We start from the raw sequence: 55,364 nt of genomic DNA on the forward strand, positions 1-55,364 counted from the left end.
ATGGAGATGTCGTCGAGCGTCACGCTACAACCTTACGTCGTCGGTTTCGCCGGATCAGCGGCGGTTTCTGGAGCATCGGTGGGGGCCGGGCCGCCGTGGCGGTCGGCGAAGGACGCCACGGCGTCGTCGAGTCCGGGGTCCTCACCGCGCGCGAGGCCGGCGTACTCGAGCACGACGGCGCCGTCGGGGCGCCTCGCGGCCTTCACCCACATGCGGCGACGCGGGATGAACAGCGACACGAGCAGTCCCGCGAGGATGAGGATCGCGAAGACGAGCACCCAGCCCTGCGAGGGATCGCGGTGGATGTCGAAGCTCGCGAACCGGTCGACGCTCTGCGAGTAGTCGCCGGCCGCGGCATCCGGCTGCCCATCGGGCGTGACGTCCTCGAAGGTGACGGTGCCGAGCCCGTTCGGGAGGTCCTGCGTCTCCCCCGGCATGAGCTCGATCGAGTCGACGCCCGTCTTGCCGCCCGTGAGCTGCTCCATGGTCGACGGGTCGAGGGTGTAGACCGAGGTCGGCGTGCCGCCGTCGATGCCGAGGTCGCCCGAGTAGACGTTGAGCGTCAGCACCGGGTAGACGAGGTCGGGGTAGGTCGAGGCGTAGGCCCCCGAGTCGAGCGTGGTCTGCGTCGGGTAGAGGAAGCCGATCATGCCGAGCTGCTCGGGCATGCCGTCGGGCACCTTCACGACGCCGATCGAGGTGAGGTTCGCGTCCTGCGGGAGGAACGGGATGGCGTCGGTGAAGACGACCTCGCCCTCGGCGTCGCGCACCGTGATGGTCGGCGCGTAGCCGTTGCCGAGCAGGTAGACGTCGGTGCCGTGCACCCGCAGCGGGTGGTTGACCTTGACCTGGCCGTCGACGACCTCCTCGCCGTCGCGCCCCTTGATGTCGACCTCGGCCGTGAAGTCGACGGGCTGGCCCAGCGCCTCCTGGTTCTCGGTCTCGTAGACGGCGTCGAGGTCGGTGAGGGTGAGCTTGTAGGGGTCGAGGTTCGCGTCGTTGAAGAAGCGCCCCGGGTTGAAGGAGTCGTAGGCCGCGAGCGTGTTCACGAACGACTGACCCTCGACGACCACGCGCTGGCCGGCGAAGCCGAACCCGCCGCCGATGCCGACCGTGACGAGCACGCCGAGCAGCGCCGTGTGGAACACGAGGTTCCCGGTCTCGCGGAGGTAGCCGCGCTCGGCCGAGACCGACGGCTCGCCCCGCAGCTCGTACCGTTCGACGCGATAGCCGGCGCGCTTGAGGTCGGCCGCGGCGCGCTCGATCGCCGCATCCGCCGTCTCCCCCTCGGCGAGGGGCCGCTCGGTGTAGCCGCCGAGCCGGGCCAGGCGCACCGGCGTGCGCGGCGGACGGGCCCGCAGGGCGTCGAAGTGGTGCTTCGTGCGCGGGATGATGCAGCCGATGAGCGACACGAACAGCAGCAGGTAGACCGCCGAGAACCAGGCCGACGTGTAGACGTCGAACATCTGGAAGCCGTCGAGCACCGGGGCGAGGTCGGGATTGTCCGAGAAGTACTGCGTGACGCCGTTCGGGTCGCTCGAGCGCTGCGGCACGAGCGAGCCGGGCACGGCCGCGATCGCGAGCAGCAGCAGGAGCAGCAGCGCGGTGCGCATGCTGGTGAGCTGGCGCCACGCGAACCGGATCCAGCCGACGAACCCGAGCCTCGGCTGCGTCACGGATGCGTCGCCGGAGGGCTGGGGCGAGTCGATGTGGTCGTCGGGGCGCGAGAGCGCGCCGGGGTCAGATCGCGGGGACAAAGCCGGAGATCACCGCCTGCAGTTCGTACATCCAGATGGTCCAGAGACCCGAGAGCATGAGCAGGCCGATCGCGATGAGCAGCGACCCGCCGATGATGTTGATCGTGCGGATGTGGCGACGCACGAACGCCAGCGAGCCGGTGACCCAGCCGAAGCCGAGGGCGACGAGCAGGAACGGGATGCCGAGGCCGACGCAGTACGCGAGGCCGAGCAGCACCGACCGCCAGACCGACCCCGAATCGGCGCTGAGCGTGAGCACGACCGCGAGGGTCGGGCCGATGCACGGGGTCCAGCCGAGGCCGAAGACCACGCCGAGCAGCGGGGCGCCGGCGAGGCCCGTCGCGGGCCGCCAGGAGGGCTTGATGGTGCGCTGGAGGAACGTGAACTGGCCGATGAACACGAGGCCCATCACGATGAGCACGACCCCCAGGAACCGCGTGATCACGTCGCCGTACGCGTTGAACCAGGCGCCGGCGACGCCCGCGAGCAGGTTGAACGTGACGAACACGACCGTGAACCCGGCGATGAACAGCAGCACGCCGAGGACGAGCCGGCGCCGGTACCGGCGCTCCTCCGCGGCATCCGCCGACGCCTCGACGAAGCCGCCGATGTACCCGAGGTAGCCCGGCACGAGCGGCAGCACGCACGGCGAGAGGAACGAGACGATGCCCGCGGCGAGGGCGATGGGGATCGCGGCGAGCAACTGCCCGTTGAGGACGATCTCGCCGATGCCGCCCACGCTAGGCCTGCTCGTCGAGCACGCGGTCGACGAGCGACGACAGGATCGAGGCATCGGTGACCTGGCCGAGCACGCGTGCGGCGACCCGGCCCTCCTGGTCGAGCACGATGGTCGTCGGCACGGCGGCCGGGGGCACCGGGCCCGCGAACGCGAGCTGCGCCTCGCCGGACTCGACGTCGAGGATCGACGGATAGGTGACGCCGTAGGTCTCCTCGAAGGATGCGGCGGTGCCGGCCTGGTCGCGCACGTTCACGCCGACGAAGGCGACGTCGGCCTCGCCGTAGTCCTGGTGCACCTCCTCGAGGATGGGCGACTCGACCCGGCACGGGGCGCACCCGGCGTACCAGAAGTTCACGACCGTGACCTCGCCGAGCGTGTCGGCGGAGTCGAACGCCTCGCCCTCGACGGTCTCGCCCGAGAACGCGATCGGCTCGCCCCGGTCGGCGGCCTCGTACTCGGAGATGCTGCCGTCGCCGGCGATGTAGTTCTTGCCGCTGCCCTCGCGGAACTGGTCGGCCAGCGGGTCGCTCGTGCAGCCGGTGAGGAGCAGGGCGGATGCCGCGACCAGCGCGGCGACGGCGGCTGCGGGCGCTCGCCCGCGAGTGGTTCTGCGCATCACACGGCTCCCACGTCGGTGGCGTGCGCGGCGAGGCCGGCAGCCGGGTCACGGTAGTCGACCTCGACGAAGCGGTCGCCGCGGCGCTCGAGCGTCGTGATGCTCGAGAGACCGCACCGGCGGCGGCGCGGGTCGTGCGCGAGCGAGAGGCCCGCGAGTCGGCGGTGCACCATCCAGATCGGGAGCTGGTGACTGACGACGACCACGTCTCCGGTGTCGACGCTTCGCCAGGCGTCGCCGATCGCGTCGAGCATGCGCGCGGCGATCGAGCCGAACGGCTCGCCCCAGCTCGGCTCCCACGGGTTGATGAGGAAGCGCCAGTTGCGCGCATCGCCGAGCGCACCGCCGCGTCCGCTCATGCGCTTGCCCTCGAAGCGGTTCTCGGGCTCGATGACGCGCTCGTCGAGGAACGGCTCGAGGCCGAACGCCTCGGACACCGGCTCCGCCGACTGCTGCGTCCGCTGCAGCGGCGAAGCGACCAGCGCCGTCACCGGTCGTTCGGTCGCCACGAGCAGGTCGGCGGCGGACTGCGCCATCCGGCGGCCCAGGTCGGAGAGGCCGTAGCCCGGGAGTCGCCCGTAGAGCACGCCCTGGGGGTTGAACACCTCGCCATGGCGCACGAGGTGGATCTGCTCGGCCGGCACGGTCTCCAGTCTAAGGAGCGCGATCCTTTGAAAGCGCCGTGCGTTCGGGCGCCGGTACGGGCGCTGGGCACCGCATTGACCGGTTAGCCCATGCGGGGCATGGCCACCCCAGTAGGATTGACCCTCGTGAACGAACGCACCCTGGTCAAGAACCTCGCCGCCCTCCCCGCCGGCCCCGTCACGATCGCCGGATGGGTCGAGACCGTCCGAGACCAGAAGAAGGTGCAGTTCGTCATCCTCCGCGATGAGTCCGGCGCCGTGCAGGTCGTGAACCCCGCGACCCGCGAGCTCGACCCCGAGGGCGTCAGCGTCGGCGCCGCCGAGGCGCTTGCGACGACCGAGGCTATCTCGGCGCTGTCGCACGGCTCCTTCATCCGGGTCACCGGCGAGCTCAAGCACGACGAGCGCGTGAAGCTCGGCGGCCTCGAGGTCAAGCTCACCTCGCTCGAGGTCGTCTCCGAAGCGAACCCCGAGACCCCGATCGCGGCCGACTCCAGCCTCGACAAGCGCATGGACTGGCGCTTCCTCGACCTGCGCAACCCGAAGCAGGCCCTCATCTTCCGCATCCAGACGACCTTCCTGCACGCGCTGCGCGGCGTCTGGGTCGAGAAGGGCCTCATCGAGATCCAGACGCCCAAGCTCATGGCCTCGGCCTCCGAGTCGCGCGCCGAGCTCTTCGAGGTCGACTACTTCGAGGGCAAGGCGTACCTCGCGCAGAGCCCCCAGTTCTTCAAGCAGATGGCACAGGCCGCCGGCTTCGGCGGCATCTTCGAGGTCGGTCCCGCGTTCCGCGCCGACCCCTCGTTCACCTCGCGCCACGCGACGGAGTTCACCTCGGTCGACACCGAGATCAGCTGGATCGACTCGCACGAAGACGTCATGGCCCTGCACGAGGAGCTCATGGTCGCCGGGTTCCAGGCCGTCGTCGACGCCCACGGTGCCGCGATCGCGGAGCACTTCGGCATCGAGCTCCAGGTTCCCTCGCGCCCGTTCCCACGCATCCCGCTCGCCGAGGCCAAGCAGATCGTGGCCGACCGCGGCTACGTCGTGCCCCGCGCCGACGCCGACATGGACCCCGAGGGCGAGCGCCAGATCTCGGCGTACGTGAAGGAGGCCTTCGGCCACGACTTCGTCTTCCTGACCGACTACGCCTCGAGCATCCGGCCGTTCTACCACATGCGCCACGAGGGCGACCCGAGCCTCACGAACTCCTACGACCTCATCTACAACGGCGTCGAGATCTCCACCGGCGCGCAGCGCGAGCACCGCGTCGACGTGCTCGTCGAGCAGGCGCGCGAGAAGGGCATGGACCCCGAGGAGCTCGAGTTCTACCTCGACTTCTTCCGCTACGGCGTGCCGCCGCACGGCGGCTTCGGCATGGGCCTGGCCCGCGTGCTGATGCTCATGCTCGGCGAGTCCTCGATCCGCGAGACCACGTACCTCTTCCGCGGCCCGACGCGCCTGCTGCCCTAGCCCCGGCCATCGGAGTGCCGAATCGGCGCCCGAGTGCATGAACGGCATGGCCGATTCGGCACTCGGGCGCCGATTCGCGTCAGACGGCGGGCGCCGACTCGCGTCAGCCGGCGGGCGCGGCCGGCGGGCGCGGCGGCGGCGCCGGAGCCGCGAGCGCGGCCTCGACGGTCGTGAACGTGCGCCCCTCGGCCTTCATGCGCCGGAACACGTCGGTGCGGTCGACGACCACCTCGACGGCCGGGTCGATCCGCGCGATGCGCAGCTGCAGGCCCGATGCGGTCAGCTCGCGGCCGAGGTCCTCGAACATCTCGATGACCGTCACGGAGATGTCGTCGATGCGCGCGCCGTCGAGCACGACGATGCGCGCGCCCTCCTCGTGCGCCACGGCCTCGAGGATCGCCTGCTCGGTGGTCTGCGCGTTCGCGGTGTACAGGGGCCCGAGCAGCGTCACCAGGACGGCGTCGGACGAGGGCCGCTCGACCCGGATGCGCACCTTCGACAGTGCCATCAGCACGAGCACGAGCGTGATGACGACCCCCGCGGCGACGGCGGTGAGCAGTCCAGCGCTGAGCCCGATGAGGGCCGTGACGAGGGCGATCCAGAAGTCACGCCGCGAGATCCTCCACATCATCACGAGCGCGCGGATGTCGATGAGCCCGAAGACGGCGACGAACACCAGCGCGGCGAGCGTCGCCTGCGGGAGCAGTGAGAGCACCGGTCCGAGGAACAGGCCGACGAGCAGCGCGAGGGCGACGGTCACGAGCGTCGAGAGCTGCGAGCGCGCTCCCGCGTTCTGGTTGACGGCGCTCTGCGAGAAGCCGCCGGCGGCCGGCAGCGTCGAGAAGAACGAGCCGAGCACGTTCGCGGCCGAGGTCGCGAAGAGCTCCTGATTGCTGTCGATGGCCGGCTCGCCGGGCTTCCGGATGCCGCGCGCCACCGCCTCCGACTCGAGGAACGCCATGACGGCGATCGCCGCCGCGCCCGGAAGGAGCGCCGCGACATCCGTGAAACTCGGCAGTCCCGGAAGGGGGAAGCCCTGCGGCACCGGCGCGATGAGCTCGACGCCCGCCGGCTGCAGCACGCCGATTGCGGCCAGCGCGATGCCCGCGCCCACGACGATGAGCGGCGCCGGCACGCGCGGGAGGAACCGCTTGAACAGGAACAGGGTGGCGACGGATGCCGCGGACAGGACGACGGTGGCCGGGTTGGCGCTGCCCAGCGCGGCGAGCACGGCGTTGAAGGAGTGCACGAATCCGTGGCCGGTCGGATCGTCGGTCTCGCCGAGGAGCTTCGGCAACTGGCCGACGGCGACGGTGGCGCCGACGCCGATCTGGATGCCGACGACCGTGGGCCGGTTGATGATCTCCACGAGCGATCCGAGCCGCAGCAGGCGCGCCGCCAGGAGGATCACGCCGACGAGCAGCGTCAGGGTGATCAGGTCTCGCGGGATGTCGCTGCTCGATGCTGCGACGCCGGCCGAGACGAGGGTGGTCGCGGTCAGCGTCGCGATCGTCGACGTCGTCGACACGCTCATCGCGCGGGAACCCCCGAGCAGCGCGTAGACGAGCATCGGCACCATGCACGTGTAGAGACCGGCCTGCACGGGCAGGTTCGCGATGGTCGCGTACGCCATCGCCTGCGGAATGACGACCGCGCCCGCCGACAGTCCGGCGAGGATGTCGGCGCCGAGCCAGGCGCGACGGTATCCCCGCAGCGTCGGCAGCAGCATCCGTCGCCCGGCAACCGCCGTCTCGGGACTCACCCCGCCGCCGGATCGACGAACACGCTCGACCAGTCGTCCTTCACGCTGATGACCGTGTACCCCCGAGCCTCGGCCGCGGCGAGCGCGGTATCGGCGCCCTTGTCGTACGCGGGGTCGCCACGCCCCGAATCGTCGTCGTGGTGGACGAGCAGGGCCAGCCCGTCGCCCTTGCGGGTGAAGTCGAGCATCGGCATGTCGCCGTTCGAGTTGCCGCAGGCGATGAGCGGGCGACGACCGATGCGACTCCAGATGCGCACGGGCTTCTCGGGGCCGTCGTCGAAGAAGTCGAGGCCGGCCGTGTAGCGCACCTCGTGCGAGTCCTCGTCCCAGGCGAGCCCGAGCGCGGAGCCGACGACGTGCTCGGGCGGGATCCCGTAGTACTCCTGCGTCATGGGCCGCATGAAGTCGCGTTCGCCGCCCGAGACGATGTACACGGTGAACCCGTTGGCCTCGAGGTAGCGCAGCAGCTCGACCATGGGCTTGTAGACGGCATCCGCGTAGGGCGTGCCGAGCGTCAGGTGCTTCGCGGTCTCGTAGAACTCGCCGACGGATGCCGCGTAGTCGTCAACGCTCATGCCGGCGGTCACGCCGACGAGCGCGCCGATCAGCACCTTGAGGTCGCTGTCGTCACCCTCGTAGTGCTTGTCGATCGCGCCGCCGAGCCAGGCGAGGTCGCCGGTGACGGCCGCCTTGTAGGGCTGCCGGTCGGCGAGCGACGGATCCGCCGCCGCCTGCTTGCGCCACTGCTCGACGACGTAGGCGAGCTGCGTGGGCATGGGCTTCTCGGTCCAGAGCGTCCCGTCGTTGTCGAAGACGGCGATGCGCTCGGCCGCGGGCACCGAGCCCGGCCCCTCGCCGCTCACCCGCTCGACGAACGAGACAATGGCCGAGCGGGTGGCGGTATCCCGCCACGAGTCGAGGTCGGTCATGGGGGTCCCTCCTACTGCTTCAGCATCGCGACGGCCAGTTTGTGCTCGTCGTCGATGAGGTGCGAGTGGTCGTCGTCGCCGAGGTCGATCCGCACCCAGTCGAGCCTCCCCGTGAACTCGTTGCCGGTCGCCGCGTAGTCGGTCGACACCGGTGACGCCAGGTCGGCACCGACGTCGACGGTCTCATCGAAGCTGAACTGGTACGGGATGGTCCGCTCCACCCGACCCTCGCCGATCTTGTCGTCGCCGGCGAAGAGCGCGACGGTGCCGCCCTTCGCCACGCCGCCGCCGTCATATGCGAAGTGGACGCGCAGCTCCTGAGCGCCGACCGGCACATCGGCATCGGATCGAACGATGTCGGTGGTGATACCGAGGAGGTTGTACGCGAACGCGAGCTTTCCGTCGATGGCGTAGAACGACCAGCCGCCGTACGCGCCGCCCTGAGCCAGAATGACGCCGTCGGCGCCGGCATCCGGCACCTCGGCCTGCGCCGTGACCGTGAACGACTTGTTCTTGATGTTGATCGTCGTGTTCTCGCTCAGTCGGCGCATGCCCGGGTAGAACTTCTGCGACGTGCCGACGACGAGCTCGGGCCGCCCGGCGATCTCGGGGTTCATCCGCTCGGCCGAGCGGATGTCCATCGGGAGCACGTTGAAGCGGGCGGCCTGCACGAGGAAGAGCTGCTGCAGGTGCGCCAGCCTCTCCGGCTCCTGGGCGGCGAGGTCGTTCGACTGGGTCCAGTCCTCCTCGACGTTGTACAGCTCCCAGACGTCGTCGGCGAGCCCGTGACTGGAAGCGAGCCACGGATCCTTGTGCTTCGCCACCGCGGTCCAGCCCTTGTGGAAGATCGCGCGGTTGCCGAGCATCTCGAAGTACTGCGTCGTGTGGCGTTCGTCGGCATCGGCCTGCCCCTCGGAGAACGTGTAGTTCATCGCCGTGCCCTCGTAGGGCCGCTGGGTCACGCCGTTGACCGTCGACGGCTCGGGGATGCCCGCGGCCTCGAGCACGGTCGGCGCCACGTCGATCACATGGCTGAACTGGTTGCGGATGCCGCCCTGCTCGACGCCGCCGTTCGGCCAGCTGATGATGGTGCCGTTGCGGGTGCCGCCCCAGTGGGAGGCGACCTGCTTGGTCCACTGGTAGGGGGTGTCCATGGCGTGCGCCCAGCCCACCGCGTAGTGGTTGTACGAGTTCGGGGTTCCGATGTCGTCGATGTGATCGGCGACGTACTGCTCGGTCTCGATCTCGTTCATGTGGTTGATAGTGAAGCCCTCATTGGTCGTCCCGTGCATCGAGCCTTCGGCGGATGCGCCGTTGTCGCCGATGATGACGTAGACGAGGGTGTCGTCGAGGATGCCGAGCTCCTCGTAGGCGTCGAGCAGCTTGCCGACGTAGTGGTCGGCGTAGGCGAGGAACCCCGCGTAGACCTCCATCTGCCGGGCGAGCGCCGGCTTGATGGTGTCACTCATCTCGTCCCACGCCGGGATGCCGGGGCTGCGCTCGGTGAGCACGGCATCGGCGGGGATCACACCGAGTTCGAGTTGGCGGGCGAAAGTCTCCTTGCGCACCTCGTCCCAGCCCTGATCGAACTTGCCCACGTACTTGTCGGCCCACTCCTTCGGGACGTGGTGCGGCGCGTGCGTCGCCCCGGGGGCGAAGTAGGTGAAGAATGGCTTGTCGGGCGCGAGGGACTTCTGCTGGCGCGTCCAGTCGATGGCCTTGTCGGTCATGTCCGCCATGAAGTGGTAGCCCTGCTCGGGGGTACCCCACGGCTCGACCGGAGAGGTGTTCTCGTAGATGGCCGGATACCACTGGTTGGTCTCGCCCCCGAGGAACCCATAGAAGTACTCGAAGCCACCGCCGGGGTGCGGCCAGCGGTCGAACGGCCCGACCGCGCTCGCCTCCCACACCGGGACCTCGTGGCACTTGCCGAACTGGGCGGTGTTGTAGCCGTTGAGCTTCAGCGTCTCGGGCAGAGGTGCGCAGTTGTTCGGTCGTACCGAGCTGTAGCCAGGGGCGCTCGTCGCGATCTCGGTGATGCCGCCCATCCCGACCGTGTGGTGGTTGCGCCCGGCGAGCAGCGCAGCGCGGGTGGGTGAGCACAGGGCCGTCGTGTGGAACCTCGTGTACTTGAGACCGGCCGCCGCCACACGCTCGAAGTTCGGCGTCTCGACCGGGCCGCCGAAGGCGCTCGACGCCCCGAAGCCCGTGTCGTCGATGAGGACGACGAGCACGTTCGGCGCTCCCTCGGGCGGGAGCAGCCGCTCGATCGGCGGATAGTGAGTGTCGGGGTCGGTCGCGTCGTATGTCACGGTTCCCGTGTACGCGAGATCGGGGATCGGCAGCGCCCCACGCTGGATAGGCTTCTCAGTCTTCAGCCCGTCACCCATGGACACCAGCTCGATCTTCCCCGCGAATTCACGCACCACTGCGATTCCCCCTTCGAATCGTCGGAGGAGCACCGTGTCCCCCGGGATTCACCATAGCCAGCGGGCGGGCGCGGCGCAGGAGGCGAAGTCTGGGAGTTCCCGAGACGAGGCATCCTCGGTTCGCGCGGGCGGCGCGTCCGACACCTCGTCGCACCGACGGGGGCGCCGACCTCAGCCCTGCGCGAGCAGCGCCGTCTTCAGGCGCACGGGGTCGACGCGCCAGTACGCGTGCATCTCGCCGTCGATGAGGAGCACGGGGATCTCCTCGCCGTAGCGCTCGGCGAGTGCCTCGTCGTCGAGGATCGAGAGCTCGGCGAGCGACATCGACGGCGCGGCATCCGATGCGCTCACCTCGGCGATGACGGCCTGGACGAGGTCCCGGGCGTCGTCGCAGAGGTGGCATCCGGGCTTGCCGATGAGGGTGAGGCGGATGTCGCGGGTCATCCCTCGATCGTACGCACCGCTCCGGGGGTCGACGAAGTCCGACGGGCGTCAGCGTGGGCGCCGACCTCGTCGGCGTCGCAGCCCGGGTACAGCGAAAAGCGCCAGGCCGTGGGCCTGACGCTCTCAGCGGTGAAGCAGCGGACTACTTCTTGTTGCGACGCTGGTGGCGCGTCTTGCGAAGCAGCTTGCGGTGCTTCTTCTTCGCCATACGCTTGCGGCGCTTCTTGATGACGGAACCCATCAGAACCTCACAGAAAAGATCGAGTCGGCCGCGCGAGTCGCAGCCGGTGGCCAGAAAGCCTCGGGATAGTCTAGCCGATTCGAGACGCGTCCATGATCACGTGCATTAATGTCGAGGGATGCCCCGCGCCGAACCCGCCATCCGCACCACGTCCGAAGACGACTGGGAGCAGGTGCGGGCGCTGCGGCTCGAGATGCTGGCGGACACTCCGTTGGCCTTCGCCGAGACCCTCGAGCACGCGCAGGGCCTCGACGAATCGGTCTGGCGCGTGCGCGCCGCACGAGGCACGACGCCTCGCCAGACCTCGATCGTCGCGATCGACGGCGACCGCTGGGTCGGCCACATGGGCGGCTACATCCCGGATGCCGCGTCGGGGCCCCTGCTCGTCGGCGTCTACGTGGCGCCCTCGCACCGCGGTGACCGAGCCGGCGTCGCGCGCCGCCTGCTCGAGGCCGTCGAGGACTGGGCGCTCGGCTACGGCGACACGCTGCGGCTCGAGGTGCACGAGCGCAACCCCCGCGCCATCGCGTTCTACGAGAAGCTCGGCTTCACCCTCACCGGACGCACGCGCGAGTACGAACTGGCGCCGGGCGGCCTCGAACTCGAGATGATCAAGCCGCTTCGCTGACCCCGACCTCCGGCGCCGAGGAGCGAGCGTACCGAGACCCCGCCGACCCGTGCCGAGCTCCGGCGGTCGAGTAGCGAGCGCCAGCGAGCGTACCGAGACCCGCACCTCTCAGTCGCGACCCGAGCGCGGCTGCTTCCTGCTCAATCCATTGAGCAACTCCAGCCGTCCGCCGATCAGCGCCTCCCGCTTCGCTCGGCTCCAGTTCTGGACCTGCTTCTCGCGGGCGAAGGCCTCATCGATTCGGGCATGCTCCTCGGCGTACACCAGCTGCACCGGACGTCGCTGCCTCGTGTAGCGGGAGCCTTCACCCTGATCGTGCTCGACGAGTCGGCGTTCGAGATCGACCGTGCTGCCGACGTAGTAACTTCCGTCCGAGCACTCGAGGATGTACATATGCGGCATCCGCACATGATGCATGGTCGCGCCGAATCGACGCGGGGCGTGTCCACAGGAGTCTCCATGCGCTCGTCGCGTCGGCCGGCAGGGTCTCGATACGCTTCGCTACTCGACCACCGAAGGAGTGTCTCGATACGCTTCGCTCCTCGACCACCGAAAGGGGGTCTCGATACGCTTCGCTCCTCGGGCGCCGAAGGTGGGTCTCGATACGCTTCGCCGCTCGGGCGCCGAAGGGGGTCTCGATACGCTTCGCTCCTCGACCACGGAAGCGGGATCAGCGTCGCTTGATGGGGGCGACGACGGCGCTGACCTGGTGGGCGGTCTCGGCGAACGCCTTGCCGAGGGCGGAGGCGAAGGCGCGCTGCTCGGCCTTCAGCGATTCGGCGTCGGACGCCTCGATGCCGGCGAGGGTCGCGGCGTCGGCTGCGGCATCCGACGACATGAAGGGGATGAGCCAGTCCTCGAGGGTCTCGAGGGGGCCGCGGTCGAGACGGTAGTAGCGGTGCTGGCCCTCTTCGCGCACGCTGACCAGGCCCGCCTCGCGCAGCACCTTGAGGTGCTTGGAGACCGTCGGCTGGCTGAGGCCGAGCGCGGCCACGATCTCGGAGACGCTGATCTCGCCGTGCGATTCGGGAGACACCTGCTCGCGCTCGAGGAGGACCGCAAGGATGTCGCGTCGAGTCGCGTCTGCCACCACGTCGAAGATGTCCGCCATGGTGCAAGGGTAGTCATTCCGGCCGGGGAGTACCATGACACACGCGTTCGAACGAAGCCGGGTGAGGGGGGTCGATGCGCGCACAGCCGACCGGCCGTTCCGGTCGATTCGACCGGCGGTCATGGCTCGGACGCCTGCGCGACGCCATCGACGCGTTCGTCCGGCAGTCGCCCTCCCGATTCGCGATCGCGATCTTCGCGGGCCTGATCCTCGTCTTCACCCTGCTCTTCTCGTTGCCGATCGCCAAGGCGGGCGAGGCCTCGAGCGCCCCGCTCCACGACGCCCTGTTCACCGCGGTGTCGGTCATCTGCGTCACGGGCCTCGCGACGGTCGACATGGCCACCTACTGGTCGCCGTTCGGCAACGCGCTCGTGTTCATCGGCGTGAACATCGGCGGCATCGGCGTGCTGACGCTCGCGTCGATCCTCGGTCTCGTCATCTCGCGCCGCCTCGGCCTGCGCGCCAAGCTCATGGCGGCGAGCGACACCAATCCGTCGCGCATCCACGTCGGTCCGGTGGCGGAGCGGCAGGCGATCCGCCTCGGCGAGGTCGGCGGCCTGCTGGCCACCGTCGCGATCTCGGTCCTCGTGATCGAGGGCATCATCGCGGTCGCCATGGTCCCGAGCATGCTCGCGGCGGGATACGACGGGCTGCACTCGATCTGGTACAGCATGTACTACTCCGCGATGGCGTTCACGAACACGGGCTTCAGCCCGAATCCCGGCGGGCTGGCACCGTTCGAGCACGACTACTGGATGCTCACGATGCTCATGCTCGGCGTGTTCCTCGGCAGCCTCGGCTTCCCCGTGATCTTCGCGCTCGCGCGGGCGTGGCGGCAGCCGCGCAAGTGGAGCGTGCACGTGAAGCTCACGCTCACGACGACGACCATCCTGTTCATCGCGGGCGCGGCGATGTTCCTGCTGCTCGAACACAGCAACCCGAAGACGTACGGCCATCTCGACGCCGGCGCCACGATCTACCAGTCGTTCTTCATGTCGATGATGACGAGGTCCGGCGGCTTCTCGACCATCGACATGCACGACCTCTACGGGTCGAGTCAGCTCGTGAGCAGCATGCTCATGTTCGTCGGCGGCGGTTCGGCCTCGACCGCCGGCGGCATCAAGGTGACGACGCTGGCGGTGCTCTTCCTCGCGGCCTTCGCCGAGGCCCGCGGCGCCCCGTCGATGGAGGCGTTCGGCCGGCGCATCCCGCGCGACATGCTGCGCCTCTCGGTCAGCGTCGTGCTGTGGGGGGCGACGATCGTCGCGGTCTCCTCGATCGCGATCCTGCAGATCACGAAGGCGCCGTTCGAGAACGTGCTGTTCGACGTCATCTCGGCGTTCGCCACCTGCGGCCTGTCGACCGGACTCACCGCCGACCTGCCGCCGTCCGGCGTCTACGTGATGGCGGCCACGATGTTCATGGGCCGCGTTGGTACAGTGACACTCGCCGCGGCCCTCGCAGCGAGCCAGCGACGGCAGTTGTTCAAGCGTCCGGAAGAGAGGCCCATCGTTGGTTGATCGCATCAAGCACGACGCCCCAGTGCTCGTCATCGGCCTCGGCCGCTTCGGCGCCGCCACGGCCGGCCAGCTCGACCGGCTCGGCCGCGAGGTCCTGGCCGTCGACGAGAACGAGGGCCTCGTCCAGAAGTGGTCGGAGCGGGTCACGCACGCCGTCGTCGCCGACGCCAAGTCGATCGACGCGCTCCGCCAGATCGGCGCCCAGGACTTCTCGATCGCCGTGTGCGCGGTGGGCTCCTCGATCGAGGCATCCGTGCTCATCACCGCGAACCTCGTCGACCTGAAGATCCCGCAGATCTGGGCGAAGGCGATCTCGGCCTCGCATGGCAAGATCCTCGAGCGCATCGGCGCGAACCACGTGATCTATCCCGAGCGCGAGGCCGGCGAGCGCACGGCGCACCTCGTCTCGGGCCGCATGCTCGACTTCATCGAGTTCGACGACGACTTCGCGCTCGTGAAGATGTACCCGCCGAAGCCGATCCGCGGCAAGAACCTCACCGAGTCGGGCGTGCGGTCCAAGCACCGCGTGACCGTGGTCGGCGTCAAGAGCCCCGGCAAGCCGTTCACGTACGCGACCGAACAGACCGTCGTCTCCAACCACGACCTCATCATCGTGTCGGGCACCGAGGGCGACATCGAGAAGTTCGCCTCGCTCGAATAGGGCGGATGCCGCGGGCACGCCCGCGACGCCGAACGGCGCGAGCGCGCCGAACGACGAACAAGCGCCGAACGTCGACGCCCGTCGAGCCCCGCTCAGCCGACGAACATCGCCACGATGCCGACGACGCCCGCGACCAGGGCGAGCCCGAGGAAGACGACGCCGAGCAGGCGGAGGATCCGGCGACCGGCCGGCGGCTCGTGCAGGCGCAGGTGCTCGGGCTCCCGCTCGCGGTAGAACGCCTTCTCCTCGTCGAGGTCCTCGACGTGCTGGCGTTCCGAGGCGCTCAGGCGACGGGTGTGGAACTCGCCCTCGGCGAACCACCGCACGACGCTGCCATCGGCCTCGTCGGCGATGACCGCGTCGGTGGGCAGCCAGCGGCCGTCGGCGATGCGGATCAGCAGCACGAGGCCCAGGCTCGCGAGCCCGAGGGCGAGTCCCACCCAGCCGATGACCTCGGCGATCACGCCGATCGTGTCCCACGCATCCATGGTGAGAACGCTACCGGCGAACCGCCAGCCCGCAGTGCGTAGCCTTGCAGGGTGGACTGCGCGTACTTCGACGCCCGGCGATGCCGCTCGTGCTCGCTCATGGGCCAGCCGTACCCGGCGCAGCTCGCCGGCAAGCAGGCCCTCGCCGAGCAGCTGCTCGCGCCGTTCGGCGTCGGGACGTGGCATCCGCCCCTCGCGAGCGGCGAGCGCGACTACCGCAACAAGGCGAAGATGGTCGTCGGCGGCACCGTCTCCTCTCCCACGATCGGCATCCTCGACGCCGATGGCCACGGTGTCGACCTGCAGGCGTGCGGCATCTGCTCCCCCGGCCATCGGGCGGCGTTCGGGCCGATCGCCCGGTTCATCACCCTCGCCCGCATCGCGCCCTACGACGTGCCGAGCCGCACGGGTGAGCTGAAGCACCTCATCGTGACCGAGTCGCCCGACGGCGAGCTGATGGTGCGCTTCGTGCTGCGCTCGACGGAGCCCGTGGCCCGCATCCGCAAGCACCTGCCGGCGCTGCTCGCCGACCTGCCGAACGCCAGGGTGGTGAGCGTCAACGTCCTGCCGGAGCACAAGGCGGTGCTCGAGGGCGAGCAGGAGATCGTGCTCACCGAGCAGCAGACCCTGTCGATGCGCCTGAACGACGTGACCATGCACCTGCGGCCGCAGGGCTTCTTCCAGACGAACACGGCGATCGCCGCGGCCCTCTACGCCGAGGCGCGCGACTGGATCACCGACCTCGCGCCCGCCTCGGCCTGGGACCTCTACTCGGGCGTCGGCGGCTTCGCCCTGCACCTCGCGGGCGGCGAGACGGCCGTCACGGGCATCGAGACGAGCGTGGAGGCGGTCGCGAGCGCCGAGCTCAGCCGAACGGATGCCGCGCTGCACCGCGTGCGGTTCGCCGCGGGCGACGCGACCCGGTTCGCGCTCGACGCGCCCGCGACCGACGTGCCCGACCTCGTCGTCGTGAACCCGCCGCGCCGGGGCATCGGCGCCGAGCTCGGTGCGTGGCTCGAGGCATCCGACGTCGGTCACGTGCTCTACTCGAGTTGCAACGCGACCTCGCTCGCGAAGGACCTCGCCGCGATGCCGTCGCTGCGACCGGTTCGGGCCCGGGTCTTCGACATGTTCCCGCAGACGCCGCACTTCGAGGTCATGGTGCTGCTCGAGCGCACCGCCGCGTAAGCGCTCCGTTCGGATGGCGCCCGCGGCCCGTTAGGGAACCGTGAGGATCGGCTGGCCTGCGCGGGGGCGGGTGTTGCATCGGAATCGCAGTCGCCGACTGCCCGCCGACCGCGTCAGGTCGGCGGACCTGCGTTCCTTGGAGTCCCCGTGCTCGATCTGATCCACGTCGCCGCCGTCCTCGCGGTGTTCGTCGTCATCGGCCTCATCGCGAAGGGAGTCGAGCGGTTGGGCCCGCAGCCCCGCAGCTCGACATCTCGCGAGGCGTCGCGTGGGGAGGACCGGGCATGATCGTCTTCGACCTCATCGCCGCCGCCCTCGGCGTCGCGGCCGTCGTGTACCTCGTGTACGCGCTGATCAGGCCGGAGCGATTCTGATGGGCGCGCTGTTCGCGATCCTCCAGGCGGCCACCGTCGCCCTCGTGCTGGCCCTCGCCTACCGCCCGCTCGGCGACCTGATGGCGCGCATCTACACCTCCGACCGCGACCTCCGGGTCGAGCGGGGCCTCTACCGGCTCATCGGCGTCGCCCCTCGGGTCGAGCAGTCGTGGCAGGTGTACCTGCGCAGCGTGCTCGCCTTCTCGGTCGTCGGCGTGCTCCTCGTCTACCTGCTGCAGCGCGCGCAGGCCGTCCTGCCCTTCTCACTCGGGCTGCCCGCGGTGCCGGAGGGGCTGTCCTTCAACACCGCCGCGTCCTTCGTCACGAACACGAACTGGCAGTCGTACTCCCCCGAGCTCACCCTCGGATACACGGTGCAGTTCGCGGGGCTCGCGGTGCAGAACTTCGTGTCGGCGGCGGTGGGCATCGCCGTGGCGATCGCCCTCGTGCGCGGCTTCGCCCGCCGCGGCGAGCGCACCATCGGCAATTTCTGGGTCGATCTCATCCGGGGCTCCCTCCGCCTCCTGCTGCCCCTGGCCCTCGTGTCCGCGGTCGTGCTCCTCGCCGGCGGGGTCGTGCAGAACTTCACCGGCTTCACCGAGGTCGCCACCCTGACGGGCGGCACGCAGACCCTGCCGGGCGGACCGGTCGCGTCGCAGGAGGCCATCAAGGAACTCGGCACGAACGGCGGCGGCTTCTTCAACGTCAACTCCGCGCATCCGTTCGAGAACCCGACCGCATGGACGAACCTGTTCCAGGTGGTGCTCATGCTGCTCATCCCGTTCTCGCTCCCGCGCACGTTCGGGCGCATGGTCGGCAGCCCGAGGCAGGGGCTCGCGATCCTGGCCGCGATGGCGTCGATCTTCGTCGTCTCCCTGACCGCGCTCTCCCTCCTCGAGGCGGGAGGGGCCGGCACGGCACCGCAGCTGGCGGGCGCCGCGATGGAGGGCAAGGAGACGCGGTTCGGCATCTTCGGCAGCACGCTCTTCGCCTCGACGTCGACGCTGACCTCGACGGGCGCGGTCGATTCGATGCACGACTCGTACACCGCGCTCGGCGGCATGCTCCCGATGCTCAACATGATGCTCGGGGAGGTCGCCCCCGGCGGTGTCGGCTCCGGGCTCTACGGCATGCTCGTGCTCGCGGTCATCGCCGTGTTCATCGCCGGCCTGCTCGTGGGGCGCACGCCCGAGTACCTCGGCAAGAAGCTCGGGCCGCGCGAGATCAAGCTCGCGAGCCTGTACATCCTGGTCACGCCGACGCTCGTGCTCACCGGCACGGCCCTGAGCTTCGCGATCCCCGGCGTCCGAGAGGACGTCGAGTCGACCTCGATCTGGAATCCCGGCGTGCACGGCCTGTCCGAGGTGCTGTACGCCTTCACGTCGGCCGCGAACAACAACGGTTCCGCCTTCGCTGGGCTCACCGCGAACACCCCGTGGCTGAACACCGCCCTCGGCGTCGCGATGCTGCTCGGCCGCTTCGTGCCGATCGTGCTCGTGCTGGCCCTCGCGGGCTCCCTCGCCGCGCAGGGGAAGGTCCCCGCCACCGCGGGCACGCTCCCCACCCACCGGCCGCTGTTCGTCGGCCTCCTCGTCGGGGTCACGGTCGTCGTGACCGCGCTCACGTACTTCCCCGTGCTCACGCTCGGGCCGCTCGCCGAAGGGCTGATCTGACCATGTCCACCATCACCACCCCTCCCGTGACGGATGCCGCGGGCGCCGCGCCGCGGCATCCGGGATCCTCCGATCGCGCAGGCCGCGGCGGCGGAACGTTCGGACCCCGTCGCCTCGCCGCGGCCCTGCCCGGCGCGCTGCGCAAGCTGGACCCGCGCGTCATGTGGCACAACCCGGTCATGTTCATCGTCGAGGTCGGCGCCGCGCTCACCACGGCGATCGCGATCGCCGAGCCGTTCCTCGGCGGCCCCGGGGAGTCGGGCGGCTCGATCGTGCCGGGCGGGTTCACGTGGGCGATCGCCGTGTGGCTCTGGCTGACGGTCGTCTTCGCCAACCTCGCCGAGTCGGTCGCCGAGGGTCGCGGCAAGGCGCAGGCGGAGTCGCTGCGCGCCACGCGCTCGTCGACGACGGCCCGGGTCGTCACGTCCTACGACGAGGCGACGGATGCCGCAGCGGAACGCTCGCCGCTCCGCGAGGTCTCGTCGGGCGACCTCGCGGTCGGCGATCTCGTGGTCGTCGTCGCGGGCGAGACGATCCCGGGCGACGGCGACATCGTCTGGGGCATCGCCTCGGTCGACGAGTCGGCCATGACGGGCGAGTCCGCGCCCGTCGTGCGCGAATCGGGCGGCGACCGCTCGGCCGTGACGGGCGGCACCCGCGTGCTGTCGGACCGTATCGTCGTGCGCATCACGTCGAGGCCGGGCGAGACGTTCGTCGACCGCATGATCGCGCTCGTCGAGGGCGCGGCCAGGCAGCGGACGCCCAACGAGATCGCGCTGAACATCCTCCTCGCGAGCCTGTCCATCGTGTTCGTGATCGTCGCGCTCACCCTGAACCCGATCGCGTCGTACGCGGCCGCCCCGGCCTCGCTCGCCGTGCTCGTCGCCCTGCTCGTCTGCCTCATCCCGACGACGATCGGTGCCCTGCTCTCCGCGATCGGCATCGCCGGGATGGACCGGCTCGTGCAGCGCAACGTGCTCGCGATGTCGGGCCGCGCGGTCGAGGCGGCCGGCGATGTCACCACGCTGCTCCTCGACAAGACCGGCACGATCACGTACGGCAACCGCCGGGCGGTGGCGTTCGTACCCGTGCCCGGGGTCGACGGATCGGGCCTCGCGGCGGCGGCGATGCTCGCCTCGCTCGCCGACCCGACCCCGGAGGGCGCCTCGATCGTCGACCTGGCGAGCGCCGAGGGCGTGCACGTCGACGAGGTGCCGGCCGCCGAGGTGGTGCCGTTCGCGGCGCAGACCCGGATGTCGGGGCTCGACCTGCCCGACGGCACGAGCCTGCGCAAGGGCGCGGGCTCCGCGGTCGTCGCCTGGGTCGAGGCATCCGACCCCATCCCGGAGGGGACTCGCGAGGCGCTCGACCGCAGCGTCGACGCGATCGCGAAGGGCGGTGGGACGCCGCTCGTGGTCGCCCGGCGCTCGCCCGACGGCAGGGCCCGCGTGCTCGGCGTCGTGCACCTGAAGGACGTCGTGAAGGCGGGACTCGCCGAGCGCTTCGGCGAGTTGCGCGCGATGGGGATCCGCACGGTCATGGTCACGGGCGACAACCCCCTCACCGCGCGGGCGATCGCCGCCGAGGCCGGCGTCGACGACGTGCTGGCCGAGGCGACGCCCGAGCAGAAGCTCGCGCTCATCCGGCGCGAGCAGGAGGGCGGGAACCTCGTCGCGATGACCGGCGACGGCACGAACGACGCGCCCGCCCTGGCCCAGGCCGACGTGGGCGTCGCGATGAACACGGGCACGTCGGCGGCGAAGGAGGCCGGCAACATGGTCGACCTCGACTCCGACCCGACGAAGCTCATCGACATCGTGCGCATCGGCAAGCAGCTGCTCATCACGCGCGGTGCCCTGACGACGTTCTCCATCGCGAACGACATCGCGAAGTACTTCGCCATCATCCCGGCGATGTTCGCGGGCGTGTTCCCCGGTCTCGCGGTGCTCAACGTCATGCACCTGCACTCGGCCTCGTCGGCCGTGCTCTCGGCGATCATCTTCAACGCGATCATCATCGTCGTGCTCATCCCGCTCGCCCTGCGGGGCGTCAGGTACCGCCCGATGGGAGCGTCGCAGTTGCTCGGTCGCAACCTCCTCGTGTACGGCCTCGGCGGCGTGATCGCGCCGTTCATCGGCATCAAGCTGATCGACCTCGTCGTCAGCCTCCTCCCCGGGTTCTGAGCCGGCCCGGCCCGCTCATCGCAGACGCTCGTCACGGAAGAAGGACACCCACCATGGCCACCACACGTTCCACGGCCCGCACCCACTGGGTCGCGCTCAGGGCGATGCTCGTGCTCACCCTGCTCCTCGGCATCGGCTACACCTTCGCCGTCACCGCGATCGGACAGCTGGCACTGCCCGCCCAGGCGAACGGCTCACTCCTGCGGAGCACCGACGGCGAGGTCGTCGGGTCGCGCCTCATCGGGCAGTCCTTCACGGATGCCGCGGGCGAGCCGCTTCCCGAATGGTTCCAGTCCCGTCCCTCCGCCGCGGGCGACGGCTACGACGGCGGCGCCTCGAGCGGCAGCAACCTCGGCCCCGAGAACACCGACCTCGTCACCGCGATCGCGGAGCGCAAGGCCAGGGCGGCCGAGCTCGACGGCGTCGAGGAGGCCGACGTCCCGGCCGACGCGGTCACCGCGTCGGCGTCGGGCCTCGACCCGCACATCAGTCCGGAGTACGCCCGCCAGCAGGTCGACCGCGTCGCCGCTGCGCGCGGCCTCGACGAGGCTGAGGTCGCGGCGCTCGTGGAGTCTAGGATTCAGGCACGGGACCTCGGCTACCTGGGCGAGCCGACGGTCGACGTGCTGCAGCTGAACCTCGCCCTCGCCGAGCTGAGGGGCTGAGCATGCGACGGGGGCGACTGCGTGTTCTCCTCGGCGCCGCCCCCGGTGTGGGCAAGACCTACGCCATGCTCGAGGAGGGGCGGCGGCTCGCGGGCGACGGCCGTGACGTGGTGATCGCCTACGTCGAGACGCACGGTCGCAAGGCGACCGCGGCGATGACGCTCGGCCTCGAGCCCGTGCCGCGACGCACGTGGGAGCACCGCGGCATGCCCCTCGACGAGATGGACCTCGAGGCCGTGCTCCGGCGGGCCCCGGAGGTCGCCCTCGTCGACGAGCTCGCGCACACCAACGCGCCCGGCTCGCGGCATCCGAAGCGCTGGCAGGACGTCGAGGCACTCCTGGCCGCCGGCATCGACGTGATCTCGACCGTCAACGCCCAGCACATCGAGTCCCTCGGCGACGTGGTGCAGCGCATCACGGGGGTGCCGCAGCGCGAGACCATCCCCGACGCCGTCCTGCGCGCCGCCGACCAGATCGAGGTCGTCGACCTCGCCCCGCAGGCGCTGCGGGACCGCCTGGCGAGCGGCCTCGTCTACCCCGCCGAGCGCATCGACGCCGCCCTCTCGAACTACTTCCGCCTCGGCAACCTCACGGCCCTCCGCGAGCTCGCCCTGCTCTGGCTGGCCGACGAGGTCGACCAGGCGCTCAGGGCGTACCGCGCCGAACACGGCATCGACCGCACGTGGGAGGCGCGCGAGCGCGTGGTCGTCGCCCTCACCGGCGGCCCAGAGGGCGAGACGCTCCTGCGCCGCGGCGCGCGCATCGCCTCGAGGTCCTCGGGCGGCGAGCTCATCGCCGTGCACGTCACGAGTCCCGACGGCATGCGGACGAGGCATCCGGAGGCCCTCGACGCGCAGCGCGTGCTCGTCGAGCAGCTGGGCGGCAGCTTCCACCAGGTGGTCGGCGAGGACGTGCCCAAGGCGCTCGTCGAGTTCGCCAGGGCGTCGGATGCCACGCAGCTGGTCATCGGCGTGAGCCGCCGGTCCCGGCTGAGCGCGGCATTCTCGGCGCCGGGGATCGGCGCGACCGTGATCCGGGAGTCGGGCGACATCGACGTGCACATCGTGACGCACGCGGCGGCCGGATCGCGCTTCTCCCTGCCGAAGCCCGGCGGTTCGCTCGGGACCAGGCGGCTCATCGCGGGCACCGCGATCGCCGTCATCGTCGGGCCGTTGCTCAGCTGGCTGCTCGTCAGCGTGCACACCGAGTCCTCGATCACGAGCGACGTGCTCGCGTACCAGCTGCTCGTCATCGTCGTCGCCCTCGTGGGCGGCATCTGGCCGGCACTGTTCGCGGCCGTGCTGTCCGGGCTCACCCTGAACTTCCTCTTCGTCGCACCGGTGCACACGCTGACCATCGCCGACCCCCGCCAGTTCCTCGCGCTCGCGTTCTACGTCGCGAACGCGCTGCTCGTCAGCTACGTCGTCGACCAGGCGGCCCGCCGCACGCGGGAGGCCAGGAGGGCCGCCGCGGAGTCGCAGCTGCTGGCCGGCATGGCGGGCAGCGTGCTTCGCGGGGAGGACGCCCTGCAGGCGATGGTGACCCGTACCCGCGAGGCGTTCGGCCTGGCCGGGGTCCGCCTCGTCATCGACGGCACGACGCGCGTCGCCGACGGCGAGCCGACGGCGGACGAACGCATGACGACCCTCACCCTCGCCCAGGGCGCCGTGCTCGAGCTGCACGGGCGCGACCTCGAGGCATCCGAGCGGCGACTGCTCCAGGTCATCGCGACCCGCATCGACCAGGCCATCGAGCACGGGGCGCTCGCCTCGGCGGCCTCGGCGGCGGGTGCGCTGGCCGAGACCGACCGGGTGCGGTCGGCGCTGCTGGCCGCGGTCGGACACGACCTGCGGCGACCGCTCACGTCGGCGTCGGCCGCGGTGAGCGCGCTGCGGACCCCCGACCTCCCGTTGGAGCCCTCGGAACGCGAGGAACTGCTGACCACGGCGGCCGAGAGCCTCGACTCCCTCGCCGCGCTCGTGACCGACCTGCTCGACGTGAGCCGCGTGCAGGCCGGGGCGCTCGGCGTCTCGCTCGCGCCGACGCATCTCGCGGACGTGGTCTTCGCCGCCCTCGACGAGCTCGGACTCGGTCCGGCCGAGGTCGAGCTGGACCTCGCCGACGACCTCGAACCGGTGCTCGCCGACGGGGTGCTCCTCCAGCGCGTCGTCGTGAACCTGCTCGCGAACGCGGTCCGCCACGGTCCGGCCGGCGAGCGTGTCCGCATCGCGGCCAGCACCTTTCGGAACGAGACCGAGCTCCGCGTCGTCGACCGGGGACCCGGGGTCCCGGCCGAGCGGCGCGACGAGGTCTTCACGCCCTTCCAGCGACTCGGCGACACCGACAACGACACCGGCCTCGGCCTCGGGCTGGCCCTCACGAAGGGGTTCGTCGAGGGCATGGGCGGCAGCATCCGGCTCGATGACACCCCGGGCGGCGGCCTCACGATGGTGGTCTCCCTCCCGATCGCCGTGCCCCTCGCCCCGCCGCTCGACGCACCCCTCGCTGCTCCCCTCACCGCCGACGAGACGCCGAAGGAGACGACGTGAGGATCCTCCTCGCCGACGACGACGACCAGCTCCAGCGGGCCCTGCGCATCACGCTCGCCGCCCGCGGGTACGAGATCGTCGCGGCCCACGACGGCGCCGAGGCCATCTACCTCGCGGCGAACGCGCACCCCGACCTCATCCTGCTCGACCTCGGCATGCCGAAGGTCGACGGCCTCGACGTGATCCGGGCCGTGCGCGGCTGGTCCAGGGTGCCGATCATCGTGCTCTCCGGCCGCGCCGACTCCGCCGAGAAGGTCGACGCGCTCGACGCCGGTGCCGACGACTACGTCACGAAGCCGTTCGCGATGGACGAGCTCCTGGCCCGCATCAGGGCCAGGGCCCGCGCGGTCGCGGACGAGACGACGGAAGCCGCGACGGTGGCGATCGGCGACCTCACCGTGGATCTCGCGGCCAAGACGATCCGCGGCGGAGCCGCCGGGGCGGCCGGTGCAGGCGGGGCACGCGGAGCCGGGGCATCCGTCCGCCTCACGCCGACCGAGTGGCGCCTGCTCGAGCTGTTCCTCAAGAACCCGGGGCGGCTGCTCACGCGCCAGATGCTGCTCGGCGAGGTGTGGGGCCCGTTCCACGCGAACGACGCCGGCTACCTGCGCCTCTACGTCGCGCAGCTGAGGCGCAAGCTCGAACCCGTGCCCGCGGCGCCCCGGCACTTCATCACCGAGGCGGGCATGGGCTACCGCTTCGAGCCCTGATCCGGCGGGTGATCCGGCGCACCACCCGGCGCACGACCCGGGGCTGCCCGCCGTCCTCGCCCGTTCGGGCGGTCGCGCTCAGCGGCCGGAGGCCCGGGCGAGGCAGAACCGTCGCAGGGGTTCGGTCGTCACGAGGGTCGACAGCAGCGCGTACTCGGCGGCCGCCTCGTCGCGGCGGTCCGTGCGCCAGTCGAGGTCGGCGAGCGCGAGCCGCGCATCGAGCGCCGCGTAGGGCGCGGAACCGTCGGCGAGCGCGCGGAGTTCACGGCGGATGGCGCGGAGGGCGGCAGTGCGTTCGCCGGACTCGGGTGCGAGCAGGCTCCGATGCAACTCGGCGGCGAGCCGAGCGGCGGTGACCGACGGGGAACCCCAGACGCGCTCGAGCGCCGCGTAGAACGCGACGATCCGGTCCCAGTCGGTGGCCGCGAAGCTCGGCGCCGCGGTGTGCAGTCCCGCGATCGCGGCCTCGAGGACGAAGCGCCCGTCGCCCCGGTCGGCCGCTGCGGCGGCATCGTCGAGCCCGGCCTCGATGAGCCGGGCGTCCCAACGGCCTCGGTCGACCTGATCGAGCGGGACCGCCGCCCCGTCCGCGTCCAGTCGGCCCGGCCGGCGCGCCAGCCCGAGCCGCACGACCGCCCTGAGGCCACGCACCTCGGCGTCGTCGGGGAACTCGGCGACGAGCGCGTCGGCGATCGAGAGCGCCTGTCTTCCGAGGTCGTCCAGCGGGCTCTGCGGGTCGAGCACGTCGCGATGCGCGACGGTGAACATGCCGGCCACGCTCGCGAGCACGACGGGCAGGCGCACCCGGCGCTCGGGCGCCTCCGGCACGTGGAACCGTCCGCGCGCCTCCGCGAGCGCACGCTTCGCCCGGGTGAGACGCGCCGCGGCCGCCGACGACTGGATGCCCAGGTGCGCGGCGATGCGAGGCACGTCGAGCCCGCACACGACGCGGAGCGAGAGCACGAGTCGCGCCTGCTCCGTGAGGGCCGGGTCGCAGGTCACGAACAGCAGCGCGACCCGGTCGTCGAGGGCTTCGCCGACCGACGACCCCCCAGCGGATGCCTCGGACGCCTCGGATGCGGCATCCGGATCCGCGACGCCCTGCCGCAGGTCGCTCGCGAGGTGCTGGACGTGCCGGAGTTCGACCGCGGCTCGGCGCCGGTCGTCGATCCACGCGCGCTTGCCGACGGCCGTGCACCAGGCGGCCAGCGAGCCGAGGGGCGGTCCGTGACCGCCGGCCTGGGCGACGGCTCGCGCGATGGCCTCCGCCGCGTACTCCTGCGCGTCGTCGAGGCTGCCCGTGAAGGCAGCCAGGGCGCGCACGATCCGCGGCCAGGCCTCGACGAAGTCCTCGCCCAGGTCGGCGATCGCATCGCTCACGAGATCGGGAACACCTTGCGCCACTCGATGTGGCCGCCGGTGGGCACGAGCGCCGCGATGCGCCTGGCGAGGTCCTCGTCGTCGGTCTCGACGACGTAGTAGCCCGAGACGACCTCGCTCGTGTCGGGGTAGGGCCCGTCGGAGTAGACGGCGTCGGCTTCGGCGCGGTCACCGGCACCCGGGGTCACCCGGCCGCCGTGGCGGGCGTTCTGCAGCGCGGCGGCGCCGACGATGCGGGCGCCCAGCCGGGCCACCGCCTCCTGGAACGCCGTGTGCTCGGGGAAGTTGGCGCCCGGGTCGCCGCCGGGGACGCCTCCGCCGCCGCCGAGGTACGCGTCGGAGTCCCAGTCGGGCTCGTGGATGAGGTAGACGTACGTGTCCGTCATGGTGTCTCTCCTTGGGTCATGGCCTGCTCGGGCCGTGACGAGGTCCGTCACACCATGGTGACGAGAACACCCTCCGAAAATCGACATCCGCCCTGAAATCAGCGCGCGGCGCGCAGGCTCGCCGTGAGCCGATCGAGCTCCGCGACCCGCGAGGCGCGGTCGCGCGGCACCCCCGGCACGCCCGGACGCCGCTGCTCGGGACGCGGCCCGTCGATCGGGCGGTAGGCGACGCCCTGCCCGTCGAGCCAGGCGAGGTAGGCGGGCAGGCGCTCCTGGAACGACGCCCAGTCGAGCGGACCGCCGTTCCACGCCACCTCGGCGAACGCGCCCAGGCGCGGGAACACCGCGTAGTCGAGCCGATCGCGCGTGTCGAGGTGCTCGGTCCAGACGTTCGCCTGCACGCCGATGACCCGACCGCGCAGCTCGGGCGAGGCCGACGCGTCGAGCGGCTCGAACGACGCCGCATCCTCGAGGGACAGCACCGTGCCGACCGGGATCGGCTCGTCGGCGCCGTCCGACTGGCGGTAGTCGAAGTAGGTCCAGAGGTCGGGGCAGAGCACCACGTCGTGACCGAGCCGCGCGCCGAGCTCGGCCCCGACGGGGCCGCGCCACGAGGCCACCACGGCGTCCGCGGGCAGGGTCGGCGCCGCGGCATCCGAGCCCTCCAGCATCTCGTCCCACCCGATGACCCGGCGCCCGAGCGTCGCGAGGTGGCCCGCGACCCGGCCGAGGAACCACGCCTGGAGCTCTTCCTCCGACCCGAGGTCGCGCTCGGCCATGAGCTCCTGCGTGCGCGGGTCCGCGGCCCAGCGGTCCTTGCGCACCTCGTCGCCGCCGAAGCCGACGACGTCGGAGTCGAACACCTCGCAGAGCTCATCGAACACGGTGCACACGAATTCGACGGTGGCCTCCTCGACGTTCAGCACCTCGTCCGAGATGCCGAAGCGCGTCCACGGCTCGACGTTGCGCGCACGAACGCCCTCGACGTCGCCGACGCCGAACTCCGGGTACGCCGCGAGGATGGCACGCGCATGGCCCGGCACGTCGAGCTCGGGGACCACGCGGATGCCGCGCGCCGACGCGTACCCGACGAGCTCGCGCAGCTCGGCCTGCGAGTACGAGCCCTCGTGCGGCACGCCGTCGAGCGTGGATGTCGGACCATGCCCGAGCTGCGACTCCGATCGGCGCCCGCCGATCTCGGCGAGCCGCGGATACGCCAGCACCTCGAAGCGCCAGCCCTGGTCGTCGGCCAGGTGCAGCTGCAGCACGTTGAGGCCGTGCGCGGCGAGCAGGTCGACGAAGCGCAGCAGGTCGGGCAACGGGCGGAAGCGCCGGGCGACGTCGAGCATGACCCCGCGCCAGGCGAACCGCGGCTCGCCGTCGAGGTCGAGCGGGGCGGGCGCGACGCCGTCGCCGGGCCCGCTGCTCATGCGCCTGCCGCGAGCTCGCGGGCGCGGGCGAGCGCGGCGTCGGTCGCCTCGACGAACATCCGCTCGAGCCCCGCGCCCTCGAGCACCGCGACGGCGCGCTCGGTCGTGCCCTTGGGGCTCGTCACCCGGCGGCGCAGCTCGGTCGGGTCCACGTCGGATGCCGCGAGCAGCTCGCTCGCGCCGCGGAAGGTGCCCTGCACCATGAGCGCCGCCTGCTCGGGCGTGAAGCCCTTCGCGACCGCGGCCGCGGTGAGCTGCTCGATCAGGTAGAAGACGTACGCCGGGCCGGAGCCCGAGATCGTCGAGAGCGCGTCGATCTGCTCCTCGGGCACGACGAGCACATCGCCGACCGTCTCGAAGAGCGCGACGGCGAGCGCGAGGTCGGCCTCGCTCGACCGGGTGCCCGCCGACACGCCCGTGACCGCCCGGCCGACGAGCGCCGGCGTGTTCGGCATCGATCGGATGACGGCCACCGACGAGGGCAGCAGCGACTCGAACGTGGCGACCGTGACGCCCGCCGCGACCGAGACCACGACCGCGCCGGGCTCGAGCGCGTCGGCGATCTCGCGCAGCAGGTCGGGCACCATCGCTGGCTTCACGGCGACCACGACGACCTTCGCCCCGGCGACGGCGGTGCGGTTGGCCGCGGCATCCGTCTCGGTCGCGTAGGCGGTGACGCCGTCGAACGCAGAGAGCTGCGCCGCGTTGGCCGCCGACCGGTTCGTGGCGCGGATGCCGCCGTCGACCGTCACGCCCGGCTGGAGCAGCCCGGTGAGCACGGCTCGGGCCATCGAACCCGCCCCGAGGAAGGCGATCGCGGGCAGGGTCACGGGCTCGTCGGCGCTCATCCGTCCATCCTAGGATTGACGCCATGAGCGCATCAGGCGGCACCAAGGCCATCATCGCGGCATTCCTCGCCAACACGGGCATCGCCCTGACGAAGTTCATCGCGTGGTTCTTCTCGGGTTCCGCCTCGATGCTGGCCGAGGGCGTGCACTCCGTCGCCGACGCCGGCAACCAGCTGCTGCTCATCCTCGGCGGCCGCCAGGCGAAGAAGGCCGCCGACAAGGAGCACCCGTTCGGCTACGGCCGCGAGCGCTACGTGTACGCGTTCGTGGTCTCGATCATCCTGTTCTCCGTCGGCGGCATCTTCTCGATCTACGAGGGCGTCGAGAAGCTCACCCACCCCCACGAGCTCGAGAACGCGTGGCTTCCGCTGCTCGTGCTCGCGATCGCGATCGTGCTCGAGTCGTTCTCGCTGCGCACCGCGGTCAAGGAGTCCAACCACACCCGCGGTCGCCAGAGCTGGGTGCAGTTCGTCCGCCGCGCGAAGGCCCCCGAGCTGCCCGTCGTGCTGCTGGAAGACGTGGCGGCGCTCATCGGCCTGGTCTTCGCCTTCGTCGCGGTCGGGCTCACGGTCATCACCGGCAACCCGACCTTCGACGCGATCGGCACGCTCATGATCGGCACGCTCCTCGTGCTCGTGGCGGTCGTGCTCGGCATCGAGACGAAGTCGCTCCTCGTCGGCGAGGGCGCCAACGACGACGACGTCGCGGCCATCGAACGCGCCATCACCGACGGCCCCGAGATCGAACGCATCATCCACATGAAGACCCTGTACCTCGGGCCCGACGAACTCCTCGTGGCCGCCAAGCTCGGCTTCACCGCCGACCAGCCGCTGCTCGAGGTCGCGGCCGCCACCAACGTCATCGAGCAGCGCATCCGGGCCGCCGTCCCCTCGGCGCGCGTCATCTACATCGAGCCCGACGTCTGGGTCGACCCGAACCTCGCGGCTCCGCCCACCGACGCGATCGTCATCAAGGGCCTCGAATGACGGATGCCGCGGCGTTCCGCGTCACCACCGTGCTCGTCCTCCGGCACGACCCGGCGATCGGCCTCGGCAACCTCGGGCCGACGCTCGAGTCGCACGGCTACCAGATCGTCACCGTCGACACCCCCGTGACGGATGTCGCGGCGCTCGACCCGCTCGCGCCCGACCTGGTCGTCGTGCTCGGCGGCGAGGAGGGCGCGTACGAGACGGAGCGCTATCCGTACCTGTCCGACGAGCTCGGGCTGCTGCGAGCCCGCATCGACGCGGAGGCACCCGTCTTCGGTGTCTGCCTCGGGGCGCAGCTGCTCGCCTCCGCACTCGGTGCCGCGGTGTACCGCGGCGAGCGCAAGGAGGTCGGCTGGCTCGAGGTGACGCCGACGACGGCCGGCCGCACGTCGCCCCTGCGCCACTTCGCCGGCATCCCGACGGCGCAGTGGCACGGCGACACGTTCGACCTGCCCGACGACGTCGAACGGCTCGCCTCGAGCGAGCGGTACGCGAACCAGGCCTTCCGGCGGGGCGACTGGCTGCTCGCCGTGCAGTTCCATCCCGAGGTGACCGTCGGCATCCACGAGGGCTGGCTCGCCGCGTGGGGCGACGAGCTTCCCGAGCACGGCACGACGAGCGACCGGATGCGCGCCGACCGCGCCCGCCTCGGTGCTGCGGCCGAGTCGGCCTCCGCCCTCCTGCTCGGCGAATACCTCGACGGACTCGAGTCGGGTCGGGCCGCGGCCTAGCTAGCGGGCGACCGGGCGGTGCTCGTCGTCGCCGAAGAAGTCGAGGAGCAGCGTCGCCGCGGCATCGGCGTCGACGCCCGCGTACACCTCGACGCGGTGGTTGAGCCGGCGGTCGCGGAGCACGTCGTAGAGCGACCCCGACGCCCCCGCCTTCTCGTCCCAGGCACCGAAGACGACGGTCGGGACCCGTGCGGCGAGGATGGCCCCGGCGCACATCACGCACGGCTCGAGGGTGACGACGAGGGTGCACCCGGTCAGCCGCCACTCGCCGTGCGCGGCCGCGGCATCGCGGAGGGCGAGCACTTCGGCGTGCGCGGTGGGGTCGCCGGTGAGCTCGCGCTCGTTGTGCCGGGAGGCGATGACGCGGCCGCTCGCGTCCACGACGATCGCGCCGACCGGCACGTCGCCCGTCGTGGGCGCCAGCGCCGCCTCGGCGAGCGCGAGCCGCATGAACTCGCGGTGGAGGGCCGGGCCCGTGGCATCCATGACCGCTCCCTCCGCTCGACACGCGCGAACTAGACTCGAGCCTATGCGAGTCCACGTGGCAGACCACCCGCTCATCACCCACAAGCTGACGGTGCTCCGCGACGTCGACACCCCGTCTCCGGTGTTCCGGGCGCTGGTCGAGGAGCTCATGACGCTCCTCGCCTACGAGGGCACGCGCGGGGTCCGCGTGGAGCCGATCGACATCGTGACCCCGGTGTCCCCCACGACGGGCGTCCGCATCGCCGACCCGAAGCCGCTCATCGTGCCGATCCTGCGGGCGGGACTCGGCATGCTCGAGGGCATGGTCAAGCTCCTGCCGAGCGCCGAGGTCGGATTCCTCGGCATGGCTCGCAATGAGGAGACGCTCGAGCCGACGACCTATGCCGAGCGCCTGCCCGACGACCTCTCCGACCGGCAGTGCTTCGTGCTCGACCCGATGCTGGCCACGGGCGGCTCGCTCGCCGCGGCCATCGAGTTCCTGCTGAAGCGCGGGGCGACGGATGTCACCGCGATCTGCATCCTCGCCGCCCCCGAGGGCCTCGCCTTCGTCGAGGAGCAGCTGCACGGCCAGGACGTCACCATCGTGCTCGGAGCCCTCGACGAGCGCCTCAACGAGCAGGGCTACATCGTGCCCGGCCTGGGTGACGCGGGCGACCGCCTCTACGGCACGGTCTAGACTCCACGGCTCACCATCGCCTCGCCGAAGGATCTTCGGCGGGGCGGCCTGAATCCCGGATCCGCTCCGCAGAAGATTTTTTTCATCCGGGGCTTTTCGAGGATCCTTTCCGGGTTGAGCACCTGCTCCCCGATCCTGCCGGATGCCGCATCCGCACGTGCACCGTCTGCGCCGTCACACCGCGTCACGCCGACGTCACGGATTGACACATCCGGGCCCGTCGGATTGACTATCGCTCATGACTGACACCGCACGCTCCCTGATCGCCCCCGAGGCCCTCAGGACGACCGGCATGATGATGCCGGCACGTGCACCCATGTGTTGTCGAATGTGCCGCTGACCCGCGACCTCCCCGCCGAGTCGCCGTAGCCGGACGAATCTCAGTCCGGCCGCGACTCCCCGAACCCGTTCCCGGGTTCGTATTCGGCCTCCCGGCCTTCGCCACCCCCGCTGAGGGGTGTTCGCTGCACCGTCTTCATCGCAAGGAATCCATCATGTCGATCGCCATCGCTCCCGCCCGCACCTCCATCGCCGACCGCGCCGCCGCCCCCCGCATCACGGGAACGAGCATCCGCAGCGCGGCCCCGCTCCTCACCGCCGCCGCCCCCGTCGCGGCGCAGCCCGCCCCGGCCCTCACCGAGCGCCCCGCCGCACCCCGGGTGCGCGCCGTGCCCGACGGCACCGAGGCCCGCGGCTTCGTGCTGTACGTCGGCATCGACGAGTCGAAGGCCGACGCCGACGGCACGACCCTGCACCGCATCGTCGAGGCGCTGCGCGCACTGACCGGTGAGATCGCGCCCTCGGCGGAGACGTACGCAGCCGTCGCCCTGGCACCGGCCGGTGCCGGCGGCCGAGACGTGGACGTCGTGCGGCTCGCCCTGCAGGACCCGGCCGCGCTCGCCAAGCAGCGCGACGCCGGCGAGACCCGCAGCGACGCCGATCGCCACCCCAACGGCGTGATCATCGACATCTCGCGCAAGCGCGTGCTGCTCGACGGCGAGCCGGCCGGGCTCACGTACAAGGAGTTCGAGCTTCTCCAGTTCCTCGTGCTCCGCGAGGGCCGCACCATCGACCGCCACGAACTCATCGAGAACCTCTGGTCGGCCGAGGACGAGGTTCCGAGCGAGCGCACCATTGACGTGCACGTGCGTCGCCTGCGCTCCAAGCTCGCGCACTACCAGGACATCGTCCGCACCGTGCGGGGCATCGGCTACCGGTTCGACCGGCACGCCGACGTGTCCATCCGGCAGGCCTCCACGCCGTCGCCCGACCTCTACTGAGGCCTCGGAACAGGCTTTCCGAAAAATCACGGAACGATAACTAGCGCCCGTTACCGATCCGTTATATATTCGGTTGTGCACCGACTGTTTGCTGTGGCGGTCGGTGCGGAATGTGATTGCAGGACACTCTTGGTGCAAGGGTGAGGGTCGGTCGTCAGCCTCTACGACCGGCCCTCACCCATTTCCGGCGCCGGGTTCCCTATTCTGGGAACTGGGCCGCGATCCACGACTTCGGGGCCGTCGATGATGTCCGTCGTTGCGAAGGGATCCCCGTGACCGATCGAGCGATCGCCGTCGCCGCCTGGGAGTCGCTCTTCCGCGCGCAGGTCACCGTGATTCGCACCCTGTCGGAGAGTTTCCCGAGCGAACTCATCTCGCTGAACGAGTACGACGTGCTCTTCAACATCTCGCGTGCCCCTCGGCGGCGCCTCCGCTTGAAGGACCTCAACCGGTCGGTGCTCATCAGCCAGCCGAGCGTCAGCCGCATGCTCGACCGGCTGTCGAGCCGGGGGCTGGTCACCAAGGTCCCCGACCCGGACGACGGTCGCGGCACCATCGTCTCGATCACCGAGGACGGCTTCTCGCTCTACCGCCAGGTCGCCTACCAGCACATCGCGGCCATCGAACGCGCGGTCGGCGCCGGCCTCGACGACGACGAGCTCGTCACCCTGACCGGGCTGTGCCGCCGCATGCGCCTCGCGCTCGCGGACCCGCTCATCGGGGAGACCGCGGCCTCCGAGAACTCGGCGGACCGGGCAGCCGGCTGATCGCTCGCCCGCATGACCGGGCAGGCACCGCCGGGCACGCGTGGGACAGTGAGGCGGGAACCCTACCTCCCGCCCCACTGCGGCCTCGTGGAGGCCTCCCCCGACCGAGCGACCCGAACTGAGCTCGGCGAGGCGTTCCAGAGGAAGTGATCGAGATCAGTCCCCGATCCGCGCACGGCGGATCGGTCGTTCGGGCCGACTCTGGGTTGCTCGAATGCTACCTGCGCGACGGCCGCGGCACAGTGCCCAGAATGAGGGTCACTCGGGCGCGTCGACGGATGCCTCGTACTCGGGGTGACGCCCGAGGTAGTCGGCGATGAACGGGCAGCGCGGGACGATGCGCTCTCCTCGCGCGACGGCGTCGTCGAGCACGAACCGCGCGAGGCGGCTCCCGAGGCCGCGCCCTTCGAACTCGGGCCGCACGACCGTATGGGTGAAGACGATGCGGCCTGGCGTCGCGACGAAGGCGGCGATCCCGGCCTGGACGCCGTCGACGGTCAGCTCGTAGCGTCGCTGCGCGTCGTCGCGCACGATCTCGATGTCCGCGGTCGAGTCCGTCGTGGTCATGCCATCTCCATTCGTCGGGCTTCCATCGTGTCATCGTCTGGAAGCCGGCCGGCAATCGGCGCCGCCCTCGCCGAGGTCCGGCGCCGCGGCGGGCCGACGCCGACGCCGAGCCCGACTCGGGATCCGGTCGCGGATGCCGCGAGCCGGAGCCTGGAGGCGGCGTCGGCGGCGGCGACCTGCCCGCTGGCGACACCGTCGGACACCCGCCGGGTCGCCACGTGCACGACCTCGAGCGCGATCCCCGCGGCCTCCGCTGCACCGGCGCGGAGCGCGCCCGGCTCGCGGGGCGTCACGGTCAGCGCGATGAGCCACACGAAGATCAGCGAGAACGCGACGATCTCGAAGACGGTGAGGCTGACCAGCCGAACGCCGTCGTACAGGCCCATCGCGCCCGCCTCGACGACGACGAGGGCGACGGACAGCACGACCAGCCGCTTGGGTGCGGAGGGTACGAGGAGGCGCAGGCCCAGTGCCGGCACCGCGAAGCTCACCGCGGCGCCGAGCGCGAACGCGTTGTGCAGGTCGGTCGCGGTGTCGATGGGCACGAGGCCGACCCCCATCAGGCAGACCCCGATCGCCACGATGCAGACACGGAGGATCCGGATCCCGGCGACTCCGGCTCCCAAGGCCGGTGTCGCCAGGCCGGCGGTCAACGTGCGCGCGAGCATCGCCATCGAGAGCCCGGAGAGGACCGCACCGGCGTTGAAGTAGAAGGCGGCCGCGTCATCCGTCGTACCGAGCGTGCTGAAGTTCACGTCCCACCAGGGGCCGGTGGCCGTGGTGCTCATGCTCGCGATCGCCGCCGTCGCCAGGAGCAGCGCAGCGAGGTTGAACGTGCGGTACGCGTGATCGTGGACGGCGACGCGGTGCAGGCAGAAGACGGCCGTCGCGAGCCCGCCGCCGAGCACCGCGGCGGCGGCCCACTGCCCTCCGGGCAGGGAGAGGAACGCTGCGGCGGAGAAGTGCACACCGAGCGCCGCGACCGCGAACCAGGACCCGGCGGCGAGCGCAGCCCGGTTGCCGGGCGTGGAGTGGAAGCCGAAGCCGTGCAGGAGTTCGACGCCCCTGGCCGACGCCGAGGCGATCGCGAGCGCCACGAAGACCGTCGCTCCGGCGGCGACCCCGAGCAGGATCGCGCCCGCCTGGCGGTCGTGCCAGGCCGCATCGATCGGCACCCCGAGCCGCGGGGCGAAGAACTGGAAGACGGCCACGCCGAGGAGCAGGGCGATGAGCGTCACGAGCACGCGTCGCATCACGGATGCCGCGACGCCGTCGCGGATCGCCGCGAGGCGCCTCCGGGCTTCCCGACGGCGAGCGGCTCGAGCGCGGAGCGAGGCGTCGAGGGAGATCGTCGCGTGCACGACGGAGTCGGCGGTCGCCCCTGCCGACGCCGCCCGGAGGCCCCCCGAGACCCGTGCCCTCATCTTGCCGAGCCCTCGTATGGTTCGGTTACATCACGGTCAGTGAATTCGAGCGTAACCGCCGCCGCTCGCACGAGCCAAGACCGGATTGTGCAACGAAACACTTTGTTCAGCAGATCCACAGGCCAGCGGCCCGTTCTGGCCCCCGAACAGGGGGTTCTCCACGCGACATCCGACCGGAGCCCGCCCGTCTGCTTGAATTGCAGGCATGCCCGCCACCTCGCTCACGCCCCAGGGCGACGGCTGATGCGGATCTCCGCCCGCGCCGACTACGCCGTCCGGGCGGCGCTCATGCTGGCCGCCGCACCCGAGGGCGTGCTCGTCTCCTCCGAGTCCATCGCGACCGCCGAGGAGATCCCCGCGAGCTTCCTCGAGGGAATCCTGACGAGCCTCCGCCGGGCGGGCATCGCCGAGAGCCGGCGCGGCGCGAACGGCGGGTTCCGGCTCGCTCGCGACGCGGCATCCGTCTCGATCGCCGACGTCGTCCGCGCCGTCGACGGCCCCCTCGTCTTCGTGCGCGACTCGCGCCCTTCCGACCTCGAGTACACGGGCACGAGCACCGGCCTCCTGGACGTGTGGGTGGCGCTCCGCGCGAGCGTCCGCTCCGTCCTCGAGGAGACCACGCTCGCCGCAGTGGTGGGCGGCGACCTGCCCGAGCACGTGCGCCTGCTCGCCGACGATCCCTCGGCCTGGCGCAGCCCAGACGCCCGCGGCTGAACCGGTCTCCCCGACCCGATCCGCCCCGCCCTGCCGCCGGCGCGACAGGTGAACCGCACGGCCTGCGCACGGCCTGCGCACGGCAGCGATGGGCCCTCGCCGGGCCCGCATGACGTCATGCGGCGACATGCGGCGACATGTCGCTTGTCCGCCCCGAGACCCCGCCAATAGATTCCCGAGTACTCCAGTTGGATTCCTCGGAAAGAAGGCGTGATGCAGACTCTCGTACTCCTGGCGCTCGTCGGGTTCGCCGCCCAGCTCGTCGACGGCGCCCTCGGCATGGCGTACGGCGTCACGTCGACCACGCTGCTGCTCGCGATCGGCGCGAACCCCGCCTCGGCCAGCGCCTCGGTGCACCTCGCGGAGATCGGCACGACGCTCGCGTCGGGAATCTCGCACTGGCGATTCGGCAACGTCGACTGGAAGGTCGTGCTGCGCATCGGCGTCCCGGGCGCCATCGGCGCCTTCCTCGGCGCCACCGTGTTGTCCTCGCTCTCCACGGATGCCGCGAAGCCCATCATGGCCGGCATCCTCCTCGCCATCGGCGCGTACCTGCTCGTGCGCTTCACCTTCCGCTCGCTGCCCAAGGTGAACACCGCGAAGCCGCTGCGCCTGCGCTTCCTGGCTCCGGTCGGACTCCTCGGCGGCTTCCTGGACGCGACGGGCGGCGGCGGCTGGGGCCCCGTCGGCACGCCGGCCCTTCTCGCGAGCGGACGCATCGAGCCGCGCAAGGTCATCGGCTCGATCGACACGAGCGAGTTCCTCGTCGCCATCGCGGCGAGCATCGGCTTCCTGATCGGACTGGGCGCCGGCGGCTTCGACCTGGGCTGGGTGCTCGCCCTGCTCATCGGCGGCGTGCTGGCCGCCCCCCTCGCGGCCTGGCTCGTGCGCAAGCTGCCCCCGCGCCTGCTCGGCTCGCTCGTCGGCGGCGTGATCGTGTTCACGAACGCCCGCACGATCCTCATCACGGCCGAGGCGTCGGCGCCCGTCACCACGGGCGTGCTCCTGGGCATCCTCGTCATCTGGGCCGCGGCCGTCACCTTCGCGGTCCGCACGCTTCGAGCCGACCGTCGCGCCGAGGCCGAGGCGTCGGCCACTGCCGGCACGGACGGCTCCGAAGCGGATGCCGCGACCGACGGAGCACGGTCCTCCGAGGCAGCAGCCGACACGGCCGTACCGGCAGGCGCCGAGCGCCGCTGAACACCATCCGCACGACCGAGGGAGGCCCGCGATCGCGAGATCGCGGGCCTCACCCGTTCCTGTCAAGCCCGTGCCGTGCGCGGCGGATCCGACGTAGCGTCACAGCATGAGCGAGAACCAGCAACCGACTCCCCCCTCGGACGGCCCGGACGGGTCGACGAACCTCACCGAGGAGCAGAAGCAGTACACCGAGCGACTCGGCGACGGCTCCCCGACCGGCAATGCCACGGAGGATCCCCGCCAGGACACCGACACCGCCTCGGGCGGCGATCCGGACGACCAACAGCGAGGCTCCGACGGACCCACCAGGCCGGAGGATGTCGACCTCGAGACGGGAACGGACCCCGACGGCGCGCCGATCGAGAACCCGTCCGGCGGCTGAGTACGTCCGGCGGCTGAGTAGGTCGGGCGGCAGGGCATCACCGGGAAACAAGAACGGCCCGCTTCCGCGGGCCGTTCTCCTACTGTCTCAACCAGTATGTGTGCTGGACACGTGCGCCCGGAGGGATTCGAACCCCCAACCTTCTGATCCGTAGTCAGATGCTCTATCCGTTGAGCTACGGGCGCATGCGCTTCGAGAAGCGCAGCCCCCGCACTGTTTCCAGCGCGGGCAACCCCGTTACTCTATCCCACCGATCGCGCCGGCGCCAATCGAGCAGTCCGGGCGCCATCCACTCACAGCCTCCGCCCAGCCACGCCTCGCGCGAGGTCTCAGCCGGTCGCCGACGGCCCGCGCATCGCGTCGAGCGCGACCAACTGGCGCTTGAGGGCGACCTGCCGATACGAGGTCTCGATGAGCTCGGCCAGCAGCTGCCAGTCGGTGCCCGGCGCGTCGAGGTCGGTGCCGACCCAGTGGTTGCGGTCGAAGTACGGCACGCCGTAGAAGCGCTCGTCCTGCACGAGGGCCCGGTGCTCCTCGGGATCGGTCTTCACGACGACCGAGAACGGCCGCTCCATGTGCGCGCTGACGTACGTGAAGATCGGCTTGCGCGCCCGGAAGGTCGGGCGGCCCCAGGCTTCGACCTCGACCGCCTCGGGCAGGGCGAGGCAGAGTTCGCGCACGCGCTCGATGAGCGGATGCCGCGGGTCGACGACCTGGGGATGCTCCACGCCGGGCAGCCTACGCGCGCCCTGCGACATCCGCCCGCGGCATCCGCCTGCCTCAGCCCGCGGCATGCGCGGGCTTCGACCCACGACATCCGCCGACCCGAGCCCGTGGCAGCTGCCGATACCTCTGGCACGAGAACAGGAAGCCGGCGCTCGAACCCGGCGATTTCACCTGCGCCCGGGCACCGCACCGCGATGCCGCCTGTCCTCGTGCCGTGCGGAGGCCGACTCGCCCGCCCCGCCCGCGGCATCCGCCGGCCCTCAGCCCTTGACCGCGCCGCCGAGTCCGGCCGAACGCAGGAAGACGCCCTGGAAGACGAGGAACAGCGCCACGGGGATGAGCGTCGAGATCGCGAGCGCTGCCAGGAACACGTCGAGTTCGATCGACTGCTGCACCGCGGGCAGGCGCACCGAGAGCGGCTGCACCGCCGGGTCAGGCAGCACGAGCATCGGCCAGAGGAAGTCCTTCCACGCGGCGATGATCGCGAACACCGAGACGACGCCGAGGATGGGCTTGGACATCGGCAGCACGATCGACCAGAACAGGCGGAAGGGCCCGGCCCCGTCCGTCCGCGCGGCCTCGAACACCTCGCGCGGCAGCGCGTCGAAGAACCGCTTCACGAGCAGGATGTTGAACGCGTTCGCCGCGGCGGGCAGCCACACGGCGAGGTAGTTGTTCAGGAGCGACACGTCGCCAGGAAGCGGCGGGTTCACGATCGTCAGGTACAGCGGCACGAGCAGCACGACCGCCGGGATGAACAGGGTCGCGAGCACGGCGCCGTTGAGGATCGGCGCGTACCTCGGCCGCAGCACCGAGAGCGCGTAGCCGGCCGTCGTGGCCACGACGAGCTGGAACGCCCACGAGCCGGCCGCGATCACGATGGTGTTCCAGAAGAACTGGTCGATGTGCACGTCGTTCCACGCCTGCGGGAGGTTCGCCCAGTCGATGCCGTTGGGCCAGAGGGCGAGCGGCTGGCGGAGCGTGTCCTGCGTCGGCGTCACGGCCGACTTCGCGAGCCACAGGAGCGGACCGAGCCCAGCGACGACGAGGCCGACGAACAGCACCCCGTGCACGCCGCCGAGGCCCGCTCTGACTCCCCGCTTCTTGCGGTCGTGGCCCGAGACGATGCCACGGTCGCCCTGCGCGTCGGTGCGCCGGTCCGCACGGCGGCGGCCGATGACCCCTCGGATGCCCTCGGCCGCGTGCGGGGCGTCGACGCCTTCGAAGACCGGGGGCGGGGTCGTCGTCATGAGGTGCTCCAACGTTCGGTGAGCTTGAAGTACAGCCAGCTGAGCAGGGCGAGCACGATCGCGAGCATCACGCTCAGCGCTGTCGCCTCGCCGTAGTCGCCGCCGAGGCTGTTCTGGAACGCCTTGCGGTAGATGAGCAGCAGGATCGTGACGGTCGCGTTGTTCGGCCCGCCGCTCGTGAAGAGGAAGGGCTCCAGGAAGACCTGCGCCGTCCCGATGACCTGCAGGATCAGCATGATGAAGAGGATGCCGCGGAGCTGCGGCAGCGTGACATGCCAGATCTTGCGCCAGATCGACGCGCCGTCGACCTCGGCCGCGTCGTAGAGCTCGGGCGGAACGCTGAGCAGCGCCGCGAGGTAGATGATGATCGACCCGCCGGCCGCGGCCCACGTGGCCTCGAGCACGAGCGACGGCATGGCGGTCGCCGGCGACTGCAGCCAGGGCTGCGCGGGGATGCCGACCCAGCCGAGGATCGTGTTGAACAGCCCGGTCGGGCTCGCATCGAAGAAGACCTTCCAGAGCAGCACCGCCACGACCGGCGGCACGACGACCGGGAGGTAGGCGAGCGCGCTGTAGAACCCCTTGCCCCGCCGCACCTCGCTCATCAGCACGGCCATGATGATCGGCAGCGGGAAGCCGAAGACGAGCGCCAGTGCGGCGAAGTACAGCGTGTTGAGCACCGCGGTGCCGAGCAGAGGGTCGGCGAGCACGTTCGCGAAGTTGTCGAGGCCGACCCAGGTCGGGGCGTCGAGCAGGTTCGTCTTCTGGAGGCTCATGATCACCGACTGCACGATGGGCGACCAGCTGAAGAAGCCGAAGACGAAGAGCATCGGCGCGAGGAAGACGAGCGTCGACAGTCCCCCGCCGCGCACCCAGGTGCGGGGGCTGCGGGTGCGGGTCCGCGTGCGGACCATCGGGCTCGGTGGGCTGTCGGGGGGCGGCGCGGCGGTCGCGGCGGGCTCGGCCGCGGCATCCGATGCTCTGGTCATCGTCATCGTCTGATCCATCGTCGGGGGGCGAGCGGGCGGGAGCGGATGCCGCGGCGGGCCGTGGGGGCGACCCGCCGCGGCATCCGGTGCGGCTACTGGTCGAGCAGCGCCTGCGCGTCGACGTCGGCCTTCTCGAGGAGGGCGTCGATGTCGGCGTTCCGGTCGGTGAGCACGGCCTGCACGACGGTGTCGAGCAGCGCGTAGATCTCCTGCGTCTTGCCCTTCGGCTCTCCCATGGGCGTCTGGTCCCAGACGCCCTCGATGAACGGCGTCATCTGGTCGCGCGGCACGTTGATGTACGGCTCGATCCAGGTGAGCGACTCCTCGTAGGTCTCGCGGTCGAGCACCGGCAGCACGGGGGTCCCGACGGCCTGGTCGCTCTCGGCGAGGGTCTTCGCGTCGAGGACGGCGGCGTCCTCGTCGAGGAGCTTCTGCATGTAGTACCAGTCGATCCAGGTGACCGCGGCCGCCTTCGTCTCCTCGTCGACCGTGGGGCTCACGACCGCGATGTCGCCGCCGCCGAGCGTGCCTCCGCCGTCCTCGACGGGCACGACGGTGAGGCCGTAGTCGTCGGGGTTCAGCGAGAAGTCGCGCACGAGCGCCGTGTAGACGTCGGAGCCCGAGGAGTACATGCCGATGTTGCCGGCCGCGAACTCCTGGTTGATCGTGCCCCAGTCGAGCAGCATGTTCGACCCGAGCGAGTCGTCCTCCCAGCGCAGGGCCTGGAGGAACTCGAGGGCGGCCTTCGTGCCGTCGTTCGCGATCGTCGACGTGTACGTGCCGTCGCCGTTGTCCTCCTGGATGCTGCCGCCGCGGGCGACGGTCGCCGCGGCGAGCTGCCAGCCGCCCGTGTTGTTCTGCGTCATCTCCATGAATCCGGCCTTGCCGGTCTTCTCGGAGATGGTCTTGGCGGCCTCGCGGATCTCGTCCCACGTGGTGGGCGGGTTGTCGGGGTCGAGCCCGGCCTCCTCGAACAGCGTGCGGTTGTAGTGCAGGCCCATCGCGTACGCCTGTCGCGGGAACCCGAACATGCGGCCTTCGGAGTCCGTGACCTCCTCGAGCAGGATCGGATTGAACGAGTCCGTGTACCCGAGTTCGTCGATCTCGTCGGTCACGTCCATGAGCTGGCCGTTCTCGAGCAGGGTCTTCGAGTCGGTGAAGGGGACCGTGAACACGTCGGGCAGGCTGCCGCCCGCCAGCTGCACGGCGAAGGTGGGCCCCTCCCACTCGTACTCGACCCCGATGATGTCGATGTCGGGGTTCTCCTTCTCGAACTGCTTCTCCTGCTCGGCGAAGGCCGTGTAGGCGGCCTCGTCGGCGCCCGGCGGGAACGTCGCGACGCGCAGCTCGGTCTTGCCGCTGTCGTCGCCACCTCCCGCAGTGCAGGCGGCGAGGGCGCCCACCATCGCGACGGCGGCGAGGCCTGCGATCGCGACTGTTCTCGGTGACTTCATTGTCCAGTCCTTTCGGTGCTGTGTGGTGCGGTGTGGTGAGGGATGCCGCGGGGTTGGTGCAAGGCGCGGCCTCGACGGTCAGGCGGCTCGGTGGAGCCAGGCCGTGGAGTCTGGGGGCAGCAGCCCGCCGACGAGCGGCGCGCTGCTGAGGAGGATGCGGTCGTGCTCCGGGAGCGCGACGGGCGCGGCGGAGAGGTTCGTCACGTTCACGACGTCGTCGCCTCGGCTGAACGCGAGCACGCCGGGCTCGCTCGGCAGCCAGGCCATCGCGCCATCGCCGAGCGAATGCTCCCGCTTGCGGATGCGGAGCGCCAGGCGGTACAGCCACAGCATCGAGCCCGGGTCGGCCTCCTGCGCCTGCACGGTGAGCGCCGACCAGTCCGCGGGCTGCGGCAGCCACGGGGACACGGATGCCTCGCCGGCGCCCGCTGGCGGGCTGAAGCCGAACGGCGCCGCGGTGCCGCGCCAGGGCAGCGGCACGCGGCATCCGTCGCGACCGGGGTCGACTCCGCCCGAGCGGAAGTGCATGGGGTCCTCGAGCACCTCGCGCGGGAGCTCGACCTCCGGCAGGCCGAGCTCGTCGCCCTGGTACAGGTAGAGGGAGCCGGGGAGCGCGGCGGTGAGCAGGGCGGCGGCTCGCGCCCGGCGACGGCCCAGCTCCAGGTCGGAGGGGGTGTCGAACCGCTTCTTCGCGAAGGCGAAGCTCGAGTCCTCCCGGCCGTACCGCGTGACCGGGCGGGTCACGTCGTGGTTGGAGAGCACCCAGGTGCTCGGGGCGCCCACGGGCGCGTGCGCCGCGAGCATGAGGTCGATCGAGGCGCGGAGCTCCTCGGCCCGCCACGGCCTCGACATGAAGTCGAAGTTGAAGGCGGTGTGCATCTCGTCGGGGCGCAGGTACGCGGCGAAGCGGGCGGCATCCGGGACCCAGACCTCGCCGACGAGCACCCGGGTGCCCTCGTAGGAGTCGGCGATGCGGCGCCAGGCGCGGTAGACGTCGTGCACCTCGTCGCGGTCCTCGGTCGGGTGCTGCCCGGGCGCGACCTGCTCGGGCACCTCCGACAGCTCGGGGTCCTTGATGAGCAGTCCGGCCGAGTCGATGCGGACGCCGGCGACGCCGCGATCGAACCAGAACCTGAGGACGTCCTCGTGCTCGGCGCGCACGTCGGGGTGGTTCCAGTTGAGGTCCGGCTGCTCGGGGGTGAAGAGGTGCAGGTACCACTCCCCCGGCGTGCCGTCCGGGTTCGTCGTCCGCGTCCACGTGTCGCCCTGGAAGTTCGAGACCCAGTTCGTGGGCATCTCGTCGCCGTGCTCGCCCTTGCCCGGGTGGAACCAGAACCGTTCGCGCTCGGGCGATCCCGGGCCTGCCTCGAGCGCCGCCTGGAACCACGGATGCGCGCTCGAGATGTGGTTCGGGACGATGTCGATGATCGTGCGGATGCCGAGGGCGAGGGCTTCGGCGATGAGCGCCTCGGCGTCCGCGAGAGTGCCGAAGGCCGGGTGGATGTCGCGGTAGTCGGAGACGTCGTAGCCGCCGTCGGCGAGCGGGGACGGGTACCAGGGGTTGAACCAGAGCGCGTCGACCCCGAGTTCCTTGAGGTACCCGAGTCGGCTGCGCACGCCCCTGAGGTCGCCCGTGCCGTCGCCGTCGGAATCGGCGAAGCTGCGCACGTAGACCTGGTAGATCACGGCGCTGCGCCACCACAGCGCGTCGTCCTCGGGCTGCGCTGGCGCTGCCGCCGCCGTGCCGTACTCGGTGAGTGGCGTGGTCACGCTCGTGGTCTCCTCTGCGAACCGGCGCCGGGCCTTCGGGCCGCGGCGAGCGCCGTGTCGGGGAGACGACGGCGTCCTTGTCCGTCAACGTATTGAGAGCAACAGAATGATGCAACTATTCAACAATCCAGCAGAATATTGCGACAGCTTGCGCTCAATTGCGACACGGGCTTGCGATTTCCGCGCAAGCGGCGGCAGTGGCGTCGGGGCGCCCGATCAGCTCCCCGCGTGCCGGGGATCCCGAGGAACTACAGCTAGGCGGCGGGGAGCGCCCGCGGCGCAGGGGCGGTCGAGCCGCGCACGACGAGCTCGGGAGCGAAGAACACCTCGTCGCCGAGGCTCCGCTCGCTCGACATCTGCCGCATGAGCAGCTCGATGATCATCTTGCCCATGGCCTCGATCGGCTGGCGCACGGTCGTGAGCGGCGGCTCGGTGCAGTTCATCAGTGCCGAGTCGTCGTAGCCGATCACCGAGACGTCCTCGGGCACGCGCAGGCCCGCCCGCCGCACGGCGCGCACGGCGCCGAGGGCCATCGGATCGCTCGCGCACACGATGCCGGTGACCCCGGCCGCGAGCAGCTTGGTCGCCGCGGTCTGCCCCGACTCGAGCGAGTACAGGGAGTGCACGATGCGATCCTCGCCGAGCTCGACGCCGTGGCGCTCGGCCATGCGCAGCGCCGCGGCGTGCTTGCGCTGCGACGGGACGTGGTCACGGGGACCCAGCAGGATGCCGATGCGCTCGTGGCCGAGCTGCAGCAGGTGCCCGAACGCCTGCTCCATCGAGGTCGCATCGTCGCACGACACCGTCGCGAAGCCGAGGTCGTCGATCGGCGCGTTCACGAGCACCGTGGGCAGGTTCAGCTCGCGCAGGCGCTCGTAGTGGTCGTGGTTGACGTCGGCCTGCGCGTACGCGCCCCCCGCGAAGATGACGCCGGACACCTGCTGGTGCAGGAGCAGCTCGACGTAGTCCGCCTCGGAGATGCCGCCGGCCGTCTGGATGCAGAGCACCGGCGTGTACCCGTTCTGCGCGAGCCCGCCGCCGATCGACTCGGCGAGCGCCGGGAAGATCGGGTTCTGCAGCTCGGGCATGACGAGGCCGACGAGCCTGGCGCGCTCGCCCCGGAGCTTGGTCGGGCGCTCGTAGCCCAGCACGTCCAGCGCCGTGAGCACGGCGTCGCGGGTCGACGCGGAGACGCCCGGCTTGCCGTTCAGCACCCGGCTGACGGTGGCTTCGCTGACTCCGACCTTGCGCGCGACATCCGCGAGTCTCCTCGACATGGCGCCATGCTAGCGGCACGACGCAAGAACTCGACGACGGGAAGATGCCAGTCGGGCCGGTTAGAGTCTCCGCATGGGCAAGCTCATCTACAACTCGTCCCCCCGCGAGATCGACATCGACGACCGTGTCCTCGCGCACCTCCGCGTCGCGATCCTGAACAAGCTCCGCCGCAGCGAGAGCTTCGCGATGACCTGGGAGCACGGGCTCGTCAACGGCAGCGGCCGCACCACCTTCTGGATCAACGAATCGATCCCGCTGCAGTTCGTGTTCAGCGGCAATCGCTCGCCGAAGCTCAATCGGCTCTGGATCGAGCAGCTGCTGCTCACCGCGAACAGCACCTCCGGCCTGCAGTACGTGCCGGAGCCGGAGGAGAACGACCCCATCGACGCCGACTGAGCCGAACGGCCCGGTCGGCTGTGGCGGCTGCGGCGGCTGCGGCTGCGGCGGCTGCAGCTGCGGCGGCTGCGCGTTCGGCGGCTCAGGCCGTCGCGGCCTCGGGTTCGGCCTCGGACGCGGTCGCTTCGGGCTCCGCCTCCGGCTCCGCTTCGAGGGCCGGCGCCTCGGCGATCTCCTGCACGTCCACGCCGACCTGCACGGGCTGGTCGGGGTAGGTCGAGATGGGGCTCGTGTCGAGGTGCTCGGGAACCAGGCGGATGCCGCCGGTGCTGTTGGCCGAGCGCATGAGCTCCTCGATCCAGTCGCGACTCAGTTCGGGAGCCTCTGGCTCGTCGAACACGAACCGGATCGGGATGGACGGGTGCAGCCAGAGGGTGCTGCGCCCCCGCGGCTGGTCTTCGGTGTGCTGCCAGGAGAGCGTGAAGCTCTCGCCACGACGCAGCTTGGTGGTGATCGCGACCTTCACGTGCGCAAGGGCGCGGTCTTCGATGCCGATCGGCGTGCCTGAATCGCCGTAGTAGAGAGTTCCCACCCCGACATCATAAATGGTGAGGAGCCCTGTTCGGAGCGCCTTTCCGGGCGTTGGCGCCGGATCTCGCCGGCCCCTGGAACCACGACGGCGCGGGCGCCCGAATGGACGCCCGCGCCGGTGAGTCTTCGAATCGTCAGACCGTGCGCTTTCCGCCGATGAAGCGGACGAGCCACACGATGACGGCGATCGCCAGGAGCACGAGGCCGACCCAGAGCAGGAAGTTCAGCGACTGCACGAATCCGCCGGTGAACAGCAGGATGATGGCGACGATGGCGATGATGGCGACGAGGATGTTCATGATCTCTCCTTCTCATGATCCGCAGCCCGGGTAGATGCTGCGAACGTTCGGCCTCCGCTGATCTGCGATCGGCGGAACCTCGGGGCGGATGCGCTCCGTGGACTCCACGTTAGAGGTGGCAGTGGATCCCCTGTGGGGGGTTGACCCAGGCTGAGTGCTGCTGGTAGTCGGCGGGGTGACCCGTCGAGGCGACCCTCGCCTCCGACCTTGTCAACCCCGTTCGTGACGGAACCGATCGACGTACCGTGGGCAGCGATCACAGGGAGACCCCGATGACGCTCAACGAACGACTGATCGACCCGACGACCAAGCACACCACCGACCCGTTCCCGAGACAGGAGCAGGATCCTCCGGGCATGACGGCGGGCATGGCGCCCCAGCCCGATCACGGCGAGCAGAGCTATCGCGGGAACGGCCGCCTCGAGGGGCGGCGCGCCCTCATCACCGGTGGGGACTCGGGCATCGGTCGCGCGGTCGCGATCGCCTTCGCCCGCGAGGGCGCGCAGGTCGCCATCTCGTACCTGCCGAGCGAGCAGGAGGACGCGGAGGAGACCGCCGTCTGGGTGGCCGACGCGGGTGGCGAGGCGCTGCTGCTGCCCGGGGACCTCAGCAGCGAGGAGCACTGCATCGACCTGATCCGCCAGACCGACGCCCGGTTCGGAGGGGTCGACCTCCTGGTCCTGAACGCCGCGCACCAGCGCGACCGCGGAGGCATCGAGCAGATCCCGACGGACGACTTCGAGCGCGTGATGCGGGTCAACCTCTTCGCGCCGGTCTTCCTCGCCCGAGCCGCAGTGCCGCACATGGAGGCCGGGTCGTCGATCATCACCACCTCGTCGATCCAGGGGTTCGACCCGTCGTCCTCGCTCGTCGACTACGCCATGACGAAGGCGGCACTCGTGGCGTTCACGAAGGCGCTGGCCGAGGAACTCGGGCCGCGCGGCATCCGCGTGAACGCCGTGGCACCCGGTCCCATCTGGACGCCACTGATCCCGGCGACCGGGTGGCCGGACCACGTCCCGGGCTTCGGGCACGACACCCCGCTCGGTCGCGCCGGACAGCCGGCCGAGCTCGCGGGGGCGTACGTCTACCTCGCGTCGGATGACGCGTCATACGTCTCGGGCGCGGTGCTGCCCGTGACGGGCGGGCGGGGCCTCTGACCGCATCCACCGCCAGGACCACGAGAGAAGGGAGACCGGCGATGCCCGGACGCAAGAACTCATCATTGAAGGATCCCGAGCTCTACGAGGAGCTCCGCGAGGACGGCGCCTCGAAGGAGAAGGCCGCGCGCATCTCCAACGCGGCGGCCGCCCGGGGCCGCACCGCCGTCGGACGCAAGGGCGGCAAGAGCGGCGACTACGAGGACTGGACCGTCGAGGACCTGAAGAAGCGGGCGAAGGAACTCGGCCTCAGCGGGTACAGCGGCAAGCGCAAGTCCGAGCTCATCTCCGAGCTGCGCAACCACTGAGCCGGATGCCACGACTCAGGCACGTCGAGCCCTACGCCGCACCCGGCTACACGCGGGTGCGGCGTGGTCGCGGGTTCGCGTACGTGCACAGCGACGGAGGTTCGGCGGGCACCGCCGAACGGGCGAGGATCTCCGACCTCGCCATCCCCCCGGCGTGGAACGACGTCTGGATCGCGGACCGGCCCAACGCGCACATCCTCGCCGTCGGCGTGGACGCGGCAGGCCGACGGCAGTACCTCTACCACCCGGCCTGGCGCGAGGCGCGTGACGCCCTCAAGTTCGAGCGCATGCTCGAGCTCGCGCGGGTCCTGCCCGCAGCCCGGCGCGAGGTCGAGCGGGACCTGAAGCTGCCGGAGCTGCCGCGTGAACGCGTGCTCGCGGCGGCGTTCCGCACGCTCGACGCGGGTGCGATCCGCGTGGGCTCGGAGGAGTCGCTCGCGGGGTACCGCAGCCGCGGCCTCACGACCCTGCTCGTGCGCAACGCGGCCCTCGAGGGCGATGCCGTCCGCCTGCGCTTCCGGGCGAAGGGCGGCATCAGGCAGGACCTGAGGATCCCGGACACGGGCCTCGCGTCGTTCGTCGACCGCTCGGCCCAGCGCGCCTCCACCGCCCGACTGTTCGCGTGGCTCGACGGGCGTCGCGCCCGGTCGCTCGGGCCGTCCGACGTGAACGAGCACGTCCGCGAGCGCACCGGCGGCGACTTCACCGCGAAGGACTTCCGCACCCTGCGTGGCACGGTGACGGCGGCCGAACGGCTCGCCGAACTCGGCCCGGCCGGCACGGCCAGGTCCCGCCGGGACGCCCTGCGCGAGGCCGTCGAGCAGGCCAGCACCGTGCTCGGCAACACGCCGACCATCGCGAAGGGCAGCTACATCGACCCGCGCGTGTTCGCCGCGTTCGAGGAGGGCCGCACGCTCTCGCTGCGCGGTGCGCGCGAGCGGGCCCTGCTCGAGCTGCTCGAGCCGCCCGGGTCCGAGGTGGAGGAATCGGAGCTCGACGGATCGGACTCCGGGCGAAGCGCCTGACATTGCGACGCGCCCAGAGCTCCAGCGCGCCCAGCCGGTGCGCGAGGCTCGTGCTCAGGCCTCTCGAACGACGTCCTCGGGCGACTTGTCGGGCCGCAGCCCCCGCCAGCGGGGGTGGCGTGCCACTCCGGTGCTCGTCCACTCCCCCAGCTCGATCTCGCCCACGATGCGAGGCTCCACCCACACGGCGTCCGCGACGTCCGCTCTGGGCACGTCGACGAAGGGCGATGAGTCTCGCCGCGCGGCATCCAGGCGTGTCAGGAGACGCTCGGTCTCGAGTTCGCGCAGGCCGCTCCCGACCCGCCCCGCGTACTCGAGGCCCTGCTCGCCCGGGATGCCGACCAGCAGCGATCGGATGCGCCCGGTCCGCGAGCCGCTCCCCTTGCGATACCCCCCGATGACGACCTCCTGCGTACGCGTCAGCTTGAGCTTCAGCCACGCCTCGGAGCGCGAACCGGGCCGGTAGGTCGAGCCCGCGCGCTTCGCGACGACGCCCTCGAGCCCGAGGCGTCGGGCCTCCTCGAGCGCCGCTTCGGCGGTGCCCTCGGCGAGCGCGGGCACCTCGACCGGCACGTCGTGCGCCCGGCGCACGAGGCGTTCGAGGCGCCGGCGACGCTCGCGATACGGGGCGTCCGTCACGTCGTCGCCCGCGATCTCGAGCACGTCGAAGAGCAGCAGGCGCACGGGGGCGGATGCCGCGAGCCGCTGCGCCTCGCGCGTGCGGGTGAGGTTCATGCGGGACTGGAGGAGCTCGAAGCTCGGACGGCCCTCGTCGTCGAGCGCGACGATCTCGCCGTCGACGAGCGCGTCGCCGCGGAGGGCGCGCGGCAGGCCGGCGAGCTCGGGGTAGCGCGCGGTCACGTCGTTGCCGTTGCGGCTGATGATCCGGAGGCCGTCGCCCTCGGCCCTCGCGAGCACGCGGATGCCGTCCCACTTGTACTCGAGGGCCCAGTCGCCCCGCGCGACGAGGCCGAGCGCGCCCGGCGAGGCCAGCATCGGACGCACGAGGATCGGCTCGACGTCGGCGGATGCCGCATCCGAGGGTCGAGCGGCAGCCGGGTCGCCGGATGCCGCGACCGGGTGCCCGCCGCCCGTCACGGCGCCGGAGGCCTCCGCCTCCGCCGCGACCGCCTCCGCGACCTCCGCGGGTGGTCGCTGGTCCTTCATGCGGTGCAGCAGCCAGGTGCTCTTCTCGCCCTCGCCGTCGGTGCGGATGAGCGCGAGCCGGACGGCGCCGAGCGGGCCGCCCGGACGGCCCTGCACGTCGACGATGACCTCGTCGTCACGCCACTTCTCGATCGCGAAGGTGCCCGAGTCCCAGATGGTCACCGTGCCGGCCCCGTACTCGCCGACGGGGATGGTGCCCTCGAAACCCCCGTACTCCATTGGGTGGTCCTCGGTCTGCACCGCGAGGTGGTTCACGCCGGGATCGTCCGGGACGCCCTTCGGCACGGCCCAGCTCTTCAGCACGCCGTCGCGCTCGAGCCGGAAGTCGTAGTGCAGGCGGCGGGCGTGGTGCTCCTGGATCACGAATCGCGGCGCCCCCGTGCCGGCCTCGCCCCAGCTCGACCCCGGCATGGGCTCGGGCGTCGCCCCGTGCGTGCGCATCGACAGGTAGGTCGCCAACGGCCCGGCGGCGGCGGCACCCGAATCGGCGAGCTCCGCGATCGGGTCGAGGCCGGATGCCACGCGCTCGAGCACCTCGGACGCCTCGAGGTGACGCAGGCCCGGGTCCTCGAGCTCCTCCCACGTGCGCGGCGCGGCCACGGTGGGCCGAACGCGGCCCCGCAGCGAGTACGGCGCGATCGTCGTCTTCTTGCCGTTGTTCTGGCTCCAGTCGATGAGCACCCGGTTCGCCCGCACCGCCTTGCTCATGCTCGACACGACGAGCTCGGGATGATCGGCCTCGAGCGCACGGGCGAGCTCGCGCGCGACATCCGAGATCTGGGCCGAGGTCTGCCGCCCGTCGAGCGGTGCGTACAGGTGGATGCCCTTGCTGCCGCTCGTCACCGGGTAGGGCTCGAGGCCCATGCCCTCGATGACGTCGCGCACCAGGCGGGCGACCTCCGCGCATTCGACGAGGCCCATGCCCGGGCCCGGATCGAGGTCGAACACGATGCGGTCGGGGTTCGCCGGCTGCCCGTCGGGGGCGAACCGCCACTGCGGCACGTGCACCTCGAGCGACGCCTGCTGGGCGACCCACACGAGCGAGGGCCGGTCGTTCGCGATCGGGTACGGCTTGTCGCCGTCGGAGTGGGTGATGACGCCGCGGCGCAGCCAGTCGGGGGCGTGCTCGTCGAGGGTCTTCTCGAAGAAGGGCTTCTCGGGGGCATCCGCCGTGCCGACGCCGTGCACCCAGCGCAGGCGGGTGACCGGCCGGCCGGCGACGAGCGGCACCATGACCGGCGCGACCTCGGCGTAGTAGGCGATGACCTCGCCCTTGGTCATGCCGGTCGCGGGATACATGACCTTGTCGAGGTTCGTCAGCCGGAGCCTCCGGCCATCGACCTCCACCAACTGCCGTGCACCCTCGGCCATGTCCTCCATCCTGCCATCGGGGGTTCCGCCCGTGCGGGAAGGGGTGTTCACTTGAGGGATGCGAGCCGTCTGGAAGGGCGCGGTCACATTCGGCCTGGTCAATGTGCCCGTCAAGTTGTACAGCGCCACCGAGGACCACGACGTGTCCCTGCACCAGGTGCACGACGCCGATGGCGGGCGCATCCGATATCAGCGCATCTGCGAGATCGACGGCCAGGTCGTCGAGTACAAGAACATCGACAAGGCCTACGACGACGGTGAGCGCACGGTCGTCATCACCGACGAGGACCTGAAGGCGCTGCCCGCCGAGCGCAGCCGCGAGATCGAGGTCGTCGAGTTCGTGCCGACCGACCAGATCGACCCGATCATGTTCGACCGCAGCTACTACCTCGAACCCGACTCCGCGTCGTCGAAGGCGTACGTGCTGCTGCGCGAGACGCTCGAGTCCACCGACCGCACCGCGATCGTGCGCATGGCCCTGCGGCAGAAGACCCGACTGGCCGCCCTTCGCGTGCACGGCAAGGTGCTGATGGTGCAGACCCTGCTCTGGAGCGACGAGGTGCGTAAGGCGGCGTTCCCCGCCCTCGACGAACCGGTCAAGGTGTCCGAGAAGGAGCTCGGGCTCTCCAAGCAGCTCGTCGAGAGCCTCGTCGCCGACTTCGAGCCCGACCAGTACGTCGACGAGTACCAGCAGGAACTCCGCACGCTCATCGCCGCGAAGCTCGAGCAGGGCGACGCACTCGACACCGCCGCGACGTTCGGCGAGCAGGAGGAGGACGAGGGCGGAGAGGTCATCGACCTCATGGAGGCGCTGCGCCGGTCGATCGAGACCAAGCGCGGTGGCTCGGATGCCGCGCCGAAGAAGTCGTCCTCCGGATCCTCCGGGTCGTCCGACTCGGCCGGCTCGGGCGGCTCGGGCGGCTCGGGCGCGAAGAAGGCGAAGGGCACGAAGTCGACCACCGCGAAATCGACCACCTCGAAGTCGTCCTCGACGAAGTCGGGCACCAAGACGGCGACCGCGAAGTCCACGAAGTCCGAGAAGCCGAAAGCCCGCAAGGCCGCATCATGAGAATGGAGCACACCCCATGACCGATTTCGTCGACCCGCTCGAGGAACCGTTCGAGTTCGACCGCGAGCGCCGCTACGGCGACGACTTCGAGGCGCAGGACGCCGCGGCCGCGCGCTACGACGCCGAGCGCCGCGAGCACGAGGTCGAGGCCGAGCGCCACGAGCACGACGCGGACGCGGCGCCCCCGGCGGAGGACGGCGAGTAGCCGCCTCCCTCAGGCAGCCGGTTCGGATGCCGCGTCGGGGCGTTCGACCGGCGCGGCATCCGTCTCGTCCGGGCGCCCCGAGCCGAGCGAGAGCGTGGCGAGCAGGCCGAGGGCGAGGAACCCGGCGGCCGTGTACGCCGCGAGGCGGGTGCCGTCGCTGAACGCCTCCGCCGCGTCGGCGCCGAGGTCGGCGGTCGTCGGGTCTGCCTCGAGCCCGGCGATCGCGGCGCCGGCGCTGTCGACGACCGCCGAGACCGTCTGGTCGCGCTGTTCCGCGGTCAGGCCCCGCTCGTCGAGCTTCGCGTCGAGCACGTTCGCGGTCGTCGTGAAGAGGACCGTGCCGAGGATCGCGATGCCGAGCGCCGAACCGAGCTGGCGCGACGTCGACTGCGTGCCGGAGCCCGCGCCGCTGTCGGCGATCGGCACGTCCTGCAGCACCACGCCCGTCAGCTGGGCCGTGGCGAGGCCCACGCCGAACCCGTAGGCGAACAGCGCCGGGAGCAGCCACTGCCACGTGGCATCCGGGCCGATGACGAGGCCGACCCACACGACGCCGGCGATCTCGAGGGCGATGCCCAGGCGCACGATCACCACCGCCGGGATGCGGCCGGAGGTCGCGCCCGCGAACCCGCTCGCGGCGAAGGACCCGATGGCCAGCGAGAGGAGCACGAAGCCGGTCTGCAGGGCGTCGAAGCCGAGCACGAACTGCAGCCACAACGGCAGCGAGAGGATGATGCCGAACTCGCCGAGCGAGACGATGAGCGCGGCGATGTTGCCGTTGCGGAACGACGGGATCGCGAACAGCGCGAAGGGCAGCATCGTCGACCGGCCCAGTCGGGAGCGCCGCAGCCCCCAGAGGATGAACGCGGCGATGCCGAGCGCCGCGATGGCGAAGGCGAACGGGATCGGCGAGATCTCCCACGGCCAGGCCCAGTCGCCGAAGGCCGCGCCGTCCTCGGCGATCCACCATCCGTAGGTCCGGCCCTCGATGAGGCCGAACACGAGCGCGCCCGACGCGATCACCGAGAGCACGGCGCCGACGACGTCGATGCGCCGCGGCTCGCCGGGGGCCCGCGACTCGTCGACGGTGAGCAGGACGCCGATCACGATGATGATCGCGAACGGGATGTTGATGCCGAACGCCCACCGCCACGAGAACTCGGTGGTCAGCCAGCCGCCGAGCAGCGGGCCGAGCGCGGCCATGCCGCCGATCGTCGAGCCCCACACCGCGAAGGCGATGCCGCGCTCGCGCCCGCGGAACGTCGCGTTGATGAGCGAGAGCGTCGTCGGCAGGATCATCGCCCCGCCGACGCCCTGCACGAGCCGGGCGAGGATCAGCAGGTCGCCGGTGGCCGCGAACGCCGCGGCGACCGACGAGAGCGCGAAGACCACGACGCCGATGATCAGCATCCTCCGCCGCCCGAACCGGTCGGCGAGGGTGCCGAACACGAGCAGGAGTGCGGCGAAGACGAGCGTGTACGACTCCTGGACCCACTGCACCTGGGTGGAGGTGATGCCGAGGTCGTCGACGATCGCGGGGATCGCGACGTTCACGATCGTCGAGTCGACGATGATGAGCGAGACGGCGATGCTGATGAAGACGAGGCCGAACCAGCGACGGCGCGGTGAGGCGTTCACGCGGATGTCCCTTCGGTCGCCGAGGGCGGCGGCATGCAGCCAACTCTGCCGCATCCGGTCGCCTCGAGGACGTCGAGGCGACCGGATTCAATCGTTCGGTTGACCCGAGGGTCAGTGCACGGCGATGGTCCTCGGCGCCTCGGCGCCCTCACCGTCGACGCCGTCTCCGGCACCGGCATCCGCTCCATAGGTCATCTCGCGCAGGCGCGCCCCGCGCACCATGCCGATGGCGATGGCGGATGCCACGACCATCCCGACCGCGGCCGCGAGGAACGTCGCGCCGTAGCCGTCGGTGAACGCCGCGGCCATCGGCTCGCCCGCGGCCTCGCTCGCGCTGAAGGCCGCGACGTACACGGCCGTGAAGACGGAGACGCCGATCGAGCCGCCGATCTGCATCGCCGAGTTCGCCGTCGCGGAGGCCGCGCCCGCGTCGTGCGCGGCGACGCCCAGGAGGGCCAGGTTCTGCAGCGGGACGAAGACCGCGGCCATGCCGAAGCCCATGACGACGAGTCCGGGCAGGACCTGCACCGCGTAGTCGCCGTCGGCCGTGATGGTGCTCAGCCAGACGAGCCCGGCCGCGACCACGAGCGGTCCCACGATCATGAGGTACCTGGGTCCGAAGCGCGCGAGCAGGCGGGTGACGACCGGCGCGGCGATCATGATCGCGATCGGCAGCGGCAGGCT

55 protein-coding genes, 1 tRNA gene and 1 pseudogene (1 of these 57 cut by a window edge) are annotated in these 55,364 nt (G+C 71.0%); 26 read left to right on the forward strand and 31 right to left on the reverse strand.

What is annotated here, in order from left to right; translation table 11 throughout:
- Positions 1-32: 32 nt before the first annotated feature.
- Genes resB through GQQ95_RS06100 form a run of 4 tightly spaced genes read right to left on the reverse strand, consistent with a single transcriptional unit; the run spans position 33 to position 3,756 of the window.
- Complete coding sequence (gene resB, locus GQQ95_RS06085; RefSeq protein WP_157426774.1) at positions 33-1,757, reverse strand: cytochrome c biogenesis protein ResB; 1,725 nt, start codon at positions 1,755-1,757, stop codon at positions 33-35.
- A complete protein-coding gene (locus GQQ95_RS06090; protein WP_157426775.1) occupies positions 1,741-2,496 on the reverse strand; it encodes a cytochrome c biogenesis CcdA family protein in 756 nt (251 codons plus the stop codon). Before GQQ95_RS06090 ends, resB begins: the two co-directional genes overlap by 17 nt.
- A 1-nt stretch (position 2,497) precedes the next feature.
- Positions 2,498-3,112, reverse strand: coding sequence for a TlpA family protein disulfide reductase (locus GQQ95_RS06095; protein ID WP_157426776.1), 615 nt, complete (start codon positions 3,110-3,112; stop codon positions 2,498-2,500).
- Positions 3,112-3,756, reverse strand: coding sequence for a histidine phosphatase family protein (locus GQQ95_RS06100; protein WP_157426777.1), 645 nt, complete (start codon positions 3,754-3,756; stop codon positions 3,112-3,114). The genes GQQ95_RS06095 and GQQ95_RS06100 overlap by 1 nt, the downstream gene beginning before the upstream one ends.
- A 126-nt stretch (positions 3,757-3,882) precedes the next feature.
- Here GQQ95_RS06100 and aspS point away from each other — a divergent pair, with 126 nt between their 5' ends.
- Positions 3,883-5,229, forward strand: coding sequence for an aspartate--tRNA(Asn) ligase (aspS, locus tag GQQ95_RS06105; RefSeq protein ID WP_246205207.1), 1,347 nt, complete (start codon positions 3,883-3,885; stop codon positions 5,227-5,229).
- Positions 5,230-5,332: 103 nt separating this feature from the next.
- Here aspS and GQQ95_RS06110 read toward each other — a convergent pair whose 3' ends face one another.
- The 5 genes from GQQ95_RS06110 to GQQ95_RS06130 all read right to left on the reverse strand — a co-directional run bounded on the left by GQQ95_RS06110 (position 5,333) and on the right by GQQ95_RS06130 (position 11,034).
- A complete protein-coding gene (locus tag GQQ95_RS06110; RefSeq protein ID WP_246205208.1) occupies positions 5,333-6,991 on the reverse strand; it encodes a SulP family inorganic anion transporter in 1,659 nt (552 codons plus the stop codon).
- Positions 6,988-7,920: an HAD family hydrolase gene (locus tag GQQ95_RS06115; protein WP_157426778.1), complete on the reverse strand. Its 933-nt coding sequence runs from the start codon at positions 7,918-7,920 to the stop codon at positions 6,988-6,990. Before GQQ95_RS06115 ends, GQQ95_RS06110 begins: the two co-directional genes overlap by 4 nt.
- Before the next feature lie 11 nt (positions 7,921-7,931).
- Positions 7,932-10,310 carry an arylsulfatase gene (locus GQQ95_RS06120; protein WP_157426976.1) on the reverse strand — a complete coding sequence of 793 codons (2,379 nt, stop codon included), beginning with the start codon at positions 10,308-10,310 and terminating at the stop codon, positions 7,932-7,934.
- Positions 10,311-10,520: 210 nt separating this feature from the next.
- Positions 10,521-10,793, reverse strand: a complete 273-nt coding sequence (locus GQQ95_RS06125) for a glutaredoxin family protein (RefSeq protein ID WP_157426779.1) — start codon at positions 10,791-10,793, stop codon at positions 10,521-10,523.
- Positions 10,794-10,935: 142 nt separating this feature from the next.
- Positions 10,936-11,034, reverse strand: coding sequence for a 30S ribosomal protein bS22 (locus GQQ95_RS06130; protein ID WP_003792170.1), 99 nt, complete (start codon positions 11,032-11,034; stop codon positions 10,936-10,938).
- Between the two features lie 118 nt (positions 11,035-11,152).
- Here GQQ95_RS06130 and GQQ95_RS06135 point away from each other — a divergent pair, with 118 nt between their 5' ends.
- Positions 11,153-11,662, forward strand: a complete 510-nt coding sequence (locus tag GQQ95_RS06135; RefSeq protein WP_157426780.1) for a GNAT family N-acetyltransferase — start codon at positions 11,153-11,155, stop codon at positions 11,660-11,662.
- Between the two features lie 108 nt (positions 11,663-11,770).
- On the opposite strand, the gene GQQ95_RS06140 is transcribed toward GQQ95_RS06135, so the two are convergent.
- On the reverse strand, positions 11,771-12,055 hold the full coding sequence (locus tag GQQ95_RS06140) for a GIY-YIG nuclease family protein (RefSeq protein WP_157426977.1): 285 nt from the start codon (positions 12,053-12,055) through the stop codon (positions 11,771-11,773).
- A 277-nt stretch (positions 12,056-12,332) separates the two neighbouring features.
- The gene (locus tag GQQ95_RS06145; RefSeq protein WP_157426781.1) at positions 12,333-12,773 is read right to left on the reverse strand and encodes an ArsR/SmtB family transcription factor; all 441 of its coding nucleotides are present in this window, start codon (positions 12,771-12,773) and stop codon (positions 12,333-12,335) included.
- A 74-nt stretch (positions 12,774-12,847) separates the two neighbouring features.
- Between GQQ95_RS06145 and GQQ95_RS06150 the strand changes: the two genes are divergently transcribed.
- Together GQQ95_RS06150 and GQQ95_RS06155 are read left to right on the forward strand one after the other, a co-directional pair.
- Positions 12,848-14,293, forward strand: a complete 1,446-nt coding sequence (locus GQQ95_RS06150; protein WP_157426782.1) for a TrkH family potassium uptake protein — start codon at positions 12,848-12,850, stop codon at positions 14,291-14,293.
- Positions 14,286-14,954, forward strand: a complete 669-nt coding sequence (locus tag GQQ95_RS06155) for a potassium channel family protein (protein ID WP_157426783.1) — start codon at positions 14,286-14,288, stop codon at positions 14,952-14,954. The genes GQQ95_RS06150 and GQQ95_RS06155 overlap by 8 nt, the downstream gene beginning before the upstream one ends.
- Positions 14,955-15,046: 92 nt before the next feature.
- Here the strand turns inward: GQQ95_RS06155 and GQQ95_RS06160 are convergent, their stop codons facing one another.
- Positions 15,047-15,442 (reverse strand): hypothetical protein, encoded by a 396-nt coding sequence (locus GQQ95_RS06160; RefSeq protein WP_157426784.1) that lies wholly within the window; start codon positions 15,440-15,442, stop codon positions 15,047-15,049.
- A gap of 51 nt (positions 15,443-15,493) precedes the next feature.
- On the opposite strand from GQQ95_RS06160, the gene rlmC reads away from it, so the two are divergent.
- From rlmC to GQQ95_RS06200, 8 genes are all read left to right on the forward strand, one after another.
- Entirely contained in the window at positions 15,494-16,630 is a 1,137-nt protein-coding gene (gene rlmC / locus GQQ95_RS06165) for a 23S rRNA (uracil(747)-C(5))-methyltransferase RlmC (RefSeq protein ID WP_157426785.1), read from the forward strand.
- A gap of 147 nt (positions 16,631-16,777) precedes the next feature.
- The gene (locus tag GQQ95_RS06170; RefSeq protein ID WP_157426786.1) at positions 16,778-16,918 is read left to right on the forward strand and encodes a hypothetical protein; all 141 of its coding nucleotides are present in this window, start codon (positions 16,778-16,780) and stop codon (positions 16,916-16,918) included.
- Positions 16,915-17,004, forward strand: a complete 90-nt coding sequence (gene kdpF / locus GQQ95_RS06175) for a K(+)-transporting ATPase subunit F (protein WP_157426787.1) — start codon at positions 16,915-16,917, stop codon at positions 17,002-17,004. The genes GQQ95_RS06170 and kdpF overlap by 4 nt, the downstream gene beginning before the upstream one ends.
- Complete coding sequence (gene kdpA / locus GQQ95_RS06180; RefSeq protein WP_157426788.1) at positions 17,004-18,677, forward strand: potassium-transporting ATPase subunit KdpA; 1,674 nt, start codon at positions 17,004-17,006, stop codon at positions 18,675-18,677. The genes kdpF and kdpA overlap by 1 nt, the downstream gene beginning before the upstream one ends.
- Before the next feature lie 2 nt (positions 18,678-18,679).
- On the forward strand, positions 18,680-20,860 hold the full coding sequence (kdpB, locus tag GQQ95_RS06185; protein WP_157426789.1) for a potassium-transporting ATPase subunit KdpB: 2,181 nt from the start codon (positions 18,680-18,682) through the stop codon (positions 20,858-20,860).
- Between the two features lie 53 nt (positions 20,861-20,913).
- Positions 20,914-21,525 (forward strand): potassium-transporting ATPase subunit KdpC, encoded by a 612-nt coding sequence (gene kdpC, locus GQQ95_RS06190; RefSeq protein ID WP_157426790.1) that lies wholly within the window; start codon positions 20,914-20,916, stop codon positions 21,523-21,525.
- Between the two features lie 2 nt (positions 21,526-21,527).
- Positions 21,528-24,074 carry a DUF4118 domain-containing protein gene (locus GQQ95_RS06195; RefSeq protein WP_157426791.1) on the forward strand — a complete coding sequence of 849 codons (2,547 nt, stop codon included), beginning with the start codon at positions 21,528-21,530 and terminating at the stop codon, positions 24,072-24,074.
- Complete coding sequence (locus GQQ95_RS06200) at positions 24,071-24,784, forward strand: response regulator (RefSeq protein ID WP_157426792.1); 714 nt, start codon at positions 24,071-24,073, stop codon at positions 24,782-24,784. The genes GQQ95_RS06195 and GQQ95_RS06200 overlap by 4 nt, the downstream gene beginning before the upstream one ends.
- A gap of 78 nt (positions 24,785-24,862) precedes the next feature.
- Here the strand turns inward: GQQ95_RS06200 and GQQ95_RS06205 are convergent, their stop codons facing one another.
- The 4 genes from GQQ95_RS06205 to proC all read right to left on the reverse strand — a co-directional run bounded on the left by GQQ95_RS06205 (position 24,863) and on the right by proC (position 28,828).
- Entirely contained in the window at positions 24,863-26,164 is a 1,302-nt protein-coding gene (locus tag GQQ95_RS06205; protein ID WP_246205209.1) for a DUF6596 domain-containing protein, read from the reverse strand.
- Entirely contained in the window at positions 26,161-26,550 is a 390-nt protein-coding gene (locus tag GQQ95_RS06210; protein WP_157426793.1) for a YciI family protein, read from the reverse strand. The genes GQQ95_RS06205 and GQQ95_RS06210 overlap by 4 nt, the downstream gene beginning before the upstream one ends.
- A 98-nt stretch (positions 26,551-26,648) precedes the next feature.
- Positions 26,649-27,980, reverse strand: coding sequence for a beta-N-acetylhexosaminidase (locus tag GQQ95_RS06215; RefSeq protein WP_157426794.1), 1,332 nt, complete (start codon positions 27,978-27,980; stop codon positions 26,649-26,651).
- Complete coding sequence (gene proC, locus GQQ95_RS06220) at positions 27,977-28,828, reverse strand: pyrroline-5-carboxylate reductase (protein WP_157426795.1); 852 nt, start codon at positions 28,826-28,828, stop codon at positions 27,977-27,979. The genes GQQ95_RS06215 and proC overlap by 4 nt, the downstream gene beginning before the upstream one ends.
- Positions 28,829-28,851: 23 nt before the next feature.
- Here proC and GQQ95_RS06225 point away from each other — a divergent pair, with 23 nt between their 5' ends.
- Positions 28,852-29,814 carry a cation diffusion facilitator family transporter gene (locus GQQ95_RS06225; protein WP_157426796.1) on the forward strand — a complete coding sequence of 321 codons (963 nt, stop codon included), beginning with the start codon at positions 28,852-28,854 and terminating at the stop codon, positions 29,812-29,814.
- Complete coding sequence (locus tag GQQ95_RS06230) at positions 29,811-30,548, forward strand: glutamine amidotransferase-related protein (protein ID WP_157426797.1); 738 nt, start codon at positions 29,811-29,813, stop codon at positions 30,546-30,548. The genes GQQ95_RS06225 and GQQ95_RS06230 overlap by 4 nt, the downstream gene beginning before the upstream one ends.
- On the opposite strand, the gene GQQ95_RS06235 is transcribed toward GQQ95_RS06230, so the two are convergent.
- Positions 30,549-31,034: a nucleoside deaminase gene (locus GQQ95_RS06235; protein WP_212275319.1), complete on the reverse strand. Its 486-nt coding sequence runs from the start codon at positions 31,032-31,034 to the stop codon at positions 30,549-30,551. It lies immediately after the preceding gene.
- Positions 31,035-31,077: 43 nt separating this feature from the next.
- Here GQQ95_RS06235 and upp point away from each other — a divergent pair, with 43 nt between their 5' ends.
- From upp to GQQ95_RS06250, 3 genes are all read left to right on the forward strand, one after another.
- Entirely contained in the window at positions 31,078-31,710 is a 633-nt protein-coding gene (upp, locus tag GQQ95_RS06240) for a uracil phosphoribosyltransferase (RefSeq protein ID WP_157426798.1), read from the forward strand.
- A gap of 494 nt (positions 31,711-32,204) precedes the next feature.
- On the forward strand, positions 32,205-32,990 hold the full coding sequence (locus GQQ95_RS06245; protein ID WP_212275320.1) for a winged helix-turn-helix domain-containing protein: 786 nt from the start codon (positions 32,205-32,207) through the stop codon (positions 32,988-32,990).
- Between the two features lie 272 nt (positions 32,991-33,262).
- The gene (locus tag GQQ95_RS06250) at positions 33,263-33,757 is read left to right on the forward strand and encodes a MarR family winged helix-turn-helix transcriptional regulator (RefSeq protein ID WP_157426799.1); all 495 of its coding nucleotides are present in this window, start codon (positions 33,263-33,265) and stop codon (positions 33,755-33,757) included.
- Positions 33,758-34,015: 258 nt separating this feature from the next.
- Here GQQ95_RS06250 and GQQ95_RS06255 read toward each other — a convergent pair whose 3' ends face one another.
- Both GQQ95_RS06255 and GQQ95_RS06260 read right to left on the reverse strand, forming a co-directional pair.
- A complete protein-coding gene (locus GQQ95_RS06255; RefSeq protein WP_157426800.1) occupies positions 34,016-34,324 on the reverse strand; it encodes a GNAT family N-acetyltransferase in 309 nt (102 codons plus the stop codon).
- Entirely contained in the window at positions 34,321-35,748 is a 1,428-nt protein-coding gene (locus tag GQQ95_RS06260) for a hypothetical protein (RefSeq protein WP_157426801.1), read from the reverse strand. Before GQQ95_RS06260 ends, GQQ95_RS06255 begins: the two co-directional genes overlap by 4 nt.
- A 243-nt stretch (positions 35,749-35,991) precedes the next feature.
- Between GQQ95_RS06260 and GQQ95_RS06265 the strand changes: the two genes are divergently transcribed.
- The 3 genes from GQQ95_RS06265 to GQQ95_RS06275 all read left to right on the forward strand — a co-directional run bounded on the left by GQQ95_RS06265 (position 35,992) and on the right by GQQ95_RS06275 (position 38,044).
- Positions 35,992-36,462, forward strand: coding sequence for an RrF2 family transcriptional regulator (locus GQQ95_RS06265; protein WP_157426802.1), 471 nt, complete (start codon positions 35,992-35,994; stop codon positions 36,460-36,462).
- 213 nt (positions 36,463-36,675) lie between these two features.
- Entirely contained in the window at positions 36,676-37,662 is a 987-nt protein-coding gene (locus tag GQQ95_RS06270) for a sulfite exporter TauE/SafE family protein (protein ID WP_157426803.1), read from the forward strand.
- A 106-nt stretch (positions 37,663-37,768) separates the two neighbouring features.
- Positions 37,769-38,044, forward strand: coding sequence for a hypothetical protein (locus GQQ95_RS06275; RefSeq protein ID WP_157426804.1), 276 nt, complete (start codon positions 37,769-37,771; stop codon positions 38,042-38,044).
- 112 nt (positions 38,045-38,156) lie between these two features.
- On the opposite strand, the gene GQQ95_RS06280 is transcribed toward GQQ95_RS06275, so the two are convergent.
- From GQQ95_RS06280 to GQQ95_RS06310, 7 genes are all read right to left on the reverse strand, one after another.
- Positions 38,157-38,229: transfer RNA gene (locus tag GQQ95_RS06280), tRNA-Arg, on the reverse strand.
- A 144-nt stretch (positions 38,230-38,373) separates the two neighbouring features.
- On the reverse strand, positions 38,374-38,772 hold the full coding sequence (locus tag GQQ95_RS06285; protein ID WP_170296989.1) for an MmcQ/YjbR family DNA-binding protein: 399 nt from the start codon (positions 38,770-38,772) through the stop codon (positions 38,374-38,376).
- 258 nt (positions 38,773-39,030) lie between these two features.
- Positions 39,031-40,020, reverse strand: a complete 990-nt coding sequence (locus GQQ95_RS06290; RefSeq protein ID WP_157426806.1) for a carbohydrate ABC transporter permease — start codon at positions 40,018-40,020, stop codon at positions 39,031-39,033.
- Positions 40,017-41,009 (reverse strand): carbohydrate ABC transporter permease, encoded by a 993-nt coding sequence (locus GQQ95_RS06295; RefSeq protein WP_425482560.1) that lies wholly within the window; start codon positions 41,007-41,009, stop codon positions 40,017-40,019. The genes GQQ95_RS06290 and GQQ95_RS06295 overlap by 4 nt, the downstream gene beginning before the upstream one ends.
- 92 nt (positions 41,010-41,101) lie before the next feature.
- The gene (locus tag GQQ95_RS06300; RefSeq protein WP_157426807.1) at positions 41,102-42,463 is read right to left on the reverse strand and encodes an ABC transporter substrate-binding protein; all 1,362 of its coding nucleotides are present in this window, start codon (positions 42,461-42,463) and stop codon (positions 41,102-41,104) included.
- Positions 42,464-42,541: 78 nt separating this feature from the next.
- Positions 42,542-44,233 carry a glycoside hydrolase family 13 protein gene (locus tag GQQ95_RS06305; RefSeq protein ID WP_157426808.1) on the reverse strand — a complete coding sequence of 564 codons (1,692 nt, stop codon included), beginning with the start codon at positions 44,231-44,233 and terminating at the stop codon, positions 42,542-42,544.
- Positions 44,234-44,487: 254 nt separating this feature from the next.
- Entirely contained in the window at positions 44,488-45,510 is a 1,023-nt protein-coding gene (locus GQQ95_RS06310; protein ID WP_157426809.1) for a LacI family DNA-binding transcriptional regulator, read from the reverse strand.
- A gap of 73 nt (positions 45,511-45,583) precedes the next feature.
- Between GQQ95_RS06310 and GQQ95_RS06315 the strand changes: the two genes are divergently transcribed.
- Entirely contained in the window at positions 45,584-45,907 is a 324-nt protein-coding gene (locus tag GQQ95_RS06315; protein WP_157426810.1) for a DUF7882 family protein, read from the forward strand.
- Positions 45,908-46,139: 232 nt separating this feature from the next.
- Here the strand turns inward: GQQ95_RS06315 and GQQ95_RS06320 are convergent.
- Positions 46,140-46,439, reverse strand: a pseudogene (locus GQQ95_RS06320) (DUF7882 family protein); the annotation flags it as partial.
- A 133-nt stretch (positions 46,440-46,572) separates the two neighbouring features.
- Positions 46,573-46,737, reverse strand: coding sequence for a hypothetical protein (locus tag GQQ95_RS19305; protein ID WP_170296990.1), 165 nt, complete (start codon positions 46,735-46,737; stop codon positions 46,573-46,575).
- Positions 46,738-47,009: 272 nt separating this feature from the next.
- Here GQQ95_RS19305 and GQQ95_RS06325 point away from each other — a divergent pair, with 272 nt between their 5' ends.
- The 3 genes from GQQ95_RS06325 to GQQ95_RS06335 are packed head-to-tail and all read left to right on the forward strand — an operon-like array spanning position 47,010 to position 49,230.
- The gene (locus tag GQQ95_RS06325) at positions 47,010-47,897 is read left to right on the forward strand and encodes an SDR family oxidoreductase (protein WP_157426811.1); all 888 of its coding nucleotides are present in this window, start codon (positions 47,010-47,012) and stop codon (positions 47,895-47,897) included.
- A gap of 41 nt (positions 47,898-47,938) precedes the next feature.
- Positions 47,939-48,205, forward strand: a complete 267-nt coding sequence (locus GQQ95_RS06330) for a DUF7218 family protein (protein WP_157426812.1) — start codon at positions 47,939-47,941, stop codon at positions 48,203-48,205.
- Positions 48,206-48,210: 5 nt separating this feature from the next.
- A complete protein-coding gene (locus GQQ95_RS06335; RefSeq protein ID WP_157426813.1) occupies positions 48,211-49,230 on the forward strand; it encodes a DNA topoisomerase IB in 1,020 nt (339 codons plus the stop codon).
- 54 nt (positions 49,231-49,284) lie between these two features.
- On the opposite strand, the gene GQQ95_RS06340 is transcribed toward GQQ95_RS06335, so the two are convergent.
- Complete coding sequence (locus tag GQQ95_RS06340) at positions 49,285-51,768, reverse strand: ATP-dependent DNA ligase (protein WP_157426814.1); 2,484 nt, start codon at positions 51,766-51,768, stop codon at positions 49,285-49,287.
- A 58-nt stretch (positions 51,769-51,826) separates the two neighbouring features.
- Here GQQ95_RS06340 and ku point away from each other — a divergent pair, with 58 nt between their 5' ends.
- Together ku and GQQ95_RS06350 are read left to right on the forward strand one after the other, a co-directional pair.
- Positions 51,827-52,837: a non-homologous end joining protein Ku gene (gene ku / locus GQQ95_RS06345; protein WP_157426815.1), complete on the forward strand. Its 1,011-nt coding sequence runs from the start codon at positions 51,827-51,829 to the stop codon at positions 52,835-52,837.
- Positions 52,838-52,853: 16 nt separating this feature from the next.
- Positions 52,854-53,042, forward strand: coding sequence for a hypothetical protein (locus GQQ95_RS06350; protein ID WP_157426816.1), 189 nt, complete (start codon positions 52,854-52,856; stop codon positions 53,040-53,042).
- 9 nt (positions 53,043-53,051) lie between these two features.
- On the opposite strand, the gene GQQ95_RS06355 is transcribed toward GQQ95_RS06350, so the two are convergent.
- Both GQQ95_RS06355 and GQQ95_RS06360 read right to left on the reverse strand, forming a co-directional pair.
- Positions 53,052-54,734, reverse strand: a complete 1,683-nt coding sequence (locus tag GQQ95_RS06355) for an MFS transporter (RefSeq protein WP_157426817.1) — start codon at positions 54,732-54,734, stop codon at positions 53,052-53,054.
- A 57-nt stretch (positions 54,735-54,791) separates the two neighbouring features.
- Positions 54,792-55,364, reverse strand: partial view of an MFS transporter gene (locus tag GQQ95_RS06360; RefSeq protein WP_157426818.1) — the final stretch only. Its footprint extends 915 nt past the window's final position; the window shows 573 of its 1,488 coding nt (coding positions 916-1,488); its start codon lies beyond the right edge, outside the window — the gene reads right to left on this strand; it ends in the stop codon at positions 54,792-54,794.

The sequence above is a fragment of the Agromyces salentinus genome, from assembly GCF_009749395.1.
Lineage (GTDB): Bacteria > Actinomycetota > Actinomycetes > Actinomycetales > Microbacteriaceae > Agromyces > Agromyces salentinus.

Excerpts from the sequence above, each read along its gene's own strand:
- GQQ95_RS06210 (WP_157426793.1), bottom strand. The coding sequence starts at position 26,550 with ATGACGGACACGTACGTCTACCTCATCCACGAGCCCGACTGGGACTCC.
- GQQ95_RS06125 (WP_157426779.1), bottom strand. The coding sequence starts at position 10,793 with ATGACCCGCGACATCCGCCTCACCCTCATCGGCAAGCCCGGATGCCAC.
- GQQ95_RS06120 (WP_157426976.1), bottom strand. The coding sequence starts at position 10,310 with ATGGGTGACGGGCTGAAGACTGAGAAGCCTATCCAGCGTGGGGCGCTG.
- kdpA (WP_157426788.1), top strand. The coding sequence starts at position 17,004 with ATGGGCGCGCTGTTCGCGATCCTCCAGGCGGCCACCGTCGCCCTCGTG.
- GQQ95_RS06225 (WP_157426796.1), top strand. The coding sequence starts at position 28,852 with ATGAGCGCATCAGGCGGCACCAAGGCCATCATCGCGGCATTCCTCGCC.
- GQQ95_RS06095 (WP_157426776.1), bottom strand. The coding sequence starts at position 3,112 with ATGCGCAGAACCACTCGCGGGCGAGCGCCCGCAGCCGCCGTCGCCGCG.
- GQQ95_RS06195 (WP_157426791.1), top strand. The coding sequence starts at position 21,528 with ATGCGACGGGGGCGACTGCGTGTTCTCCTCGGCGCCGCCCCCGGTGTG.
- GQQ95_RS06295 (WP_425482560.1), bottom strand. The coding sequence starts at position 41,009 with ATGACCAGAGCATCGGATGCCGCGGCCGAGCCCGCCGCGACCGCCGCG.
- GQQ95_RS06310 (WP_157426809.1), bottom strand. The coding sequence starts at position 45,510 with ATGTCGAGGAGACTCGCGGATGTCGCGCGCAAGGTCGGAGTCAGCGAA.
- GQQ95_RS06230 (WP_157426797.1), top strand. The coding sequence starts at position 29,811 with ATGACGGATGCCGCGGCGTTCCGCGTCACCACCGTGCTCGTCCTCCGG.
- kdpF (WP_157426787.1), top strand. The coding sequence starts at position 16,915 with ATGATCGTCTTCGACCTCATCGCCGCCGCCCTCGGCGTCGCGGCCGTC.
- GQQ95_RS06315 (WP_157426810.1), top strand. The coding sequence starts at position 45,584 with ATGGGCAAGCTCATCTACAACTCGTCCCCCCGCGAGATCGACATCGAC.
- GQQ95_RS06215 (WP_157426794.1), bottom strand. The coding sequence starts at position 27,980 with ATGAGCAGCGGGCCCGGCGACGGCGTCGCGCCCGCCCCGCTCGACCTC.
- GQQ95_RS06355 (WP_157426817.1), bottom strand. The coding sequence starts at position 54,734 with ATGCGGCAGAGTTGGCTGCATGCCGCCGCCCTCGGCGACCGAAGGGAC.
- GQQ95_RS06335 (WP_157426813.1), top strand. The coding sequence starts at position 48,211 with ATGCCACGACTCAGGCACGTCGAGCCCTACGCCGCACCCGGCTACACG.
- GQQ95_RS06160 (WP_157426784.1), bottom strand. The coding sequence starts at position 15,442 with ATGGATGCGTGGGACACGATCGGCGTGATCGCCGAGGTCATCGGCTGG.
- GQQ95_RS06275 (WP_157426804.1), top strand. The coding sequence starts at position 37,769 with ATGAGCGAGAACCAGCAACCGACTCCCCCCTCGGACGGCCCGGACGGG.
- GQQ95_RS06265 (WP_157426802.1), top strand. The coding sequence starts at position 35,992 with ATGCGGATCTCCGCCCGCGCCGACTACGCCGTCCGGGCGGCGCTCATG.
- GQQ95_RS06260 (WP_157426801.1), bottom strand. The coding sequence starts at position 35,748 with ATGAGGGCACGGGTCTCGGGGGGCCTCCGGGCGGCGTCGGCAGGGGCG.
- GQQ95_RS06350 (WP_157426816.1), top strand. The coding sequence starts at position 52,854 with ATGACCGATTTCGTCGACCCGCTCGAGGAACCGTTCGAGTTCGACCGC.
- kdpB (WP_157426789.1), top strand. The coding sequence starts at position 18,680 with ATGTCCACCATCACCACCCCTCCCGTGACGGATGCCGCGGGCGCCGCG.
- GQQ95_RS06270 (WP_157426803.1), top strand. The coding sequence starts at position 36,676 with ATGCAGACTCTCGTACTCCTGGCGCTCGTCGGGTTCGCCGCCCAGCTC.
- GQQ95_RS06115 (WP_157426778.1), bottom strand. The coding sequence starts at position 7,920 with ATGACCGACCTCGACTCGTGGCGGGATACCGCCACCCGCTCGGCCATT.
- kdpC (WP_157426790.1), top strand. The coding sequence starts at position 20,914 with ATGGCCACCACACGTTCCACGGCCCGCACCCACTGGGTCGCGCTCAGG.
- ku (WP_157426815.1), top strand. The coding sequence starts at position 51,827 with ATGCGAGCCGTCTGGAAGGGCGCGGTCACATTCGGCCTGGTCAATGTG.
- GQQ95_RS06340 (WP_157426814.1), bottom strand. The coding sequence starts at position 51,768 with ATGGCCGAGGGTGCACGGCAGTTGGTGGAGGTCGATGGCCGGAGGCTC.
- GQQ95_RS06140 (WP_157426977.1), bottom strand. The coding sequence starts at position 12,055 with ATGTACATCCTCGAGTGCTCGGACGGAAGTTACTACGTCGGCAGCACG.
- GQQ95_RS06300 (WP_157426807.1), bottom strand. The coding sequence starts at position 42,463 with ATGAAGTCACCGAGAACAGTCGCGATCGCAGGCCTCGCCGCCGTCGCG.
- GQQ95_RS06130 (WP_003792170.1), bottom strand. The coding sequence starts at position 11,034 with ATGGGTTCCGTCATCAAGAAGCGCCGCAAGCGTATGGCGAAGAAGAAG.
- GQQ95_RS06145 (WP_157426781.1), bottom strand. The coding sequence starts at position 12,773 with ATGGCGGACATCTTCGACGTGGTGGCAGACGCGACTCGACGCGACATC.
- GQQ95_RS06290 (WP_157426806.1), bottom strand. The coding sequence starts at position 40,020 with ATGACGACGACCCCGCCCCCGGTCTTCGAAGGCGTCGACGCCCCGCAC.
- upp (WP_157426798.1), top strand. The coding sequence starts at position 31,078 with ATGCGAGTCCACGTGGCAGACCACCCGCTCATCACCCACAAGCTGACG.
- GQQ95_RS06235 (WP_212275319.1), bottom strand. The coding sequence starts at position 31,034 with ATGGATGCCACGGGCCCGGCCCTCCACCGCGAGTTCATGCGGCTCGCG.
- GQQ95_RS06330 (WP_157426812.1), top strand. The coding sequence starts at position 47,939 with ATGCCCGGACGCAAGAACTCATCATTGAAGGATCCCGAGCTCTACGAG.
- GQQ95_RS06150 (WP_157426782.1), top strand. The coding sequence starts at position 12,848 with ATGCGCGCACAGCCGACCGGCCGTTCCGGTCGATTCGACCGGCGGTCA.
- GQQ95_RS06255 (WP_157426800.1), bottom strand. The coding sequence starts at position 34,324 with ATGACCACGACGGACTCGACCGCGGACATCGAGATCGTGCGCGACGAC.
- GQQ95_RS06325 (WP_157426811.1), top strand. The coding sequence starts at position 47,010 with ATGACGCTCAACGAACGACTGATCGACCCGACGACCAAGCACACCACC.
- proC (WP_157426795.1), bottom strand. The coding sequence starts at position 28,828 with ATGAGCGCCGACGAGCCCGTGACCCTGCCCGCGATCGCCTTCCTCGGG.
- GQQ95_RS06135 (WP_157426780.1), top strand. The coding sequence starts at position 11,153 with ATGCCCCGCGCCGAACCCGCCATCCGCACCACGTCCGAAGACGACTGG.
- GQQ95_RS06245 (WP_212275320.1), top strand. The coding sequence starts at position 32,205 with ATGTCGATCGCCATCGCTCCCGCCCGCACCTCCATCGCCGACCGCGCC.
- GQQ95_RS19305 (WP_170296990.1), bottom strand. The coding sequence starts at position 46,737 with ATGAACATCCTCGTCGCCATCATCGCCATCGTCGCCATCATCCTGCTG.